Here is a 49566-nt window from a genome sequence, read left to right on the forward strand (position 1 = left end):
GCCGCACGAATCCGTTCAGCATGTGAAGACGGCGATCGTGCTTGAGACGCTCAAGGAGACGGGTGCGCTACCGATTTAAATGTTGGGCGGATCAATCCTTCGACTGTTGGATCAGCCCATAGAGATTGGTGCAGCGGGCGCCGGAGCGGCAATAGGCGAAGACCGGGCCGTCGAGCTCGTCGAGCGCTTCGGCCTGATCCCCGACATTCTCGGCGGTGATCTGGCCGCTGATGACGGGGATGTAGCGGAAGGCAAGCCCTGCGGCTTCGACTGCTGCCTTGACGGTGTCGGCAGAAGGCTGGCCGGGCTGTTCCTCATCGGGCCGGTTGCAGATGACGCTCTTGAAGCCGGCTTCCTTGATGGCGGCGACGTCCTCAGGCTGGATCTGGCCCGAAACCGAATAGTCCTCGCTGATTTCGCGGTATTCCATGGCAGTATCCTCGCAAACTGGTCAGGCGGCAGTCTTGCCACTCCCCGACATGGGCGGCAATCCGTACCGAAGGAATTCTCTGCCAAATAGACACTGCGTACCGGAAAATCCAACCGGGCCGATGCGGCCCGGCTGGACAATCCTTCATACTCAGCTGCCGAGAATGGCGCCTTTGATCTGACGGATGTTGTTGTGCATCATGTCGATATAGGTCGCAGCCGGGCCGTCGGGCTGCGACAGCGCATCCGAATAGAGCGTGCCGCCGACCTTGATGCCGGTTTCGCTGGCGATCTGTTCGATCAGGCGCGGATTGGTGATGTTCTCGACGAAGATCGCAGCCGCCTTGTCCTGCTTCACCTGATTGACCAGTTTGGCGACGTCTGCGGCGGATGGCTCGGAGTCGGTCGAGATGCCTTGCGGGGCGAGGAAGGTCAGGCCATATGCGTGTTCGAAATAGCCGAAGGCGTCATGCGAGGTGATGACGACGCGCTTGCTCTCCGGGATCGAGGCAATCGCAGTTTTCACTTCACCTTCGACCGCGTCGAGCTTCCTCGTGTAGGCGGCGGCATTGGTCTGGTAGCTGACGCAGCCGTCCGCATCCGCCGCGCAGAAAGCCTCGGCGATGTTCTTCACGTAGATCCTGGCATTGGCGATCGACTGGAAGGCGTGCGGATCGGTGACCGTCTTGCCGCCGCCGGTGCCGGCACCTTCGGCCGCGTCGGCATCGGCGAATTCAGGTTTGAAATCGATCGGCGTCACGCCCTTGGTCAAGGTGATGATAGACGCCTTGGTGGCGCTGGCATCGACCAGCCGCCGCAGGAAACCTTCGAAATGCAGGCCGTTGACCAGCACGATGTCGGCCTTGGCCATGGCCACAGCATCGGCCGGGCTCGGCTCGTAGACATGGGCGTCGCCATCCGGCCCGACAATGGTGGTGACGTCGATGCGGTCGCCGCCGACATTTTTGGCGAAATCGGCAATGACGGTGAAGCTGGCGACCACTTTCAGCGGTGCCGCCAAGGCCGACGATGCGCCAAAGGCGGTTAATGTTATAACGCTCATAGCCAAGGCGGCATGGATCGATTTCAGCATAGACGGGTCTCCTTCTAGGGGCGGGGATCAGGCCGTTCTGTGACGGTGATGGATGATGCGCGCGCGCAGAATGCCGCGCGTGCCAAACAGGATCGAGGCGAAATAGACGACGCCGGCCGACAGGATGATGGCCGGGCCGGACGGCAGTGACGCGTGATAGGACAAAAGCAGCCCGGCGACGCAGGACGCGAAGCCGATCAGCACCGCCAGCACGCACATCGGCTCGACGCGAACTGTCCAGAAGCGGGCGGCTGCGGCCGGCAGCATCATCAGCCCAACCGACAGAAGCGTGCCGAGTGCCTGGAAGCCGCCGACAAGGTTGAGCACGACAAGGCCGAGGAAGATGAAATGCACCGGACTGCCGAGCCGGCTGACCGAGCGCAGGAACAGCGGGTCGAGGCATTCGGCGACCAGCGCCCGCCAGAAGATGGCGAGGCTGACCAGCGTCACCGCGACGATGCCGCCGATCAGCGTCAGGGCCTCATCGTTGAGCGCCAGCACGGTGCCGAACAGCACGTGCATGAGATCGACGCTGGAACCGCGGATCGACACCATCAGCACGCCGATGGCGAGCGAAATCAGATAGAACGCCGCCATCGAGGCGTCCTCGCGCTGGATGGTGAAGCGCGAGACGGCGCCGGCGCCGAGCGCGACGATGACGCCGGCGATCAGGCCGCCGATGGTCATCGGCAGGATCTCCAGTCCATAGAACAGGAAGCCGGCGGCTGCACCGGGCAGGATGGCGTGCGCCATCGCGTCGCCCGACAGGCTCATGCGTCGCAGCATCAGGAAGACGCCGATAGGGCAGGCGCCGAGCGACAGCATCAGCGAACCGATCAAAGCCCGCTGCATGAAGCCGAAATCGGCGAAGGGCGCGATGACAAGACCGTAAAGCATGTCCATCAGGCAGCCCTCGGTCCGACGCCGTGTTGATGGTCATGGTGATCGTGGCCATGGTGATCGTGGCCATGGTGATCGTGACCATGAGCGTCCTCGCCCGGCTCGCACCAGGGTGCATTTTCTTCCCAGGCTTCGTGGAAGCGGCGGGCGCGCAACAGGTTATCAGGCTTCAGCGTTTCCCTGGTTTCGCCCCAGGCGATCGGCTGGCGGGCGAGAAGCAGCGTTTCGGGGAAATTCTGCCGCACCAGGTCCAGATCGTGCACGACAACCATGATGGTGCGTTCCTCGCCATGCCAGTGCTTGATCAGGGCAATGAGGTCGCCGACCGTCTTGGCGTCGACAGCATTGAAGGGTTCGTCGAGCAGGATGAGGTCGGCGTCCTGCAGCAGGACACGCGCAAACAGCGTGCGCTGCAACTGGCCGCCCGACAGCGTGTCGATCGGCCGCTTCTCGAAACCGCCGAGGCCAACCGCCATCAGCGCCTTGCTGACGTCTTCGCGATCTTCCTTGGTGTAGCGGCCAAGCAGGCCGCGCCGTGGCCACAGGCCGAGCGAAACCAGATCCACCACCCGTGCCGGAAAGGAGCGGTCGAGCTCCGATTGCTGCGGCAGATAGGCGGCACGTACACCGGGCGCGCGGATAACCTCGCCGGCCATCGGCTTCAGGACGCCGACAATGCCTTTCATCAGCGTCGATTTGCCGGAGCCATTGGCGCCGACCACAGCGGTCAGCGAGCCCTTGCGGATGGTGCCGTCGAGATGATGGATCGCCGGATGGCTGCCGTAGCCAAGCGTCAGGTCGCGGAATGTCAGGCAGGTATTTGTCATTCTGCGATCCGTAGGCGGCGAAATCCGGCTGCTGGCAGCGGCCGACTGGATATGTGATGTTATTACATTAGTCAACAAGCCAATCCGGCGGAATTGCGGCCGCAGGGTCAACTTGCCGTGTTTGCACATCCATATGCCATTGGCCCAAGGGGATTCGACCTGACGATCTTGCCCGAAGCCGGTCGCGACTCTAAAGAAGCGCAACCGCCACAGGAAGGAACCATCCAATGAGCATTCGTCGCATCGATGTTGGCCCGCGCATGAGCCAGATCGTCATCCATGGCAATACCGTCTATCTGGCTGGTCAGGTTGGCCAGCCAACCGGCAACGTCGCTTCGCAGACCAGGGACATCCTGGCGGCCATCGACGAACTGCTGGCCAAGGCCGGTTCCGACAAGACCAAGATACTGCAGGCGATCATCTGGCTGGCCGACATGAGCACCTTTGCCGAGATGAATGCTGAGTGGGACAAGTGGGTGCCGCAAGGCAACACGCCGGCCCGCGCCACCGGCGAAGCAAAGCTCGCCACCCCCGATTATCTGGTCGAGATTATTATTACCGCGGCGATTTGATCGGCGGCCTTCTACCTCCCCCTTGTGGGGAGGTCGGACTGAAGGTCCGGGTGGGGGTCGGCGCCGCTGCCCTCCGCTATGGCTCCGGGCGTTCGGCGTTCGAAAAGCCAAATCGTTGGCTTTTCGCCAGCCTGCGGCTGGACACGCCTCACCCCTGCGAGGGCCTGAACCTTGCCACCAGCGTGTGGCTCTCGGCCGCGTAGGTAAAGCGCACATGGGTGACCGGATGTTCGGCGCTCCATGTCCGTCGCTCTACCACCAGGCATGGCGCGCCGGCTTCGATGTCGAGTGCGGCCGCTATATGCCTGTCGGCGGCGACAGCGCGAATCCGGTGCTCGGCTTCGCTCCACGGCACGCGGCCGATCAGCCATGGCCCTGGCGCTATGGCCAGGAATTCCTCATCGGCTGCTTCAGGCACGGCGGTGAGGTTGATCAGCCGCTGTTCATGCGCGAACGGCCGCTCGCCGGCGAAATGCCCACACTCCAGCGCCAGCACCGGTCCGGCCACGCCCAGCTCCAGCAGCGCGCGATCCCCGGCGCTGCTGCGCCTTTTGTGTCGCGCGACGCGCTCATAGCGGTAGGGCAGGCCGAGCGCTTCGACCTCGATGCGGATATCGTGGATTTCCAGCACCGCGGCCTGCGACTGCGGCCGGCGCACAAAGCTGCCGGAGCGGCGGCGCCGCTCGATCAGCCCGGCCTTGGCAAGCTGCGACAGCGCCTTGTTCACCGTCATGCGCGAGCAATTGTATTGCGTGCTCAATTCGTGCTCGAACGGGATGCGATGGCCGGGCGCCCAGGCACCGGATAGGATTTTTTCGCTGATGTCGGAGAGGATGCGCTGGTGCAGCGAGCCGCCGCCTTCCGCTTCCACTGTGCCGGCCATGCTCATGCCGAAAGCGCCCTCATCACGTTTCGAAAACGCTCAGCGATGGCCTCTCGCTTCGCATGCCTGCCGCCGCTGACCTGTTTGAGCCCATGCACCCAGACGCAGTCGACCTTGCTGCCATTGGCGAAGATCCAGGCGTCGAGAATTGCGTCGCCGGTCTTGCCGGCCAGCGAGGGATTTTTGGGATCGAGCGAGACGAGATCGGCCGAGGCGCCGGCGGCGATCGCGGAAGCACCGGCGCCAAGCGCGACGCCGCCACCGTCGAGTGCGGCGTCGAACAGCGCGCGGCCGGTCGAGCCGCCGGCGACCGCCAGCACATTGCGGGCGCGGTGGGCGAGGCGCTGCGAATATTCGAGCTGGCGCAACTCGTCGGGGAGGCCGATGAGCACGTTGGAATCGGAGCCGACGCCATAGCGGCCGCCATGTTCCCTGAACAGCGGCGCGGCAAAAGTGCCGTCACCGAGATTGGCCTCGGTGATCGGGCACAGGCCGGCGATGGCGCCGCTCCTGGCCATACCAACGGTTTCCGCATCGGTCATGTGCGTGGCGTGGATCAGGCACCAGCGCTTGTCCACCTTGGCATGGCCAAGCAGAAACTCCACCGGCCGCGCGCCCGACCAGGCAAGGCAATCCTCGACCTCTTTCACCTGCTCGGCAATGTGGATGTGGATAGGCCCATCCGGTGCTATGGCAGTCACCTCAATCAGTTCTTCCGGCGTCGCGGCGCGCAAACTGTGCGGAGCGACGCCGACGACAGCCTGATTCAGTGCACGAACCGATTCGCGGCATTTCTCAACAAGCCGCGAGAAGCGATTCACATCGTTGATGAATCGCCGCTGGCCTTCGTTTGGCACGGCACCGCCGAAAGACGAGTGCGCATAAAACACCGGCAACAGCGTCAGGCCGATGCCCGTCTCGCCGGCCGCGGCCGCAATGCGTTCGGCCATCTCGGCGAGGTTGGCATAGGGTTTTCCATCGCGGTCGTGATGCAGATAGTGAAATTCGCCGACGCGGGAAAAACCGGCCTCCAGCATCTCGACATAGAGCTGCGCTGCAACCGCCTCGACCTGATTGGGCGTCATCGACAGGGCGAAGCGGTACATCACCTCTCGCCAGCTCCAGAAACTGTCGGCGGAGGGGCCGCGAAGCTCGGCAAGGCCGGCCATGCCGCGCTGGAAGGCGTGGCTGTGCAAATTGGGCATGCCGGGCAACAGGATCGCGTGGCGTTCGTCGTCGGCTGTCGCAGCGGCACCAGGCTGAACGGCTGTAATGCGCCCCTCGGCCAGGGTGATCCGCACATTATCGCGCCAGCCATTGGGAAGGAGCGCCTGTTCCGCAAAGATCGCTGCCACTTTTCTCTCCGGTTCTCTGTCTCTCATGCGATGATGGCACTTGCAGTGCGTTTCGATATGTATATACATAATCGTCGTCGATTGAAACGGAAAAGATGATGGCTGGACAGAGCAAAAGCCGGGCAGGGGATATTCGTCTGTGGCGCAATGCGCGGCTCGCGACCATGGCCGAAGGGTCTGCCGGACTTGGCATCGTCGAACACGGCGCGGTCGCTTCGCGTGACGGCCGCATTGTCTATGCCGGCCCCGAGTCGGAGCTGCCCCCAACACTTGCCCAGGGCGTCGAGACGATCGATTGCGAGGGCCGCTGGATCACACCCGGCCTGATCGACTGCCACACCCATCTGGTCCATGCCGGCAACCGCGCCAACGAATTCGAGATGCGGCTGGCCGGCTCCACCTATGAAGAGGTCGCCCGGGCCGGCGGCGGCATTGTCTCCTCGGTCAAGTCGCTGCGCGCCGCCAGCGAAGACGAACTGGTCACTCAATCGCTGCCGCGCCTCGATGCGCTGATCGCCGAAGGCGTGACCACCGTCGAGATCAAGTCCGGCTATGGCCTCGACCTCGAAAACGAGAAGAAGTCGCTGCGTGCCGCCCGCCAACTGGGCGAGCAACGGCCGGTGACGATCCGCACGACCTTCCTCGGCGCTCACGCGCTGCCGCCGGAAGCCAAGGGCGACAAGGACGCTTTTATCGATCTGGTCGCCAATGAGATTCTTCCTTCGGTTGCCGCCGAGGGGCTGGCCGATGCCGTCGACGGTTTCTGCGAGGGCATCGCCTTTTCGCCGGAACAGATGGCGCGCGTCTTCGATGCGGCCAAAGCGGCCGGCCTGCCGGTCAAGCTCCATGCCGACCAGCTGTCTAACCTGCATGGCGCCGAACTCGCCGCCCGCTATGGCGCGCTGTCGGCCGACCATCTCGAATACACCGATGAGGCGGGTGCTGTGGCGATGGCCAAGGCCGGGACCGTGGCGACGATCCTGCCAGGCGCCTATTATTTCATCCGCGAAACCAAGAAGCCGCCGATCGGCCTGTTTCGCCAGCACGGCGTCAAGATGGCTGTCGCCACCGACAACAACCCCGGCACCTCGCCGCTGACCTCGCTGCTCCTGACCCTGAACATGGCCGCGACCCTGTTCGGCCTGACCGTCGATGAATGCCTTGCCGGCGTCACCCGCGAGGCGGCCCGCGCGCTTGGTTTGCTGGGTGAAACCGGCACGCTTGAGGTCGGAAAATCCGCCGACCTGGCGATCTGGGACATCGAGCGCCCCGCCGAACTCGTCTACCGCATGGGCTTCAACCCGCTGCATGCCCGCATTTGGAGAGGACAATGACCGAACTGACCCTGAAGCCCGGCAATGCGACGCTGGCGGACTGGCGCGCCATCTATCGTGGCGCCGTGCCCAAGCTGGACAACGCCTGCCGGCCAAAGATCAAGGCGAGCGCCGAGGCCGTCGCCAGGATCGTCGCCAAGGGCGAACCGGTCTATGGCATCAACACCGGTTTCGGCAAACTGGCCAGCGTCCGCATCCCGGCCGAGGATCTCGAGACCTTGCAGCGCAACATCGTTCTGTCGCACGCCGCCGGCGTCGGCGAGCCGATGCCGGTTGCTGTCTGCAGGCTGATGATGGCGCTGAAGCTCGCCAGCCTGGCGCAGGGCGCGTCCGGCGTGAGGCCGCAAACCATCGAATTGCTGGAAGCAATGCTGGCCAACGACGTCATCCCGGTGGTGCCGGCGCAGGGTTCGGTCGGCGCCTCCGGGGACCTTGCCCCGCTGTCGCACATGACCGCGGTGATGATCGGCGTCGGCGAATGTTTTACCCCGCATGGCCGTTTCCCGGCCAAGGTCGCCTTCGTCTCACATGGACTGGAGCCGGTGACACTGGGCGCCAAGGAAGGCCTGGCGCTGCTCAACGGCACCCAGTTTTCGACCGCCTATGCGCTGGCCGCCTTGTTCGAGGCCGAAGTGCTCTATCAATCGGCGCTGGTCGCTGGTGCCCTATCGACCGACGCGGCAAAAGGTTCTGACGCCCCCTTCGATCCGCGCATCCATGTGCTGAGAAAGCATCCCGGCCAGATCGAGACGGCCGACGCCCTGCGCAATCTGATGGCCGGCAGCGCCATCCGTGAATCGCATCGGGTTGGCGACGAACGCGTGCAGGATCCCTATTGCCTGCGCTGCCAGCCGCAGGTCATGGGCGCCGCACTCACCGTGCTGCGCCAGGCGGCCGACACGCTGGGCACCGAAGCCAATGGCGTCACCGACAATCCGCTGATCTTCGCCGAGGATGACACCGCGCTTTCCGGCGGCAATTTTCACGCCGAACCGGTGGCCTTCGCCGCCGACATGATCGCGCTCGCGGTCTGCGAGATCGGCTCGCTGTCGGAACGCCGCATTGCCATGCTTGTCGATCCGGCACTTTCGGGCATGCCGGCCTTCCTGACGCCGAAGCCCGGTCTGAACTCCGGCTTCATGATCCCGCAGGTGACGGCGGCGGCGCTTGTCTCGGAAAACAAGCAGAAAGCCTATCCGGCCAGCGTCGATTCGATTCCCACATCGGCCAACCAGGAAGACCATGTTTCGATGGCCGCGCACGGTGCGCGCCGGCTGATCGGCATGGTCGAGAATGCAACGGCAGTGATCGGCATCGAATTGCTGGCCGCCGCGCAAGGCTGCGACTTCCATGCGCCGCTGGCGTCGAGCGATGCCTTGGAAGCGGTGCGCAAGCTGGTCCGGGCCGAGGTGCCGCATCTCGACAATGACCGGCATTTCCATCCCGACATGGAAAAGGCCATCGCCATGGTGCGCAGCGGCGCGACCATCAAGGCCGCCGGCGCGATAACGCTGCCGTCGATTTCTGGAGCGGCATGATGGCAGGCACGCCCTGGCTCACCGTCACGCCCGGCATGGCCCCGTTGTTGGTGTCGATCCCGCACACCGGTATCGATCTCGCCGGCCTCGAGAACCGGCTGATGTCGCCCTGGCTCGGTCGCCGCGATTGCGACTGGTGGATCGACAAGCTCTATGATTTCGCCGGCAGCCTGGGGGCAACTGTCGTGCACACGGCGATCTCGCGCACCGTCATCGACGTCAACCGCGATCCCTCCGGCGCCTCGCTTTACCCCGGCCAGGCGACGACCGGCCTCTGCCCGACCGAAACCTTCGATGGCGATCCGCTCTACCGCGAGGGCGAAGAACCGGGGCCGTCGGAGATCGACGAACGTCGCGAGAAATTCTTCGTGCCCTACCATGCCGCCTTGCAGGTCGAGATCGACCGGTTGCGTGGCTTGCACGAAAAGATCGTGCTCTATGACTGCCACTCGATCCGTTCAGTGCTGCCGCGCCTCTTCGAAGGCACGCTGCCGGTTTTCAATCTCGGCACCAATGACGGTAGGAGCGCCGATCCGACGCTGCAGGCGATGGTCGGCCAGATCATGGCCGAAACCGGTGAAACCTCTGTCATCAACGGCCGCTTCAAAGGCGGCTGGATCACACGCCATTTCGGCCAGCCGCAGCAAGGTGTGCATGCGCTGCAGATGGAACTCTCCAACCGCGGCTATATGCGCGAGCCCGATGGCAAGGGTACGCCGGACAATTGGCCGGTGCCTTACGATGCAGAGTTCGCAGCACCGATCCGCGCCACCCTGCGGAAAATCCTCGAGACCGCGACATCCTGGGCGCGCGTCTGACATCAGGTCCTTTATGGAGTGACGCCATGAACAATCCTCGCCACAACATCCGCGAAGTCCGCAGCCCGCGCGGCACCGAAATCAGCGCGCGCTCCTGGCTGACGGAAGCGCCGCTGCGCATGCTGATGAACAATCTCGACCCGGATGTTGCAGAAAATCCCAACGAGTTGGTCGTCTATGGCGGCATCGGCCGGGCGGCGCGCACCTGGAACGACTTTGACCGCATCGTCGCCTCCCTGAGGACGCTGGCCGATGACGAGACTTTGCTGGTCCAGTCCGGCAAGCCGGTCGGCGTGTTCCGCACCCATCCCGACGCCCCACGCGTGCTGATCGCCAATTCCAATTTGGTGCCGCACTGGGCGAATTGGGAAAAGTTCAACGAGCTCGATAAGAAGGGCTTGATGATGTACGGCCAGATGACGGCCGGCTCGTGGATCTACATCGGCACGCAAGGCATCGTGCAGGGCACCTACGAGACCTTCGTCGAGGCCGGCCGCCAGCACTATGGCGGCAATCTCCGGGGAAAATGGATCCTGACCGGCGGTCTCGGCGGCATGGGTGGCGCCCAGCCGCTCGCCGCCGTCATGGCCGGCGCCTGCTGCCTGGCGATCGAATGCAATCCGGACTCGATCGATTTCCGCCTGCGCACCCGCTACGTCGACGAGCGCGCCGACACGCTCGACGAGGCGCTGGAAAAGATCGAACGCTGGACCAAGGCCGGCGAGGCGAAGTCGGTCGGCCTGCTTGGCAATACGGCCGACATCGTGCCGGAGATGTTCAGGCGTGGCATTCGCCCCGATATGGTCACCGACCAGACCTCGGCGCATGATCCCATCAACGGCTACCTGCCGAAGGGCTGGACGATGGCCGAGTGGCGCGAGAAGCGCGTCAGCGACCCCAAGGCGGTCGAGAAGGCAGCCCGCGCCTCCATGCGCGAACATGTCGAGGCGATGGTGGCGTTCTGGAACGCTGGGGTGCCGACGCTCGACTACGGCAACAACATCCGCCAGGTGGCCAAGGAGGAGGGGTTCGAGAACGCTTTCGCCTTCCCCGGTTTCGTGCCGGCCTATATCCGTCCGCTGTTTTGCCGTGGCATCGGGCCGTTCCGCTGGGCAGCTCTGTCGGGCGATCCGGAAGATATCTACAAGACCGATGCCAAGGTGCGCGAACTGACACCTGGCAACACCCACCTCCACAACTGGTTGGACATGGCGCGCGAGCGCATCGCCTTCCAGGGTCTGCCGGCGCGCATCTGCTGGGTCGGCCTCGGCGACCGGCATCGGCTCGGGCTCGCCTTCAACGAAATGGTGGCCAAGGGCGAGTTGAAGGCGCCTGTCGTCATCGGTCGCGATCACCTCGATTCCGGCTCGGTCGCCTCGCCGAACCGCGAAACGGAATCGATGAAGGACGGCTCGGACGCGGTATCCGACTGGCCGCTGCTCAACGCATTGCTCAACACGGCGTCCGGCGCCACCTGGGTGTCGCTGCACCATGGCGGCGGCGTCGGCATGGGTTTCTCGCAGCACGCCGGCATGGTGATCGTCGCCGACGGCACGCGCGAAGCGGCCAGGCGCCTGGAGCGGGTGTTGTGGAACGACCCGGCGACCGGTGTCATGCGCCACGCCGATGCCGGCTACGAGATCGCCGTCGAATGCGCCAAGGAGCACCAGCTCAATTTGCCCGGCATTCTCGGCTGATTGGCTGAGCCGATGCGCATCCTGCGGGCAGCCGAATACCGGTCGATGCCGTGGAAGAACGGCGGCGGCGTGACGACGGAAATCGCCGTTTCGCCTGGGGGTGCCGGGCTCGACGATTTCGACTGGCGCGTGTCGATGGCGCGCGTCGAATTGAGCGGTCCTTTCTCGCAATTTGCCGGGATCGATCGCACCCTTGCCGTGCTCGAAGGCGAGGGCATCGTCCTCGAGATCGCCGGCCACCCGCCGACATCCATAAACAGGACGACTGCCCTGTTTTCTTTCCCTGCCGACGTGCAGACCTCGGCCGCGCTGATCGGCGGACCGATCACTGATCTCAATGTCATGACCCGCCGAAGCCGGATGACGCATTCGGTCGAACGCCTGGTGATTTCGGCCCCCGTGGAAATCCGGACTGAAGCCGGCACAACGCTCATCCTGTGCTTGAACGGCGACGTCAGCGTGCCCGCCGCTGAACCGGTTCGCCTCGGACCGCTCGATACGCTGCGGTCCGGTCCGGTCAGCACCGGCCTGCTTGTCCAGCCCGCCCATGAGGCAACGCTGTTCGTGATCCGGATCTGCGCCGTCGCCGGCAACGATTAACGCTTGTTTCCAAACATGATCGCGGTACCGGCGAAATATAGCGTAAGCTGCTGGCGGCATCACGAAAAAGCCTGAATCCTCTCCGCCGATCTGGCTTGGCGGGGAAGTAGGGTGCTTGTCTTTGAGTCTTGCTGAGAGATGACGCCCTGTCGCGGTGCGGAAACAAACTTTCGCCAAGTGGGGTTTATGCAACCAATTGCATTTGAACCGGTTTTAGGGCCATTGCCGTGGCGGTGACGCCGCTCAGTGCCCGCTTACGGAATTTTCAATGAATATTCAGACGAATCCTGCCCAAATCGAGAAGACAAGCGCAAGCTTCCCGGCCATTACCGAAGAGCCGATCCGTTCCAATTACCTGCCCGAAGAGCGCCTTCGGCTGCTTGGCGAAAGCCTGGCAAAAGGCGACCTCACGGACCTGTTCGGCCTGACGCCCTTTGATTTCCAGGCCCGTATCCGGGATAGCGCCAAGAAGATCCTGGAAGTCTACCGGTCGACCAATGCTGCGCAGGCGAGGGGCGAGACGATCACGCCGGCGGCACAATGGCTGCTCGACAACAATTACCTGGTCGAAGAGACCATTTTCCAGGTCAAGCGCGACCTGCCGCGCCGATTCTATCGTCAGTTGCCGACGCTGAAACTGCCTGACAACGGCACTGTGCCGCGCGCGCTGGCGCTGGCCTGGACCTATGTGGCGCATTCGGACAGTTCCGTTTCGGCGACGATGTTCAAGTCCATCGTCCAGGGTTTCCAGTCGGTCGAGCCGCTGAAGATCGGCGAACTCTGGGCGCTGCCTTCGCTGTTGCGCTTCGTCCTGATCGAAAATCTCCGCCGGCTGGCCGTCAGGGTCAATCGCACCCGCCAGATGCGCCAGATCGCCAACGATGTGGCCGACAAGGTCCTGGCCACCGACGACAGCGCCGACCGGCAGTCGATCCTGTCCAACTTCAGCGCCCACGCGCAGGACACCACCTTCGCCACCCAACTGCTCTATCGCTTGCGCGATGGATCGCAGAATGCCGGCAAGGCTCTGGAATGGCTGGAAGGCGAGCTCGAAAAGACCGGCTCCGATGCCGAGGAAATCATCATTTCCGAACATCACACGCTGTCCAGCGGCAATGTGACGACGGGCAACATCATCCGCGGCCTGCGCCTCATCAACGACGTCGACTGGACGGTGTGGTTCGAAGGCGTCAGCCGCATCGACACCGTGCTGCGCGAGCGCACCGATTTCGCCGCGCTCGACTTCTTCTCGCGCGATCAGTACCGGACCGCGATCGAGGAATTGGCGCGCCGCTCGAACCTTTCGGAATATCGCGTTGCCGAGATGGCCATCGAGTTGGCCGGCCACGCCGCCAGCGATGGTGACGGCGACGCCGTTTTAACCGGGTCCGCCCACACCGATGTCGGCTTCTTTCTCGTCGGCCCACGCCGGCTGGAGCTGGAGAAGGCGATCGGCTATCGGCCCACCATCAGCCAGACAGTCAAGCGTGCCTTCCGCAAGACCGGCTGGCTCGGCATCGTCGTGCCCGTGTTTGCGCTGACGGCGCTGCTTCTCGTTCTGTCCGGCAACGCGCTTGCCAATCTTGGCCTGTCGGTGCCCTCGATCGTCCTCATGCTGGCGCTTTTTGCCGTGCCGGCCAGCGAGGGCGCGCTCGCCTTCTTCAACACGGTCGTATCGCTGTTCCTGAAACCGACGCGCCTCGTCGGCTACGATTACCGGCACGGCGTGCCGCCCGAGGCGCGCACGTTGGTGGTGGTGCCGTCGCTGATCGGCTCGCGCGACGATGTCGAGGAAAACATCCGCAACATCGAGGTGCATCATCTCGCCAACACGGCCGATGAAATCCATTTCGCGCTGCTGTCGGACTGGCCAGACTCGAAGACCGAGATTGATGCGGCGGACACCGAAATCCTCGAATTCGCCCGTACCGAAATCGCTCGTCTCAACGCCCGCTATCCCTCCGAAGGCGCGCCCCGTTTCTACATCCTGCACCGGCGCCGGCTTTTCAACGCGGCGCAAGGGGCCTGGATGGGCTGGGAGCGCAAGCGCGGCAAGCTGCACGAGCTCGATCTTCTGCTGCGCGGCGACAGCGACACCACGTTCCTGCCGCTCGACGTGCCGCTGCCGGAGAACGTCGTCCATGTGATGACGCTCGATGCCGACACGCGCACCACCCGTGACGCGGTCGCCACCCTCGTGGGCAAGCTCTGCCACCCGCTCAACCGGCCGCATTTCGATGCCAGCAAGCGCGTCGTCACGGCCGGCTACGCGATCCTGCAGCCGCGCATCACCGCGTCGCTGACATCAGGCGACGATGCGTCGTTCTTCCAGCGGGTGTTTTCGGCAAATCGCGGCCTCGACCCTTATGTCTTTGCCGTGTCCGATCTCTATCAGGACGTCTTCGGCGACGGGTCCTTCACCGGCAAGGGCCTCTATCATGTCGACGCCTTCGAGGCCGCGCTGCAGGGCCGCATCGAGGAAAACACCATCCTCAGCCACGATCTGCTGGAAGGCGCGCTCGCGCGCGCGGCGCTGGTCACCGACGTCGAACTGGTCGAGGACTATCCGACCCGATATTCGGTCGACGCCTCGCGCCACCATCGCTGGGCGCGCGGCGACTGGCAGCTGCTCGGCTTCATGCTCGATCCGCGCTCCGGCGTGCCGGCGCTGTCGCGCTGGAAGATGATCGACAATCTGCGCCGCTCGCTGACGCCGATCTTCTGGGTGATGGCGGCGATCGCCGGCTGGACGCTGCTGCCCTTCACGCAGGCCGCGCAATGGCAGGCCCTGCTGATCCTCAGCCTGTTCATGGCGCCGACATTCGACATCGTCAACGCCATCCTGCCCAAGAGCGGCGACCAGACGCCGCGCGGCCATTTCTCGGCCCTGGCGCGCGACGTCGCTTTCGGCACCGCTATGGTGGCGCTGAAAATCGTGCTGATGGCGCATAACGCCTGGATGATGGGCGATGCCATCGTGCGTACCCTCTACCGGCTGTTCGTCAGCCGCCAGAACCTTTTGGAATGGCGCACCGCCTCGCAGGCGCATAAGGCGGGCGACAACGATGTCGGGTCGTATTACGGCATGATGTATGGCGCCGTGATCATCGGCTTCGTCGGCCTTGCCATTCCGGTGCTGGCCGATTCGACCGGCGCCTTCGTCGCCTTCTTCTTCGCCCTGTTCTGGATTGGCTCGCCGGCCATCGCCAGCTGGATCAGCCGTTCGGCTGAAACCGAGGATCGGCTGCGCATATCGCAGGCCGACATCCACACGTTGCGCACGGTGGCGCGGCGCACGTGGCACTATTTCGAAAGCTTCGTGACGGCAGAACACCACCATCTGCCGCCCGATAATTTCCAGGAAAGCCCGGCGCCGGTGGTGGCGCCACGCACCTCGCCGACCAATATCGGCGTCTACCTGCTGTCCGTCGTCTCCGCCCGCGACTTCGGCTGGATCAGCCTGTCCGACGCCATCACCCGCATCGACGCCACCATGGCGACGATCGAGGGCATGCCGCGTGAGCGCGGTCACCTCTTCAACTGGTACGACACGACGACACTGAAGCCGCTCTATCCGCTTTACATCTCGGCTGTCGACAGCGGCAATCTCGCTGGCCATCTGGTGGCGGTGGCGGCGGCCTGCGCCGAATGGGCCGAAGCGCCCTCCGTCCATCTCCAGGGCGATTTCGAAGGCATTCTCGACACGGTCACCATCCTCAGCGAAAGCCTCGATGATTTGCCCGACGACCGCCGTCAGTTGCGCCCGCTGCGCCAGCGTCTCGCGGACCGTCTCGACGGCATGCGGCGCGCTGTCGACACCATCAAGGCGCAGCCCGAAATGGCGTCGATCCGCACCATCAACCTGGCTGTGCTGGCCGGCGAGATCCGCAAATTGGCCACCGCCATCCATACCGAGGCCGTGTCGCCCCAGAGCGACGTCATCGTCGACTGGGCGGCAAGGCTGGAAGCCACCTGCGAAGCGCACGTCCATGACGCGCACAGCGACGACAATGCCGTCGAGGCGCTGCGTGCCAAGCTGCTCACCTTGCGCGAGCGCACGCGCCGCTACGCCTTCGAGATGGATTTCTCCTTCCTGATGCGGCCGGAGCGCAAGCTGTTGTCGATCGGTTACCGGGTCGAGGAGCACCAGCTCGACGAAAGCTGCTACGACCTTCTGGCTTCCGAAGCGCGGCTGACCAGCCTGTTCGCCATCGCCAAGGGCGACCTGCCGACCGAGCACTGGTTCCGGCTTGGCCGGCCGATCGTCGAAATCGGTTTCCAGGGCGCCCTGATGTCCTGGTCCGGCTCGATGTTCGAATACCTGATGCCGCCGCTGGTGATGAAGGAGCCGCAGGGCTCGATCCTCAACCAGACCAGCAAGCTGATCATCAAGCGCCAGATCCAGTACGGCCGCCAGAAGAACGTGCCGTGGGGCATTTCGGAGGCCGCCTACAATGCGCGCGACCGCGAACTGACCTACCAATACACAAATTTCGGCGTTCCAGGTCTCGGGCTGAAGCGCGGCCTTGGCCAGAACACGGTGATCGCGCCTTACGCCACCATACTCGCGGCCCAGTTCAACCCGCGTGAAGCCGTGCTGAATCTCGCCCGATTGCGGGAGATCGGGGCGCTCGGCCGCCACGGTTACTACGATGCCGTCGACTTCACGCCGCAGCGCGTGCCGGAAGGCACGGATCACGTCGTCGTCCAGAACTACATGGCCCACCATTCGGGCATGTCGATCGCGGCGGTTGCCGACGCCATCTTCGAAGGTCGCATGCGCGACCGCTTTCACAGCGACCCGGTCATCGAATCGGCCGAACTCTTGCTGCAGGAGAGGGCGCCGCGCGACATCCCGACCGCGACCGTCAGGACCGAGGCCGACGAACGCTCCAAGGACGAGACCGAAGTCGACAGCCCCGACACCCGCATCGTGCTCAATCCGCTGCAGTCGCTGCGGTCGACCAACGTCATGTCGAACGGCCGCTATTCGGTGATGGTCACCGCGACCGGCTCGGGCTACAGCCGCTGGGGCGATCTCTCCGTCACACGCTGGCAACCGGATCCGACCGAGGACCGGCTCGGCTCCTACATCTTCCTGCGTGACGCAGGCTCAGGTGACTGGTGGTCGGCTACAGCCGAACCGAAGCGCGCCGCCGAGGAAAAGGCGCAGACCTTGTTCTCCGACGACAAGGCGAGCTTCGTCAAATCGGTGGGCACGTTGCGCTCCGAGGTCGAATGCATCGTCATCTCGGAAGGCAATGGCGAGGGCCGTCGGGTCACGCTCTACAATGACGGTCCGTCCGACCGTCACATTGAAGTGACCTCCTTTGCCGAACTGGTGCTCGGCCTGGAGGCGTCCGACAACGCGCATCCGGCCTTCTCGAAGATGTTCGTGGAAACCGAAATCTCTGCGAACAACGCGGCGATCTTCGCCACGCGGCGCAAGCGCGAGACCAGCGAGCCCGATATCGCCATGGTGCATTTCGTCACCGATCCGTCCGGATCGGCGCGCGATGCCGAGGCCGAGACCGACAGGCGCGCCTTCATCGGCCGTGGCCGTACCATCGTCGACGCAGCCGCTTTCGACCCGGGCGCCAGGCTGGGCGGCCATTCAGGCTTTACGCTCGATCCCGTCGCGTCGCTGCGCCGCCAGGTGCGCGTGCCGGCCAACAAGAAGATATCGCTGACCTTCTGGACCGTCGTCGGCGCTGGCCGCACCGAGCTGGACGAAGCCATCGCCCGCCTCGACCATCCGGAGAGCTTTGCCCGCCAGGCCATGCTTGCCTGGACGCGCAGCCAGGTGCAGACCCGCCATATGGGCCTCAGCCTGACCGATGCCGCCAATGTGCAGAAGCTGGCGCGATACCTGATCTATCCGGATCCGTTCCTGCGTCTTCCCGCTGAATCCATCGCCACGGGGCTGGGCAAGCAGTCGAGCCTGTGGCCGACAAGCATTTCCGGCGATTTCCCGATCTTCCTGGTCAGGATCGGCGATGTCGCCGATCTCGAAATCGTTGCCCAGGCGCTGCGTTTCCAGGAATATATGCGCACCCGCGGCATGATGATCGACTTCGTCGTCGTCAACGAGCAGGCGTCCTCCTATGTCCAGGACCTGCAACGGGCGGTCGAGACGCTGTGCGAAAACAGCCGCCTGCGCGGCAAGGAGCTCGGACCGCGCCAGCACATTTTCGCGGTGCGCCGCGACCTCATGGACGAGACCACCTACAAGACGCTGCTCGCTGTCGCCCGGGTGGTCCTGCACACGCGCAACGGCACTATCTTCGACCAGATCGAGCGCGCCGAGGCCGCGGCTCTGCAGGCGCGGGACGCCCTGGCAGCATTGCCGATTCCGCGTGAATTGCCATCGCCGACACCCACGACGCATACCCCTGCCTCGCAGGCGGTGGCCAATGCCGGCGCCGATGGAAGCGGACTCAGCCAGTGGAACGGCTTTGGCGGTTTCGACGGCGACGGGCGGCACTATGTCGTGCGCCTGGCCGGCCGGCGCACGACGCCGCAGCCTTGGATCAACGTCGTCTCCAACGCCTCGTTCGGCTTCCACACCTCGGCCGAGGGCGCTGCCTTCACCTGGAGCCGAAACAGCCGCGACTACCAGTTGACGCCGTGGTCGAACGATCCGGTCTCGAACCGGCCGGGCGAGGGCCTCTATATCTACGATCAGGCCAGCGGCAAGGCATTCTCGCCGCTCGCCGCCGTGGTGCGCGATCCCACGATGACCTACGAGGCTTGGCACGGCCAGGGGTTCTCGACCTTCCGCTCGAAGCGCGGACCATTGTCGATGGATCTCACCCATGTCGTCGATCCGGTCGATCCGCTGAAGATTTCGCGGCTGCGCATCCAGAATTCCGGCTCGGTGCCGGCGCGGCTGCGTGTCTATGCCTATGCCGAATGGGTGCTCGGCGGGCATCGGTCGCGCACTGCGGCAACCATCGTCCCGTCGCGGGATGCCGCCAGTGGGGCGCTGCTGGCACAAAACCCCTACGGGCTGGATTTTGGCGAGCGGGTTGCGTTCCTCGCGGCAGACGGCGGCGTCCATTCGGTGACGACAGACCGGTCGGAGTTCCTAGGCCGGCATGGCTCCAGCGAGCTGCCGCAGGCGGTGCTGAGTGGTGCAGCGCTGTCTGGCCGTGTCGAGGCCGGCGACGATCCGTGCGCGGCTATCGCCCGCGACGTCGAGATTCCGGCTGGCGGCGACGTGACGCTGCTCTGGCTGCTCGGCGATGCCGAGTCGGTCGGGGAGGCGAGCGCGCTGGTGCAAGAGCACCGGGTCAAGGATTTCGACCAGCGGCTGGCCGACAATGAGCGCGAATGGCGCGGCTTTCTCGACACCATCCAGGTCGAGACGCCTGACAAGGCGCTCGACGCCATGGTCAATCACTGGCTGCCCTATCAGAGCCTGGCCTGCCGCATCCGTGCCCGCTCCGCCTTCTATCAGGCCAGCGGTGCCTTCGGCTTCCGCGACCAGTTGCAGGATACGCTGGCGCTGCTGGCGCATGACCCGCAACTGGCGCGCGACCAAATCCTCAACGCGGCGCGGCGGCAGTTCCCCGAAGGCGACGTGCAGCACTGGTGGCTGCCGCGCACGGGTGCTGGCGTGCGTACGTTGATCTCCGACGACGTGGTCTGGCTTGCCCACGCCACGGCGCGCTATTTGCTGGTCACCGGCGATGCCACCATCCTGAAGGAGCAATTGGCCTTCATCGATGGACAGCCGCTGGGCGAGGGCGAGCACGATGCCTTCTTCACCCCGGAAATCTCGAAGAAGACAGCGTCGCTCTACGACCATTGCGCGCGTGCGCTCGATCTCGCCATCAAGCGCAGCAGCCCCGCGGGCCTGCCGCTGATCCTCGGCGGCGACTGGAACGACGGCATGAACCGCGTTGGCGAGCAGGGCAAGGGCGAGAGCGTCTGGCTCGGCTGGTTCCTGCTGAAGACGCTGGGCGACTTCGCCCCCGTCGCCAAGGCCGAGGGCGACGCCAAGCGAGCACAGGCCTGGGCAAAGCATGCCGATGTTCTGAAGCGGGCGCTTGAGAGCACCGCATGGGACGGCGAATGGTACCGGCGCGGCAGTTTCGACGACGGCACCCCTTTGGGGTCTCGCAACTCGCAGGAGTGCAAGATCGACTCGATCGCCCAGTCCTGGAGCGTGCTTTCGGGAGAGGGCGATCCGGCACGGTCGACGACCGCGATGGAGCAAGCAACGAAGCTGCTCGTCGACGACAAGCTGAAGATCGTCAAGCTGTTCACGCCGCCCTTCTCGAAGACGGAGAAGGACCCGGGTTACATCAAGAGCTATCCGCCCGGTGTGCGCGAGAATGGCGGCCAGTACACCCATGCCGCCACATGGTTCGTCATCGCGCTTGCCGAGATGGGACAGGTCGACGAGGCCTATCGCTGTTTCTCGATGCTGAACCCCGTCAACCATGCGACCGACGAGGCCACGGCCGAGCACTATCGTGTCGAGCCCTATGTCGTGGCGGCCGATATCTATGCCGGCGACGACAATGCCGGCAACGGCAAGGGCGGCCGTGGGGGCTGGACCTGGTACACCGGCTCTGCCGGCTGGCTCTACAGGGCTGCGGTCGAGGGCATTCTGGGCATCGAACGGCGCGGCAAACGTGTCCAGTTCAAGCCGAAGCTGCCGAGCCACTGGAATGGGTACTCGGCAAATCTCAAAATGCTGGGAGCGGAACTCAGGGTTCGCGTCATCCGCGACAATAAGGCCAAGGCCGTGTCGCTGGAGGTGAATGGGACAAAGACCAAGGTTTCGGCAGTCGAACTGAAGGACGGCGAAGTTGCCGAGGTGGTCATCCGGATCCCGGCTTAATGCAATGTTGCTCAAAAACTATGCGCTCGGGCCTGGGATCCGGGGCGCGACTTTTGCCGCCACGGCGGGATGAGAGGCCGTCCCGCCTGGCGTTGCCGCCTGCCGATTGAAGGACATGCCACCGAGGAGTGCATGAAATCAAAGGCTTGAGGCGTCCGACAGGGGCGCCACGAGCAGTGAGAGTTTGGCCTCCCTTCACCTGGAAGGGCGCCCTGCAGCTTTGTTTCGCTCTATACTTCGCAAAAGGCGATTTCGGCCTTAGTCATCCGCCCGACATTGTTGCTGATTAAAATTGTGGCAGCACGTGCCAACTGCCATGATTTCGCCGCATGCCTGACATTTTACCTGTCTTCTCAAACCGTTAGGTGATCACGGCAGATTTCGGAACGTCGCCATCTTTTGTTCGCTCTAAGGGAACTGAAGGGGTACACGGCCATTGTTTTGCGACGTATCAACCGGTACGAATAAAATGATGCAGTGCACAATAAACAGCGTGGCGGAGTAACTGGGGTGACCCTTCTGCAAATCTACTGGCGAGCTCTCGGTTATCTGGCCGCGGACAGGAAACGCGTTGCGTTGATCTGTTCGGCCAACGTGGCTCTCGCCATCGTAGCGCTTCTCGAGCCAATTATGTTCGGTCGCGTCATCGGCGCCATCTCCGAGCGTGGCTCTGTCTTCACCACGCTGGTCATGTGGGCCGGTCTCGGCGCCTTCAACATCGTTGCTTTCGTCATGGTGGCGCGCGGCGCTGACCGCTTCGCCCATGCTCGGCGCAGCGAAGTGCTGTGCCAGTCCTTCGAGCGTGTGATCACCATGCCGCTCGCCTGGCACCATCAGCACGGCACCTCCAATGCGCTGCACACGATGCTGCGCGCCGTCGAAACCCTGTTCAGCCTTTGGCTCGAATTCATGCGCCAGCATCTGTCCACGGCTGTCGCCCTCGTGCTGCTGGTTCCGACCGCGATCAGCATGGACCTGCGCATGTCGCTGGTGCTGCTTGGCCTCGGGCTGCTTTATGTCGGCATCGGCCGGATGGTCATGCGCCGCACCAAGGCGGGCCAGGCTGCGGTCGAGCGTCACTACCACAAGGTGTTCGCGCATGTGACCGACTCGGTCAGCAACGTTGCGGTGCTGCAGAGCTACAATCGCCTCGGCCACGAGGCCGATACGCTGCGCCGCTACGTCAAGAACCTGCTCGACGCGCAGAACCCCGTGCTCGACTGGTGGGCGCTGGCCAATGCCTTGCACCGTCTGTCATCGGCAATCTCGATGCTGATCGTGTTGTCGATCGGCTCCTATCTCGTCACTCATGGTCAGTTGGGTGTCGGCGACGTCATTGCCTTCACCGGTTTTGCCACGATGCTGATCGCTCGCCTCGACCAGATGTCGGCTTTCGCCAACCAGATTTCGGAGGCCCGTGCCAAGCTCGAGGATTTCTACCACCTCGAAAACTCCGCGGCTGATGCCGCCGAGCCGGACGGCTTGCGCGATCTTGCCAACGTCACCGGCCATGTCCGCTTCGAGAATGTCGGCTTTGAGTTCGCCAATTCCGGCCAAGGCATCGACGACGTGTCCTTCGAGGTGCAGGCGGGCCAGACCGTCGCCATTGTGGGCCCGACGGGCGCCGGCAAGACCACGCTCATCAACCTGCTGCAGCGTGTCTTCTCGCCGTCCCATGGCCGTATCCTGATCGACGGCATCGACACCCGTACCGTGACCCGCAAGTCGGTGCGCCATTCGATCGCCACCGTATTCCAGGATGCCGGGCTGCTCAACCGCTCGATCGAGGACAACATCCGTGTTGGCCGCGCCGATGCAAGCAATGACGAGATTCATGCCGCCGCCAATGCGGCTGCCGCACAGGACTTCATCCTGTCCAAGAGCAATGGCTACGACACGGTGGTTGGCGAACGTGGCGGCCAGCTGTCGGGCGGCGAGCGTCAGCGCATCGCCATTGCCCGCGCCGTGCTGAAGGACGCACCGATCCTGGTGCTCGACGAGGCGACCAGCGCGCTGGACGTCGAGACCGAGGACCGCGTCAAGGAAGCGATCGACGAGTTGCGCCGCGACCGCACGACCTTCATCATCGCCCACCGCCTGACCACCGTTCGCGACGCCGATCTGGTCGTGTTCATGGACAAGGGCAGGGTGGTCGAGATGGGCGGCTTCACCGAGCTGTCGCTGCGCAATGGCCGCTTTGCCAGCCTGTTGCGCGCCGGCGGCCTGCTCAACGACGAGGAAGTCCGCCGCCTCAGCCGCACCGTACAGCAACAGCAGGAAGCAGCCGCCTGAGCTTCTTTCTCCGACCTCCCCTTGTGGGAGGTCGGACCATAGGTCCAGGTGAGAGTACAGGCACGGCCGCCCCAATTGCGTCTGCGACACCACCGCTCGATTGCCCCGAACGCCACGGCGGTTTATGTAGAAACGCATGAGCGACACGACTTCACGCCTGACCGGCTGGATGGATCTCGCCAACCCGACGCGCTTCGTCGGGCTGGCGGACAAGGTCGTGCCGTGGCTGGCCACGATCGCCACACTCATCCTCGCCGTCGGGCTCTATATGAGCTTCGCCGCGCCTGAGGATTTCCAGCAGGGCATAACCGTCCGCATCATGTACATCCACGTGCCTTTCGCCTGGCTGGCCATGATGTGCTACACGCTGATGGCGGTCTCGGCGCTGGGCACGCTTGTCTGGCGGCACCCGCTGGCAGATGTCGCGCTGAAATCCGCAGCCCCCATCGGCGCTGTCTTCACCGCGCTGGCGCTGATCACCGGTTCGATCTGGGGTAAGCCGATGTGGGGCACCTGGTGGGTCTGGGATGCGCGTCTGACCTCGGTCTTCGTGCTGTTCCTGATGTATCTCGGCATCATCGCGCTGACCCGCGCACTCGACGACGCAAGCCGCGCCGCCTGGGCCGCCGCCATCATCACGCTGGTCGGCTTCATCAACATCCCGATCATCAAATTCTCGGTCGACTGGTGGAACACGCTGCATCAGCCAGCCTCGGTGTTCCGCATGGGCGGCTCGACTATCGACCCCAGCCTGCTATGGCCGCTTCTGGTGATGGCGCTCGGCTTTACCGTGCTGTTCTTCGCGCTGCACCTGATGGCGATGCGCACCGAAATCCGCCGCCGCCGGGTGATTGCCATGCGCAGGGTTGCGGCACGGCAGGCCGAGCGGTCCGCCAACTGACGCGCGTCGACTGTAATTTTCGCTTTCGCCAACGTCTATCTCTGAGCAGTGAGTGGGGCGCTGAAGCTGCTGATCTCCCCACTTGAGGGAGGTGGCCGGCAGGCCAGAGGGGGCGCTGTCCCGCCGGCGTGCTGAAGATACTGCGGCGTTTCGCTGGCCTTGATGATGACCCTCACCCCATCCTTCCGCGCGCCGCCACCGGCAACGTTTCCAGCACCTTGTCGCCGTCGACCAGATTGACCTCGTTGAACAGGTTTGTGACGACGCAGCAATGGTCGGGCACGACACGCACGCGCTCGCCGATGCGCAGCTTGCCGTCGCCCGAAAACGTGACGGTGCCGTGCTCCTCGCTCAAGCCCGTCACCCGCGCTCCCGACACGCCGAGCAACTCGCCGAAATCGGCGAGACCCAGCGTGTCGCTGGACAGCGCCTTGCTGCCGGCATCGAGGATAGCGCGCGTCGCTGTGGGATGGCTGACCACCGTCGACAGCACCGTCAGCGCGCAGTCGTCGAGGCCGCCGACGCCTTTGGCGACTTGATAGCGGTCGAGATAGATGTAAGTGCCTGGACGATACTCCGTGACAACAGATGTATCGCTGGAGCGCCACATATCCGGCGTGCCGCCGCTGGAGATGCGTTCGCAGGCGAGGCCCGACGCGGCAAGTGCCTGCTTGGCCTCGGTGAGCCAGGCTTCGGCCTCCGCTGCCCGCCCGGCGGCCGGGTAGGTCATCAGTCCGCCGAAGGCGAGGCCGCCGGCTCTGTCGATCCGTCTTGCCAGCGCGACCGCTTCATCAGCCGACTGCACGCCGCAGCGGCCCATGCCGGTGTCGCATTCGACCAGCACCTGCAAGCGATGACCGGCATCGGTGAAGGTGGTTGCCAGCCCTTCGAGCGTCTCCATGCTGTCCGCTGTCACCGACAGGGTGACGCGCCCGTGTAGCCCCAGAAGCCGCTCCAGCTTGGCGCGCCCAAGGATGTTGTAGGGAAGAAAAATATCGGTCAGCCCGGCATCCGCCATCACCTCGGCCTCGCCAATCTTCTGGCAGGTGATGCCGACGGCGCCGGCCGCCACCTGCTTCTTCGCCCAGTAGGGCAATTTGTGCGTCTTGATATGCGGCCTGAGCTTCAGCCCGTTCTTGTCGGCATGCGCCTGGGCGCGGGCAATGTTGGCTTCCGCGCGCGCGGCGTCGATCAGGATGGATGGCGTATCGAGATCGTGGACGGTCGGCATCATCTTTCACCCCATGAGGAATCCGCGGGTTTTATGGCCCTGAAAATCCGTGATGTCACGCGGCCAGCGAAGCGGATCTGTGGTCCATGCACCTAAGCGCAACGCCGGACAGGACGGCGAGATGGATCGACACCGCATCGACGTTCGGCTATGCGATTTGCCAGACAAATCGATACGAAGGGATCATGATCATGAAGCGCTCCGCCATCAACGACATCATCCGCGAAGCCGACGCTTTCATCCGCTCGTTCGGCTACATCATGCCGCCCTTCGCCTATTGGTCGCCGCAGGAGGCGAAGGCGCGTCAGGTCGACTCGTCGGCCGTATTCACCTCGCGGCTTGGCTGGGACATCACCGATTACGGGCAAGAGAAGTTCAGGGAACTCGGCCTGTTCCTGTTCACCGTTCGCAACGGCCGCTACGAGGACATGAAGAAGGGCATGGGCATGCTCTATGCCGAGAAGATCATGATCTCGCGCAAGGACCAGCTGTCGCCGATGCACCGCCACAACATCAAGGCCGAGGACATCATCAACCGTGGCGGCGGCAAGCTGGTGCTGGAACTGTTCATGCATGACCGCGATGGCGGCATCGATCCCAAGGCGGAGGTTTCGGTGCCGGTCGACGGAACCATCCACAGGCTGCCTGCGGGTGGGCTCCTGAAGCTCGACCCGGGCCAGAGCGTCACGCTTTTGCCTGGCGTCTGGCATGCCTTCTGGGCCGAGGGCAAGGACGTGCTGATCGGCGAGGTCTCGACCGTCAATGACGATCTCACCGACAATGTGTTTCGCGAACCGATCGGCCGTTTTTCCAACATCGACGAAGACGTTGCCCCGATCCACCTGCTGGTGTCCGACTATGAGAAGTGGCTGGGGTAGGGGGCGCCGCCCCATGCCTTCGGTGACGCCAGCCCCACGATCGAAAGCGGGTTAGCCGGTAGCGCCTACCTACTGCGATCCTTGTTCGACCGATCCTGCCGCTTCGTCCCTGAAGACGACCTTTGTGCCTTTTTGCACTTTGGAGGCGAGGTCTTCGGCATCCCAGTTGGTCAGGCGGATGCAACCATGCGAGAAGGTCTTTCCGATCTTGCCTGGGTCCGGCGCCCCGTGAATGCCATAACTATCGATGGACAAATCGATCCAGACCGATCCCACCGGATTGTTTGGTCCGGCAGCGATCGTGAAGGGCCGCTTGGTCTTCACCCCCTTGAAGGCAAACTCCGGATCGTAGTGATAGGTTGGGTGGCGCACCACGCGTTTGACCTCTGCCTCGCCACTCGGCGCGGGCTTCTCCTGGCTCCCGATCGAGGCGGGGTACGTCGCAAGCACTTTGCCGGAAGGGTCGAGCACGCGAACCTGGCGAGCGCTCTTGTCGACCTCAACGTTCCCAATGTCTTGCGGCGGATCACCTCGGGCGACAGCTGGTACCAGCAGCTTTTGCCCCGCCTTTCTGAAGCCGATGCCGGGATTGAGCCGTTCAAGCAGCTGCTCGCTGATGTGGAAGCGCTCCGCCATCTTTTCCAAGGCATTGTGATAGGCGAGCCGGGGCAGGCGGGCCATCCTCTCCATGCGCGCCGGAATTCGCTTGGTGAACGGTCCACGCACATCCTTGCGCGTCAACTCGTAGGTCTCAAGCGCGGGGCGCGAGGAGGTCGCGACCAGCTTGTCCCATGTCTCGCGGGTAAGCTTGCCGTCGGCAGGCAATCCGTTGGCCGCTTGAAACGCACTGACTGCCCGGGTGAAGTTCTCTGCTTGGCGGCCGTCGATCAGGCCTGGCGAGAAGCGTGCACGATCCAGGAGGATTTGCGCCTTCAGCACGGTCACACTGACGCCTTTCGCTTCGCTGCCGTCAAATTGGGCGTTGTTGACGGTGGCCGCGTCCAGTTTTGCCGCAACCGTTGCGCCGCATGCCATGACGAGCATAGCGGCAGCGGCAAGAACGAGCCTGATCATGGAGGTCACACTCCTGTATGAGCACCTGCTTCTATGACGTCGCACGGCCGATCTGGTTCCATTCCCCTGCAGCTGAGTCCGGCTGCCGAGTGCCGATGCGCCGCAGCGAACCCGGACCAGGAGCACCCGGCGGTGGCGCGGGTGCATTGTTGATAAGGGTCCGCCATCATCAAGATGGATGGCGACTCTCGTCAGCGCATGTGTTGGCAATAGGCCAAGGTCCCATTGAGCGTCTGTCTCCATAGGCTCGGTGATCGAGGAGAGCCAGGATGCAATTTCCTGCCCAGAAGAACAAAAGACCTGCTCAACCTGCCGAGGACGAGCGCCAGGCACGGCTTGAGAAAACAGCCAGGCTCAAACAGCTTCGGTCCTATGCTTCCTGGCTTTCGTCTGACCCAAACGCTCAACTTCACGATGAGATAGACTGCTCCGTGCTGATCGAGGAAGGCGTGGAACGACGCGGTATGGAGCCTTGGCCGATCGGCAGGTGACACGACCGGGCGGCGAGGTTTCCACCGCCAACGACGATCGGCCGACAATTTGTTTGGCGAGCCGATCGGCCGCAACAGTGGCGACAGGCTGACTTCGCGTCAGTGACAGCAGCCTTGCTGCGCGCTCGTCCTGCACAGGCAGGACGAGGTGATCGGCACATCCGCCTTGGCCATCGCCGCGGCAAGGCTTGTCTGCAATATCGGCAATTCATCAGTCTCGCCGCGCCGTTTCAGGCATTCCACCAGCCCGTGCAGTGCCCAGACATTGTTCGGATGTTGGGCGCAGCGCTGCACCGTGCCGCTCAGGCCCAAATCGTCGCGATAGACCTGTTCTGCTTCTTGCGCGTGGCTCTGGTCGAGAAGCAGCGCCGCCAGCGCATGGCGCGGCGGGTGCATCCAGGCCCACGGTTCGGTGTAGGACAAATTGTCGTCAAGCTCGACCGCCTGCCGCAAATGGCCATAGGCCTCGTCATGCCGGCCCTGGTGGTACGCCAGCTCGCCGTCGAGCAGAGCGACACCGACAGCCAGCGAAGCCTGCGCCGGGTTGCTGAGGAAGCGCCGCTCGGGCGCAATGCCTTTCAGATGCCGATGGAACTCTTCGCGCTTGCGCTCGGCTTCAGCGAAATTCCCCAGCGTCGCATGCGCCACACCCTTGGCGTAGTGCTGCATGGCCGCCGTCAGCACGTAGAGGCCCGGCTCGTCGGTCACCGGTTCGTCGATGATCTCCTGCCAGCGGCCGAAGCGCACCTGCACATGCGATTTCATCGCATGGTAGCCTTCCACCGTCTGCGTGAGCTTGGGCCGGCCCTGGATGGCGACCACGTCGCGCGCGACCAGGCTGCGCACTCTGTCGGCGGCCCACAGTGCAGGCTGGTACTGGCCCGACAACATGCAGGTGAACATCATCAGGTGCAGATCGTGGCAGCAGCCCAGCAAATAGTAGGTCGGCTCGTCGGCATAGGCGAGATAGAGGTCGTTGGCGCGCACCGCCTTTTCGCTGGCACGTTTTGCTTCCTCATACTCACCGCACAGCACATAGATGTGCCCCGGCATGTGGTTCATGTGCCCGGCATCGGGGCACATTTCGCTGAGCAGATCCGCTGACCGCATGCCGCGCTCCGGCATGGTGGACATTTCAAGGAGATGGATGTGCAGGTGGACGATCGCCGGATGTTGTGCTGCGCCGGCCTCGTCGGCAAGCCGGATCGACCGCTCGCAGACGTCGAGCGCCTCGACGACATCCGAATTCGGCGCCGGCGCCCCGGTCTTGAGGTTCCACAGCCGCCGCACGGTGCGCATCATCAGCGCCTCGACCAGCAGCGCCATCAGATCATGGTCGTTGGGAAAGTCCTGATACACCTGCCGCATCTCGGCGGCATAGGCATCGTCCCACCGTTCGAATTCCTCCGGTGTCACCCGGTGCGGCTTCTGAAAGCGGGCGGCCAGAGCCTCGATCAACCGCCTGTCGATCTTGCTGGCGGAAGCCGCATTGGCGCGCGCCAGCTGGACATGCTCGAAGCAGCGCCTGGTCGCGCTGTCGGCCTCGGCCGCGCCATGCTCTTTCCAGGTCAGATTGTAGAAAGGGCCGGCGGCATAGGCGATGCCCCAATGGATCATCGGGCAGTGAGGATCCGTCTCCAGCGCCTTCTGAAAACACTTGATGCCTTCCTCATGGTTGAAGCCGTAGCACCAGTTGAGGCCAATATCGAACCAACGCTGGGTTTCTGTGGAGCGAGTGGAGATGGGGCGGCGGTAGGTGCCGAGGTCGAAGCGGTCCATGGGGTCTCACTCAATCCTGTGGGGTGCGACCCAAGCTGTCGCAGAGTCCTCGCCATCGATGTGTGCCGAAATCCGCAGGCGTGGCAAACGCAACGAGTGCCATTGCGGCTTTGCTTACATATTTCCGCCACCTCCGGCTGGTCGTTTGGCCAGCGTTTCGTTCTGCCAGCCGGCCAGCTCAGGCAATTCGTCCAGCCAGCTTTTTTCCGTCATCGGGGCATCGCCGGCCTGCGGAGCAGCTTCAGTGGCGTTTTGAATGAGCCAGTCCATCCACTTCCGATAGGCAACCGGGTCCAACTGAGGTGGCAACACCTTGGCCTTGGCCAGCATGCGTTTGCGGAAACTCACCTGCCTGCGGAGTTTGGTCGTCGTGAATTTGATGGCCTTGCCCTGGTATTCGACCGTCCAGCGCTCATCGCCATGGCTGGTCAGCCTGTCGATGGCGAAACCGACGTCCACCGGCCTATCCCGCCACGGAAGCTCGATGGCATTCTTCCTCAGATCCAGTGCCCATCGCCTGTAGTCGGTCCCGGCACGCTGGGGCGGCAGCACCCCAGCCTGTTCGAGCATCTTCCTGCGGAAGGTCGGCTGCTTCTTGAGCTGGCCTGTCGTCAGCTCGACGCGATGCCCACGGAATTCGACGTGCCACCGGATCCTCCCATTGCCGAAATACTTCACCAGCCTGTCGATGACGAACTCGTCATCGGAGAGCGTCAAGCAGCCCTCCTTGATGCTTTCGAAAATGTACTGGCTGTCAGTGAGCATGACGCGGCATTGTGCTGGAACCTTCATGAAGCTTAGCGAGTAGCACGCGCCGGCGGCAACGATCTTTTTCGCTCCGGGAATCTCGACCGGCTCAATTGCGGGCAACTGCGAGTAGCGCCCGTAAAAGCCCGGTACTGTGCGTTACTGACATAGCGATGCAGATGAAAACGATGCCAAATTGGCGTGCTAAATCATTGGTTTGCTTGTGGGATTTTGGCTGGGGAACCTGGATTCGAACCAGGACTAACGGAGTCAGAGTCCGTGGGTCTACCGTTAACCTATTCCCCAGCAGGCGCGGTCATGAACCGTGCGGGCCGAGCGGCTAAGCCGCTGTGAGCGCTGCCTTGTAGCCGCCAGCGGAAAATAGTCAAGCCTGCTCTGTGGTTCAATGGCAGGTTTCGTCAGGTGATTCAGACGCCACACTTCAGATGCCGGCGCGCGGCTCCCAGTCCAATCCCACGCCTCAAGGTTCCGTCCGGCTGAACTGCGAGCGTTCGAAGAACAGCACCACCCCCAGGCCCAGAATCAGCGGGATGATCAGGTAGAACAGCCGGAACACCAGCAGCGCCGCCAGCACGCCGACCGGATCCATGTCGGAAAGCCCCGCCAGGAACACCACTTCGAAGACGCCGAGGCCGCCCGGCGCATGCGAGATCTGCGCGATCGAGAAGGAGACGAGAAAGACGCCCAATATGACGAAGTAACCAGGATTGTGGGCTTCGGGCAGGGCGAAGAAGATGATCGCGGCGGCGGCCAGCAGTTCGATCGGGCCGATCAGCAGCTGCCGGGCGACGATCGGCAGCGCCGGATAGTGGAGCTGAAAGCTGGCGATCTTCAGCGGGCGCAGATGCAGCCAGCTGCCGAAGACATAGGCGGCGACGAGCAGCAGCATCGCGATACCGGCCGCTTCCGACAGGCCATGATGGGCGATGCCGGAAAACCGGTCGAGTATCTCGGGCTCGAACACCAGAACGAGGCCCGAGGCAAAAATCGTCGACAGCACGAAGGTGATCCAGCAGACCGCCACCAGCACGCCGACATCCTGTCCGGTCAGGCCCCTGGTACCGTAGGCGCGATAGCGGATGACGGCGCCCGAAAACACCGAACCGCCAATGTTGTGCGACAGCGCATAGGTCGTGAAGGAGCACAGCGTGACGAACAGCCACGACACGCGCTTGCCGATATGCAGGAGCGCGATGTGGTCGTAGCCGGCAAGCGAGGCATAGGCGATGACCGAACACAGCGCGGCAAGGACCCAACCCCGGGTCGGAATGGCCGTGATACCGTCCCAGACGTCGTCGAGTGAAACGCCGCGCAGTTCGTGCCAGAGCAGCAGCAGCGAGAAGATCACGGCGGCGATGCCGACAACCGGCCAGAAATAGCGTCTCCAGTTCATTGCCTGCCAATTCATTGCCGGAATGCCATGCGTTGCGGGTCCGCTTCCTTTTTCGTGGCTGGTGGGAGGCCGGCTGTGCCGGATTCTTCCGCTCATTTCAGAAATGCCTCATCGAAGCCGGCTATTCAACCGCGAACCCTTGTCGCAGCGGCGGCCGGCAAGATTTGTCCGGCGTGAGCGGCCGAAGAGACGCCGGCAGGCGTTGCGCCGGCAACTGCGGCGTGCGGGTTCATTACGCGGCCGCCGGAACGGCGGTTTGCGGCCTGCCGGCAAAATTCGGCATGCGGCTCTTGGTGATCGGGCGCGGCGCTGTTAGTCTGGCGGCAACTTAAAACACTGAAGCGCCTGCTGCGTCCATCATAGGTTCGCGCGGCGCCGGAAGGAACGACAGTGGAAGACCACGACACCGGCGCCGGCGCGCCGGAGGTGGGCGTGTCCAGCGCTTCCCAGGGGTCGGCTGGCCCGGGGAACGCAAGCTGGCAGCAACGCCGCCCGACGGAGCTCCGCTCCGCGGACGGGCAGGCGGGCGACGCACCCCACAAAGGCAAGCCCAAGAAGCGGCGCAAGCGAAGGCGCGGGCGCAAGGTTTTTGCGCGCGACGAAGCGCGTCCCACGGAGAATCGATCGCCGGCGCCGGGCAAAGCCGGTGTCCCGGCGGCGGAGTCCCACAGACCGGCGGAATCGGTGGCCTCGCCCGCCGCTGTAGTGCCACGGCCGGAACAGAGCGCCCGTCGGCCGCCGGTCCAGGAGCTTCCGGTGTTTGCGGCGCTTGATCTCGGCACCAACAATTGCCGGCTGCTGGTCGCCGTGCCGACGCGGCATGGCCAGTTCCGCGTCATCGACGCTTTTTCTCGCATCGTCCGGCTGGGCGAGGGGCTCACCGCCAATGGCCGGCTCGGCCAGCCGGCGATGGACCGCGCGGTCGAGGCGCTGAAAATCTGCGGCGACAAATTGCGCAACCGCAAGATCAGAAAAGCCCGGCTGATCGCCACCGAGGCCTGCCGCACGGCCGAAAACGGCGTCGAGTTCATCGACCGCGTCGAACGCGAGGCCGGCCTGAAGCTTGAGATCATCGACCGCCAGACCGAGGCGCGGCTGGCGGTGTCCGGCTGCGGCTCGCTGGTCGAGCGCGACACCCAAGGCGTCGTCCTGTTCGATATTGGCGGTGGTTCGTCGGAAATCGCGCTCATCGATCTCGCTGGCCGCCGTTCGCCAAGGCTGGCCAATCATATCGTGTCGTGGACGTCGCTGCCGGTCGGCGTCGTCTCGCTGGCCGAGCGCTTTGGCGGCCGCACGGTGACGCGCGAGATCTTCGCCGCCATGGTCGACGACGTTGCCGGCCGGCTGGCCAGCTTCGACGGTCGCGATCGGCTGAGCCATCTCAAGGCCAGCCCGAATTTCCATCTGCTGGGTACGTCAGGCACTGTGACGACGCTGGCCGGCGTCCACCTTGAGCTCGAGCGCTACGATCGCCGCCGTGTCGATGGGCTGTGGATGGACCGCGACAGCGTCGATCGCATGGTCGAAAGACTGGTTGGCTGGGATTTCCAGCAGCGCTGCGCCAACCCTTGCATCGGTGCCGATCGCGCCGATCTGGTGCTGGCCGGCTGTGCTATCCTCGAGGCGATCCGCGCCGTGTGGCCGTCCGAGCGGCTGCGAGTCGCCGATCGTGGCCTGCGCGAAGGTATTTTGAGCGAACTGATGGCCGATGATGGCGTCTGGCGCAACGATGGGCGTGGCAGAGCGTGAGCCCGAACCGAAGAAATAAGCAATGACCAAGAAACCGGAAAAACCAGGGTCCGCCAGCATTCGTGTGCTGAAGACGCGGATCAAGAAGAAGAGCGGGCTGAAGGAATCGTCGCGCCGCTGGCTGCAGCGCCACATCAACGATCCCTATGTCCAGCGCTCCAAGGCTGACGGCTATCGCTCGCGCGCGGCCTACAAGCTGATCGAGATCGACGACAAGCATCATCTGCTGAAACCCGGCATGAAGGTCATCGACCTCGGCGCCGCCCCCGGCGGCTGGTGCCAGGTCGCGGCAGCGCGGACGAAATCGACGGCCGACAAGCCGCATGTCATCGGCATCGATTATCTCGAAATGGACGCCGTGCCCGGCGCGCCGGTGCTGTTGATGGATTTCCTCGATCCGCTGGCGCCGCAAAAGCTGGCCGAGGCGTTGGGCGGGGATCCCGATATCGTGCTGTCCGACATGGCGGCACCGACCACCGGCCACAAGCGGACCGACCATATCCGCACCATGCATCTGTGCGAGGTGGCAGCCGATTTCGCGCTGTCGGTGCTGAAGCCGGGCGGGCATTTCCTTGCCAAGACCTTCCAGGGCGGCGCCGAAAACGAACTGCTCTCCATGCTCAAGAAGAACTTCCGCTCCGTGCATCACGTCAAGCCGCCGGCGTCGCGGGATGAATCGGTCGAGCTCTATTTGCTGGCCAAGGATTTTAAAGGGCGAGAGGCCGGTCCGCCGCCAGGCGGATCGGAACGTCCAGTGGACGTTCCGAAGGACTCGAGCGCCCGGAGCCATAGCGAGGGGCCGGAGGACGACGAAACGTAAAGCCAGCCGCATCAATTGCCGGGCGGGCTCACCGTTTCCAGCGTCTTGGGTGTTGTCAGCCGGCCGTGACCGGAGATGGCGTTGCCGGCTTCGGGCGCCAGCCGGACGAAGGATAGCGATGCCGCCGCCGAGACCGCTGCAACGATGAAGAAGGCAATGTGGAAGTCGTCCAGCGACAGCGGGCCGCCATGGATTGACGTCGATACTTCCAGGATTCCGCCGGCCAGCGCCACGCCGAGCGCGACCGACAACTGCTGGAAGACCGCGGTAATCGGCGTCGCCTTGCTTGTGTCTTCAGCCGAAACCTCGGCATAGGCGAGCGCATTGACGCCAGTGAAGAACATCGAGCGGATGAAGCCGCCGACGAGCAGCATGGCCAGCATCAAGAGATAGGGTGTGTCGGGTGTGAACAGGCCGTTGATGGCGATCGAGGCCGCGGCGACCAGTGAACCGACAACCAGAACGCGGCGGAAGCCAGCGACGCGGAAGATCAGCGCGGTGACGAATTTCATGCCGATGGCGCCGATTGCAGAGACGAAGGTGATCATGCCGGACTGGAACGGCGTCAGCCCAAAGCCGATCTGGAACATCAGCGGCAGCAGGAACGGCACAGCACCAATGCCGATGCGGAACAGCCCGCCACCAAGCACCGAGGAGCGGAACACCTGGTTGTGGAACAATTCGAGCGCCAGCAGCGGGTTTTTGGCGTGGCGCGCATGCAGCAGATAGAGCGCGCCCGATACGAGGCCGACCGCCACGGTGAGGACGCCGACGATTGGCGGCAGATAGGGCAAGCTGACCACCGACAGGCCGAACACCACGCCGGATGCCGCCAGCCCGCTCAGCACGAAGCCGATGAAATCAAGTGGTGGGGTCTGCGCGGGTTCGGTCTCCGGCAGGAAACGCGTCGCCAGCCAGATGCCGATCAGCCCGATCGGCACATTGATCAGGAAAATCCAGTGCCAGGTGAAGTAGGTGGTGATGAAGCCGCCGACCGGCGGGCCCACCAACGGCCCGACCAGCGCCGGAACGGTCAGCCAGGACATCGCCGCGACGAGTTCGCTTTTCGGTGTCGCGCGCACCAGCACCAGCCGCCCGACCGGCGTCATCATGGCGCCGCCGATGCCTTGCAGGAAGCGCGACACCACGAAAGCCGGCAGTGAACCGGAGAGGGCGCAGGCGATCGACCCGACGATGAAGACGGCGATCGCGGCGCGAAAGATATTCTTGGCGCCGAAACGGTCTGCCATCCAGCCGCTGATCGGAATGAAGATCGCCAGCGATACCAGATAGGCAGTCAGCGCCAGCTTGAGCGCGATCGGGCTGGTGTGGATGTCGACGGCGATCGCCGGCAGCGATGTCGCGATGACGGTCGAATCCATGTTTTCCATGAAAAGGGCGACCGCCAGTATAAGCGGAATGGTGCGGTTCAAGGAACGCGTCCAGACTTGAATGTTGCGTCGCCGGTTGCATGTCGGCCTTGAGGCGGGCGGTTACCATGCCTTCGCCGGCATGTCGCATTAATTTGCTGTCACTTTTGTGCGACCGGCAACCACAGGTCGCATCCCTTCGCCGAAAAGTCACCTTTCCGGGAGCGTGAAATCATCGGCTTTTCATCGGCGCCCGGACGTGGTACCAGCCAGCGCCAATCCTGAAAGGGAAGAAACGAGTCGGCGCTGTCCATTCCGGTCCAGCGCTTTTTTGTATTCCGAGGACTGGCTATGGCAAAAATCATCGAAACGTCCACCGGCGCATTGGCGCTGACCTTTGACGACGTGCTGCTGCAGCCCGGTCATTCCGAGGTCATGCCCGGCGAAACCGATGTCCGCACCCGCATCGCCGGCGACATCGACCTCAACGTGCCGATCCTCTCGGCGGCGATGGACACTGTCACCGAGGCGCGGCTTGCCATTGCCATGGCCCAGGCCGGCGGCATTGGCGTCATCCACCGCAATTTCTCGCCGGCCGAACAGGCCGAGCAGGTGCGGCAGGTCAAGAAATTCGAGTCCGGCATGGTGGTCAATCCCGTTACCATCGGCCCCGACGCGACACTGGCCGACGCGCTGGGCCTGATGCGCAGCTATTCGATCTCGGGCATTCCGGTGGTCGAGAACGGCGGCAGCGGCGGTCACAAGATCGGACGGCTGATCGGCATCCTGACCAATCGCGACGTGCGCTTTGCGTCCGATCCGGCGCAGAAAGTCCATGAACTGATGACCCGTGACAACCTGATCACGGTCAAGGAGAATGTCGACCAGGACGAGGCCAAGCGGCTTCTGCATCAGCACCGCATCGAAAAACTGGTGGTCGTCGACAGGCAGGGCAATTGCGTCGGATTGATCACCGTCAAGGACATCGAGAAGTCGCAGCTCAACCCGCACGCCAGCAAGGACTCGCAGGGCCGCTTGCGTGCCGCCGCCGCCACCAGCGTTGGCGATGACGGTTTCGAGCGCGCCGAACGCCTCATCGATGCCGGCGTCGACCTTCTGGTGATCGACACCGCGCATGGCCACTCGCAGCGCGTGCTCGACGCTGTCACGCGGGCGAAAAAACTATCCAACTCGGTCCGCATCCTGGCCGGCAACGTCGCCACCGCCGCAGGCACGCAGGCGCTGATCGACGCCGGGGCGGACGCCGTCAAGGTCGGCATCGGTCCGGGTTCCATCTGCACCACCCGCATCGTTGCCGGCGTCGGCGTGCCGCAGCTTTCCGCCATCATGTCGGCTGTCGAGACGGCGCACAAATCCGGCGTCTCGGTGATCGCCGATGGCGGCATCAAATATTCCGGCGATCTTGCCAAGGCGCTGGCCGCTGGCGCCAGTGCCGCCATGATCGGCTCGCTGCTGGCTGGAACCGACGAAAGCCCTGGCGAGGTCTATCTGCACCAGGGCCGCTCCTTCAAGGCGTATCGGGGCATGGGCTCGGTTGGCGCGATGGCCCGCGGCTCCGCCGATCGCTACTTCCAGGCCGAGGTGCGCGACACGCTGAAACTGGTCCCTGAAGGCATCGAGGGGCAGGTTCCCTACAAAGGACCTGTGTCTGGGGTGTTGCACCAGCTTGCAGGCGGGCTGAAAGCCGCTATGGGTTATGTTGGTGGCCGTGATCTTGCCGATTTCCGCGAGCGCGCCACTTTTGTGCGCATATCCAATGCCGGACTTCGTGAAAGCCACGCCCATGACGTCACGATTACCCGCGAAAGCCCGAATTATCCCGGCGGAGCCTGACCAGTACGGGCTCGGGCGGAACCTGACGGCAACGATCCTGCGGCTATCGCGCCACGCAGGCGCGCTCTGTTTCCTGTCGGTGGTGGTTTTCATCGCCATGACGGCTCTGGAATTCTTCTATTTCCGCCAGTTGAGCGGCGGCTTGCCGTCACTCGACATGCGCATTTTAGGGTTTACGCCGGACGAAGGCATGGCCTGGCTGACGGCGCTCGGCCGGCGCGGCGGCGAGATCATTCTCGTCTGGCATTATCTGACCTTCGATCTGTTGTTCCCGGCGCTGCTGTCGGTCACGCTGGTCAGCCTCATCCTGGCCACCGGCCGGCGATTGAAGGCTTTCCGCGTGCTGCCGGCGCAGCTGCAGTCGATTTTCGCGTTGGTCCTGGTGCTTCCCTACACGCTTGCACATTACGTTCAGAACTTTGCGGTGGCGCGGCTTCTGTCCGATTTCCTGTCGGCCAACCCGGACTCGCTGTCTTTCGCCTCGGCGCTCACCGTCACCAAATTCGCGCTTTTCGCCATACCGGTGATCGTCATTGCGGCCTTCTGGCTTGCAGGCCAGAAACGCCAGGCCTGATGCCGCACGCGAAGCCCAACCGGGCAGGGGGCACTTGATGAACCAGACCACGATCTTCTGGCCCGTTCTAGCGCATGTGCTGCTGATCTACATCGTCTACTGCGTCCTGGGTCGCCGCAGATACGGCGCAGTCAGGTCAGGCGAGGCGAAACCCGGTCAGTTCAAGGTGCGTTCGACCGAGCCGGCCTCCAGCGTCACCGTTGCCGCCAATCTCACCAACCAGTTCGAACTGCCGGTGCTGTTCTATGTGCTGTGCCTGACGCTGCACCTGACCAACGGCGTCAACTATCTGACCCTGGCGCTGATGTGGATTTTCGTCGCGTCGCGCTATTTCCATGCCTGGGTTCACCTGACCAGCAACAATCTGCTGCTGCGCAGCCGGTCCTTCTTCGTCAGTGCGGTGATTCTCCTGCTGGGATGGATCTGGTTCGCACTGCACCTGCTCGGCGCGGTCTGAGCAGAGCAGTTCTCCCTTCCCCATTTGCGGGAGAAGGAAAGAACGCTCGTCTACAGATCGAACACCGCAATCTTGCGCTTGTCGAACTTGATGCCGATCTCGCCGCGCACCAGCTTGAGCGCGGCCTCGCCGAACACCGCGCGGCGCCAGCCCTGCAGGGCCGGTACGTCGGCTTCCTCGCCCTCGGCGGCGATACGGTCGATGTCGTCGCTGGAGGCCAGCACCTTCGAGGCGACGCCTTCCTTTTCGGCGACGATCCGCAGCAGCACCTTCAACAGTTCCGCCGCGGCGCTCGAGCCCTCGGGCGGCTGGAAACTCTTTGGCAATTTCGGCATCTGCTCCTTGGGCAAGGCAAGTGCGGTGTTGACCGCGCCGAGCAGCGCCGTTGCCGTCGAGGAGCGCTCCCAGCCCTTCGGTGTCGTGCGCAGCTTGCCGAGGGCTGCCGTGTCGCGCGGCGCCTGCTGCGCCACCTCGTAGATCGCGTCGTCCTTGAGCACGCGGCCGCGCGGGACGTCGCGTTCGCGCGCCTCGCGCTCGCGCCACGCCGCAACGCCCTGCACGATCGCCAGTTCCTGCGGCTTGCGCAGCCGCATCTTCAGCCGCTTCCAGGCGTCCTCGGGATGCGGGTCATAGGTCTCGCGCGAGGTCAGGACCTCCATTTCCTCATTGAGCCAATGGGCGCGGTTTTCCCGCTCCAATTCGGCGCTGAGGTGCTGATAGACCTCGATCAGGTGGGTGACGTCGGCCAGCGCGTAGTCGAGCTGCTTGTCGGAAAGCGGCCGGTGGCGCCAGTCGGTGAAGCGCGATGACTTGTCGAGCCGCGCGCCGGTAATGCGCTGCACGAGCTGATCGTAGGAAACACTGTCGCCGAAGCCGCAGACCATCGCCGCCACTTGCGTGTCGAACACCGGATGCGGAACCAGATCACCGAGATGGACGATGATTTCGATGTCCTGCCGCGCGGCGTGGAAGACTTTGACCACCGCCTCGTTGGCCATCAGATGGAAGAACGGCTTCAGGTCGATATCGGGCGCCAGCGGATCGATCAGCGCCGTCACGCCAGGGGCGGCCATCTGGATCAGGCACAGGATCGGCCAAAACGTCGTTTCTCGAATGAATTCGGTGTCGACGGTGACGAAATCCGACTTTTCGAAAGCGGCGAGAACGGTCTCGAGTTCTTTCTGGGTGGTGATGACGTGCATCAAATCGCTTTTGGCAGGAGTAAGGTCTTCCTAGATTTCAGCCGCCGGGGCTTTCGTCAAGCTTTGGCACCGCCATCATGAGGTTCCCGGACCATCGGAATCGCCGTTTCTTCTGGCCAGCCGTGCGAAAATCGTCGAGGTGCGCAGGAGCGCGGTGAAGCGGCCGCGCCTGCCTGCCGGCACACCGGACCGGGCCTGCATGCGGTAAAGGATGACGGCGATGAAGATCGCATAGACCACCGCGCTGAATACAAACAGGGCGCCCGGTCCGAAATACTGCATTGCCGTCGAGGCGGCGAACGGGCCGCCAATCGCGCCGAAGGAATAGAACAGCATCAGCGCCGCGTTGATCAGCACGAACTCGCCCGTGTCGGCGCGGTCGTTGGAATGCGCCGCCGACAGCGAATAGAGCGGCATGGCGAAACAGCCGAAGATGAAGATGAAGATGAAGTTGAGCGCCGGATTGCTGCCGGCGATGAACACCAGCGCCAGCGCCGAGAACATCGCGCAGCACGTCGTCATCAGCAGCACCCGGCGCCGGTCCCAGCGGTCGGAGAGGTAACCCAGCGGATACTGGATGATGGCGCCGCCGAAAATGCCGACGCTGACGAAGGTGACGACATCGGCGACCGACATGCCGATCTGCTCGGCATAGACCGGCGACAGGGTGCGAAAGGCGCTGTTGGTGACGCCGACGGCGATGCAGCCGAAGCAGCCCAGCGGCGAAATCCGCCAGACGCGCGCCAGGTCGAGCTTGACCTCTTCGGGTGGCGCCGGGTTGGAGCGGTCGCCGAGCGACACCGGCACCAGCGACAAGGTGATCATCATCGACATGATGGCGAAGATGGCGAAACCGCCAGCGCCGAAGACCGGGATCAGGAACTGCGCTGATGTCACCGAACCGATGTCGACCATCCGGTAGATCGCCAGCACGCGTGCCCGGTCGTGATTGCCGACGCCGGAATTCAGCCAGCTTTCGACGATGGTGAACAGCCCGGCGAAACAGAAGCCGCCGGCAAGGCGCACCGCGCACCACATCACCGGATCGATGACCAGCACCAGAAGCAAGGTGCCGACCGAGGCGATTGCCGCCAGCGCCGAAAACGCCCTGATATGGCCGACCGCCTTCATGATGCGGGTGATGGCCAGGCAGCCGAGCAGGAAGCCGGCGAAGTAGAAGGTGCCCATCAGGCCGATGTCGGAAGCCGAAAACCCTTCCTGCGCGCCGCGCAGCGCGATCAGCGTGCTCTGCAGCCCATTGCCGCCGAGCAAAATGCCGGCGGCGAGAAGGAGCGGGATCATCGGGCGGATGGAGGACATGAAGAGGCGATCACGTGTCGGTGATCCCTTCTTGAACCATCACCCTGGCCAACGCCAGCAGCAATTCCCTGCGCCAACAGGGATGATCGCTGTATTCGCCTGGATTCGTTTCCGCGTTTTGCTTGGTCAGTGCTCAAGGCTGCCGGCGACGTGACTGCCGATCGTCGGGCCACAGGCTGAGCCGCTCGGCTGCTCCCGTTGCGATGCCTATTCCTGCGAGGACTGCCACCAGCCCGACAATCAGGTTCGCGCTTACCTGTTCGCCCAGGAAGACAACACCAAAGATCGATGCCGTCACCGGATTAACCGCCACGGAGACGGCAACCAGTGTCGGCGACGCGCGCTCGAGCGCGAATGCCCAGAGGAAGAAAATGAAGGCGCCGCAAATTATGGCCAGATATGCGCTCGCGATCCACTGAGGTGCGCTGAGAGTGGCAAGTCGCGCGAAGCCTCCGTTCGAAACCACCAGGACCGATAGGCAGACCGCGCCCACGCCCATGCCAAACGCTACGAACGGGATTGGCGCGGTGCGGGATAGAAATGGTCTCGACCAGACGTTGTAGAGCGCCATGCAGAAAGCGGCCGCGACCATGAGAAGATCTCCGCGCCAGGCATCTGGGGGAGCAGTCGTCAGGCTCGTGCCGAGCGCTACGGCCACCCCTGCCATTGCGATCAGGACACCGACGATCTTGCGGATGGTCGGCGGCTCGATCCTCAGAACTGCCGCGGCAAGCATTGTGAGCAGAGGCAGTGTCGAAAGCGCAAGCGCACCTCGCGCGGCCGTTGTGTAGACAAGGGCTCCATTGAAGAGCACCGGAAACAGCCCGAAGAACAGCAGACCCAATGCACCAGTGCCGAGCCAGTCGCTCTTCGGCGGCCACCTGTCTCGTCGCCAGAGAGCTACGGCGGCCAAAACCAGAAAGCCGCCGCCGAACCGGACCGCACCGATAGCGAGAGGATCGAGCGTGCCCGCGAGATATCGCGTTGCGCCAACGGCGGTGCCCCCAAAAGCGCTGGAGAGAATCGCGGCGAGCACTCCTGTGATTTCCATGGCCCTCACCTTGCCAACTCTGAACCAGCGATATCGGGCAGGCGGGCCATAAGGAATCGAATAAGCTCAATAAGTTTGATAACATTCCACTATGAGCATCCCGAATCTCGATCCGGACCTTCTGCGGGCCTTCGTCGTCGTTGCCGAGCGCCTCTCGTTCACGCGAGCCGCCGAGCAGCTCAATAGAACGCAGGCGGCCGTCAGCTTGCAGGTGAAACGTCTTGAGGAGCGCATCGAGACCATCTTGTTCCGGCGCTCGACAGCCCGCGTTGAACTCACCGCCGCCGGGGAGGGCTTTCTGATCGATGCCCGCCGCATACTTGCTCTCAATGAGCAGGCGATTGCGCGTGTTTCCGGTCAGCAGGTGGCCGGACAGGTTCGCATCGGGGTCATGGAAGATTATGGCACCAAGATCCTGCCGCGCCTCCTTTCTGGCATCGCCGAGCGATTTCCGTTGGTGCAGGTCGAAATGGAGATCGGTCTCACCGCCCGGCTCCTGAAACGGCTTGGGTCGTCGTTCGACGCCGTCATCGCCATGCACCCGGAAGGCACAACCGAGGGGGATCTGATATGCCGCGAAAGGGCGATTTGGGCAGCGGCGGCGACCCGTGCCGTCGAGGAACTTGATCCGCTGCCCGTCGCTCTGTCGAGCCCCGATTGCCTGTTTCGCTCCTGGGCCATTGAGGCGCTCGACAAGGCAGGGCGGCCATGGCGTTTGGCCTATGTCAGTCCAAGCCTTTCAGCCACGGAGGCGATCGTCGAGCAGGGCCTTGCGATCACCGTGGTCAAAGGCAGCATGCTGGCGCCCGGCCTGCGCGGCATCCATCCCGGCCGATATCTGCCGCCGCTGCCCGGAGCGGAGATCCGCCTTCATCGGGCCGAAACGTCTTCCGCCAGCGCCGTGCTGGTAATCGATCACCTTGCTCATCGCCTCCTTCTATCGGCGCCGGGCTCATAGGGCTATCCGAACTCGGAAGCAGTCGGTCAATCCCGGCTGGAATTTTGCATTTTCCGCGATGCGGCATGGATGACGAACGCTTCAATATCTTCCTTTGAGTAGCCGAGAAGCGTGCCTTCAAGTCTCGCCAGATCGTTCGATGTGAACGCGTCGAAGGCTTCTCCGCTGCGGCACATCCGGGACATCAGTAGGCTGAGCTTGCAGCGCCATTCCTCCGTCGGCAGGCAGTAGCAGCGTTCTTCCACGGACGTTTTGGGGTCAACCTGGGAAAACTTAAGGATGCGGCCTTCCTCGACAAACGGCCCGAAATCCGCGTCACCGATATCTTCGGCGCTCATGTTCGGCTCGGCCGCGAATGCAGCCATTGGCTTGTCGCCTCGAAGCATCAATTCCAACTCGGGGCCATTGTGTGGTCCGATCCCCTTTGGGCGAGCACGTTCAGGCACAAATCATCTCCAAATCGTGTGATGGCCGTATGGTCGCAAGTAGCACTGCCAGCGGCAATGCCCGACGGTCGGCCCTGGCGCGAACTCTGAAGGTCGGACCAAGAGGCAATCGAGTGTCCGCTTGCCTTGACAAATCCGGCCTCCCATGCGCTTTTCGCGCAAATTTCAGGCTGGGCGGTGATGCTTCGGCCCCAGCACCCCGGACTTTACCAATGACAATGCACCGTTACCGCAGCCATACCTGTGCCCAGTTGAGGAAGAGCGACGTCGGCTCGACCGTTCGCCTGTCGGGCTGGGTGCATCGCGTGCGCGATCATGGCGGCCTGCTCTTCATCGACCTGCGCGACAATTATGGCCTGACCCAGATCGTCGCCGATCCGGATTCGCCTGCCTTCAAGGTCGCCGAAACCGTGCGCGGCGAGTGGGTCATTCGGGTCGACGGCGAGGTCAAGGCGCGCTTGCCCGAGACCACCAACGCCAATTTGCCGACCGGCGAGATCGAGATATTCGCCCGCGAGATCGAGGTGCTGTCGGCGGCCAAGGAATTGCCCCTGCCGGTGTTCGGCGAGCCCGACTATCCCGAGGATATCAGGCTGAAATACCGTTTTCTCGACCTGCGCCGCGAGACGCTGCACAAGAACATCATTGCGCGGACAAAAATCATCGCCGAAATGCGCAAGCGCATGGGCGATGTCGGCTTCACCGAATTCTCGACGCCGATCCTCACCGCCTCGTCGCCGGAAGGCGCGCGCGACTTCCTGGTGCCGTCGCGCATCCACCCCGGCACCTTCTACGCGCTGCCGCAGGCGCCGCAGCAGTACAAGCAGCTGATCATGGTGTCGGGCTTCGACCGCTATTTCCAGATCGCGCCCTGCTTCCGCGACGAGGATCCGCGCGCCGATCGTCTGCCCGGCGAATTCTACCAGCTCGACCTCGAAATGAGCTTCGTCGAACAGGACGACGTGCTGTCGACCATGGAACCTGTCATGCGCGGGGTCTTCGAAACCTTCGCCAACGGCAAGCCGGTGACGCAGAATTTCCAGCGCATTCCCTATGATGTGGCCATGCGCAAATACGGTTCCGACAAGCCGGACCTGCGCAACCCGATCGAGATGCAGGCCGTTTCCGACCATTTTCGCGATTCCGGCTTCAAGGTGTTCGCCAACATCCTGGCCAACGATCCGAAGGCCGAGGTGTGGGGCATTCCCGCCAAGACCGGCGGCAGCCGCGCCTTCTGCGACCGCATGAATTCCTGGGCGCAGGGCGAGGGCCAGCCGGGGCTGGGCTATATCTTCTGGCGCAAGGAGGGCGACAAGCTCGAAGGCGCCGGCCCACTCGCCAAGAACATCGGCGAGGAGCGGACCGAAGCGATCCGGCAGCAGCTCGGCCTTGCCGATGGCGACGCTGCCTTCTTCGTCGCCGGCGATCCGAAGAAATTCGTTTCCTTCGCGGGTGCGGCGCGCACGCGCGCCGGCGAGGAGCTGAACCTTGTCGACCGCGAGCGTTTCGAACTGTGCTGGATCGTCGATTTCCCGTTCTTCGAGTGGAACGAAGAAGAGAAGAAGATCGACTTCGCGCACAACCCGTTCTCGATGCCGCAAGGCGGCATCGATGCGCTGAATGGCGAGGACCTGCTCGGCATCAAGGCGTTCCAGTACGACATGGTCTGCAACGGGTTCGAGATCGCCTCAGGCGGTATCCGCAACCATCTGCCCGAAACCATGGTCAAGGCGTTCGAGACGGTCGGGCTGGATCGCGCCACGGTCGAGGAGCGCTTTGGCGGCCTCTATCGTGCCTTCCAGTATGGCGCACCGCCGCATGGCGGCATGGCCGCCGGTGTCGACCGCGTCGTCATGCTGCTGCTTGGCGCCAAGAACCTGCGTGAGATCACCATGTTCCCGATGAACCAGCAGGCCTACGATCTGTTGATGAACGCACCGTCGGAAGCGAGCCCGCAGCAGCTTCGCGACCTGGCGCTGCGCGTTGCCGTGCCCAAGAAGGACGCCTGATCGCGCTTCGGGCGATGCTTTAAAGAACCGCCCGAACCGATTCTTTCGATTCGCTAATCCCGAAAAGCCCGGCATCGCTGCCGGGCTTTTCGCATACTGAGATCGCTTCGATCAGTCTTCGTTGGCCTTGACGGTGACGCCGAGCGTCTTCGGCAGGTCGAGCGGGTTGGACATGGCGCCCGCCATGATCAGTGCGAACGGCACGGATGCCGGCGGCTCGGCCGAGATTTCGAGGCTCTTCGGATCGTCGAGGAATTTGCTGACCGCGGCCGTAACCTGCGCCGTCAGTTCCGGATTGTTGAGCTGCGCCATGCCGAACGGCACGATCGCCTTGGCCTGGTTGGCGATGTCCTTGCCGGACATGCCTTGCTGCTTGCCGACATAGTCCAGAACCTTGTTGGTCAGCGAATCGTCGTCGAAGCGGATCGAGGCGCTGTTGAACGAAAGCTGCTGCAACAGGCCGAGCATGGCCATGCCTTGCGCCGAATTGTCGGCGCCTTCAGGCTGTGCCGCCATCTTCTTCTGCATTTCCTGCAGCGACTTGATAAAATCCAGCGTGTAGCCGCCGAGATTGAAGGTCATGCCGAGCGTGCCGGCATTCTCGACCGAGATGTCGTATTTCGACAGTTCCATCTTGCCGTCCGTGGGCTGCCAGGTGCCGGCCATTTCGAGATTGCCCGCGATGTTCTGGTAGCCGAGCGCGTTGATGACTTCCTTGGACTTGGGATCGTCCACCAGCGTCAGGTCGGCGTTGAATTTCTCCGTGGTGGCGGTGAATTCCATTGCCTTGCCGTCCGCCGGCGGCGTGATTTCGATGGCAAGCCCGTCCATCGAGAAGGCGGTCTTGTCGGCGACCTTGACGGTCATGTTCGAGAGTTCGGCGGACTTGTACATCATCAGCGAGCCGAGCGGGCCGGTGGCGCCGTCGGCCGGAACTGTCATGTCATGGATGACGAAGGGGCTGAGGTCGAGGGTGACGCCGTCCTTGCTGTGTGTGAAGGCAGCCGTCGATACGGTGGCGATGTCATAGCCGCCATTTGCCTCGGTCACACCTTCGAGTTTGACGTCGCCGATGGGAAGCGCTTCCTTCTCCGCCGCCGGTTTGATGGCAACGCCCTGCAGCACCATGCTGGTGTTGTCGCCGGTCACGCCGGTCCAGGTGATGTCGACACCTTGTGCGACAAGCGCGGCCTTCAGCCGGTCGGCCACTGCCGTATCCTGTGCGAGGGCCGCATTCAGCGGCAGCGTGAGCAAGAAGGTCGAAAGGGCTAATTTCCTAAGAGTTGAGCGTTTGATTGTCATCGCAAGGTCCCTGAGAGTGTCCTGAAATTGTTTTTCAATTATTTGCGCCATCACCATTCCGTGACGAACTGGACCGGAAAAAGGCGTGTCCCGGCACAATGGTCAAAAATCGCGGTGAAAGGCAAACCTGATCCCGCCGTCTTTGCGCAAACCGGTGAATTTGTCATGAAGAGCCGATAGCCGGATATCGTCACGCTTGGCCATAGAACCCGCATGTAACAGCCTGATGTTGGCCGACATCCCCCGCGGTGCGGTTTCATGTTGCAGAAGGGCCGGTATCTCTGTCGGGCTCTTGCCGCGAATCACCCGCTCGGCTAGTCCGAGCCCATGGGAAAAAGGCTTTTGCCGCCTGAAAATGGCGGTGGCGATCATATCGAGCCGGTCGATCTGAAGAAGGCGCTGGAAGAGCGCTATCTCGCCTATGCGCTGTCGACCATCATGCACCGGGCGCTGCCCGACGTGCGCGACGGACTGAAGCCGGTCCATCGCCGCATCATGCACGCCATGCGCCTGCTGCGGCTCAACCCCGACCAGGGCTTTGCCAAATGCGCCCGCATCGTCGGCGAGGTGATGGGCAAGTTCCACCCGCATGGCGACCAGTCGATCTATGACGCGCTGGTGCGGTTGGCGCAGGATTTTTCGATGCGCTATCCCCTGGTCGACGGGCAGGGCAATTTCGGCAACATCGACGGTGATAACGCCGCCGCCATGCGCTACACCGAAGCGCGCATGACCGATGTGGCGACCGAACTGTTGTCCGGCATCACCGAGGATGCCGTCGATTATCGGCCGACCTACAATGAAGAAGACGAGGAGCCGGTGGTTTTGCCCGGCGCCTTTCCGAATCTGCTGGCCAACGGCTCGTCCGGCATCGCGGTGGGCATGGCGACATCGATCCCGCCCCACAACGCCGCGGAGCTTTGCGATGCCGCACTTCACCTGATCGAAAACCGGGACGCGCCGGTGGCGAAGCTGATGGACTTTGTCCAGGGGCCGGATTTCCCGACCGGCGGCATCATCGTCGACAGCCGCGCCTCGATCCTCGAAGCCTACGAAACCGGCCGCGGTGGCTTTCGCGTGCGCTCGAAGTGGTTCCAGGAGGACCAGGGCAGGGGTACCTGGAGCATCGTCGTCACCGAAATTCCCTACGGCGTGCAGAAGGCGCGGCTGATCGAGAAGATCGCCGAGCTGCTGATGGCACGCAAGCTGCCGCTGCTCGAGGACATCAGGGACGAAAGCGCCGAGGACGTCCGCGTCGTGCTGGTGCCGAAGAGCCGTTCGGTCGATCCCGGCATCCTGATGGAATCGTTGTTCAAGCTGACCGAACTCGAAAGCCGCTTCCCGCTCAATATGAACGTCCTGTCGCGCGGCAAGGTGCCCAACGTGCTGTCGCTGAAGGGAGTACTGCAGGAATGGCTCGAGCACCGCCGCGAGGTTTTGATCCGCCGCTCGAAACATCGGCTTGGCGAGATCGAAAGACGCCTGGAGATACTTGCTGGCTACCTGATCGCCTACCTCAACATCGACGAGGTGATCAGGATCATCCGCGAGGAGGATGAGCCAAAGCAGGTCATGATGGCCCGTTGGTCGCTCACCGACACCCAGGCCGAAGCCATCCTCAACATGCGGCTGCGCGCTTTGCGCAAGCTGGAAGAATTCGAGATCCGCAAGGAATTCGACGGACTGAGCGCCGAGAAGAAGCAGATCGAGGCACTGCTTGCTTCGAACGAGAAGCAGTGGGCGACGATCAAATGGGAAGTCACCAACATCCGCGACAAGTTCGGTCCGGAGACCGAACTCGGCAAGCGCCGCACCCAGTTCGCCGACGCGCCCGAGCATGATCTGACCGACATCGCACATGCCATGATCGAGCGCGAGCCGGTCACCGTCGTCGTCTCGGAAAAGGGCTGGCTGCGGGCGATGAAGGGGCATCTGGCCGATCTCTCGACGCTGACCTTCAAGGAGGGCGACAGCCTCAAGCTCGCCTTCCATGCCCAGACCACCGACAAGGTGCTGGTCTTCACCACCGGCGGCAAATTCTACACCATCGGCGCCGACCGGCTGCCTGGCGGGCGAGGCCATGGCGAGCCGATCCGCATCATCGTCGACATGGACAATGACCAGGACATCGTCACCGCCTTCGTTCACGACCCAAAGCGCAAGCTGCTGCTGGCCTCGCACGACGCCAACGGTTTCATCGTGCCGGAGGAGGAAGTCGTCGCCAACACCCGCAAGGGCAAGCAGGTGATGAACGTCAAGGCGCCGGACGAAGCCAAGCGCTGCATCCCGGTCACCGGCGACCATCTCGCCATCGTCGGCGAGAACCGAAAGATGCTGGTGTTCGCGCTCGCCGAGATTCCGGAGATGGGCCGCGGCAAGGGCGTGCGCCTGCAGAAATACAAGGATGGCGGCCTTCTCGACCTCAAGCCGTTCACGCTGGAGACCGGCCTATCCTGGCAGGATTCGGCCGACCGCACTTTCATCCGGTCGCGTGAGGAACTGACTGAGTGGATCGGCGCCCGCGCCTCAGCCGGACGCATGGTGCCGAAGGGATTCCCGAGGACGGGGAAATTTGGGTAGCGGCAGTTTTCAGGTTTGAAAATCTCAGGCGCTAGCAATCCTTCACACCCCCCTCTGTCCTGCCGGACATCTCCCCCGCAAGGGGGTGTTTGGACCGGAGACATCGCGAACAGGTGTGCGAGGACATCGCGAACAGTTTTGTCACTTATCGTCTGCAGAGGTTGAGGTCG

General features: G+C 63.4%; 38 protein-coding genes and 1 tRNA gene (1 of these 39 cut by a window edge). 20 read left to right on the forward strand and 19 right to left on the reverse strand.

Annotated elements, in window-relative coordinates:
- Nucleotides 1–79: the 3' portion of an Lrp/AsnC family transcriptional regulator gene (locus tag NKK51_RS16520; protein WP_023813591.1), read on the forward strand. It extends 389 nt beyond the left edge of the window; 79 of the gene's 468 nt are visible here — the last part of the coding sequence; its start codon lies off the left edge, out of view; its stop codon occupies nucleotides 77–79.
- A gap of 12 nt (nucleotides 80–91) precedes the next feature.
- On the opposite strand, the gene NKK51_RS16525 is transcribed toward NKK51_RS16520, so the two are convergent.
- The 4 genes from NKK51_RS16525 to aztA form a co-directional block, all read right to left on the reverse strand.
- Nucleotides 92–430: a protein tyrosine phosphatase family protein gene (locus tag NKK51_RS16525; protein WP_352553956.1), complete on the reverse strand. Its 339-nt coding sequence runs from the start codon at nucleotides 428–430 to the stop codon at nucleotides 92–94.
- Nucleotides 431–580: 150 nt separating this feature from the next.
- Complete coding sequence (aztC, locus tag NKK51_RS16530) at nucleotides 581–1522, reverse strand: zinc ABC transporter substrate-binding protein AztC (RefSeq protein WP_352553958.1); 942 nt, start codon at nucleotides 1520–1522, stop codon at nucleotides 581–583.
- Between the two features lie 27 nt (nucleotides 1523–1549).
- The gene (aztB, locus tag NKK51_RS16535) at nucleotides 1550–2425 is read right to left on the reverse strand and encodes a zinc ABC transporter permease AztB (RefSeq protein ID WP_031212890.1); all 876 of its coding nucleotides are present in this window, start codon (nucleotides 2423–2425) and stop codon (nucleotides 1550–1552) included.
- Nucleotides 2425–3249, reverse strand: coding sequence for a zinc ABC transporter ATP-binding protein AztA (aztA, locus tag NKK51_RS16540; protein ID WP_352553960.1), 825 nt, complete (start codon nucleotides 3247–3249; stop codon nucleotides 2425–2427). Before aztA ends, aztB begins: the two co-directional genes overlap by 1 nt.
- 227 nt (nucleotides 3250–3476) lie before the next feature.
- Between aztA and NKK51_RS16545 the strand changes: the two genes are divergently transcribed.
- The gene (locus NKK51_RS16545; protein WP_023810170.1) at nucleotides 3477–3821 is read left to right on the forward strand and encodes a RidA family protein; all 345 of its coding nucleotides are present in this window, start codon (nucleotides 3477–3479) and stop codon (nucleotides 3819–3821) included.
- Between the two features lie 148 nt (nucleotides 3822–3969).
- Here NKK51_RS16545 and hutC read toward each other — a convergent pair whose 3' ends face one another.
- Nucleotides 3970–4710, reverse strand: a complete 741-nt coding sequence (hutC, locus tag NKK51_RS16550) for a histidine utilization transcriptional repressor HutC (RefSeq protein ID WP_352553962.1) — start codon at nucleotides 4708–4710, stop codon at nucleotides 3970–3972.
- The gene (locus NKK51_RS16555; RefSeq protein ID WP_352553964.1) at nucleotides 4707–6059 is read right to left on the reverse strand and encodes a formimidoylglutamate deiminase; all 1353 of its coding nucleotides are present in this window, start codon (nucleotides 6057–6059) and stop codon (nucleotides 4707–4709) included. Before NKK51_RS16555 ends, hutC begins: the two co-directional genes overlap by 4 nt.
- A gap of 98 nt (nucleotides 6060–6157) precedes the next feature.
- Between NKK51_RS16555 and hutI the strand changes: the two genes are divergently transcribed.
- From hutI to NKK51_RS16595, 8 genes are all read left to right on the forward strand, one after another.
- Complete coding sequence (gene hutI, locus NKK51_RS16560; RefSeq protein ID WP_352553966.1) at nucleotides 6158–7393, forward strand: imidazolonepropionase; 1236 nt, start codon at nucleotides 6158–6160, stop codon at nucleotides 7391–7393.
- Nucleotides 7390–8931 carry a histidine ammonia-lyase gene (gene hutH, locus NKK51_RS16565; RefSeq protein ID WP_352553968.1) on the forward strand — a complete coding sequence of 514 codons (1542 nt, stop codon included), beginning with the start codon at nucleotides 7390–7392 and terminating at the stop codon, nucleotides 8929–8931. Before hutI ends, hutH begins: the two co-directional genes overlap by 4 nt.
- Nucleotides 8931–9749, forward strand: a complete 819-nt coding sequence (gene hutG / locus NKK51_RS16570; protein ID WP_352554004.1) for an N-formylglutamate deformylase — start codon at nucleotides 8931–8933, stop codon at nucleotides 9747–9749. Before hutH ends, hutG begins: the two co-directional genes overlap by 1 nt.
- Before the next feature lie 26 nt (nucleotides 9750–9775).
- Nucleotides 9776–11446, forward strand: a complete 1671-nt coding sequence (gene hutU / locus NKK51_RS16575; RefSeq protein ID WP_352553970.1) for a urocanate hydratase — start codon at nucleotides 9776–9778, stop codon at nucleotides 11444–11446.
- Nucleotides 11447–11458: 12 nt separating this feature from the next.
- Nucleotides 11459–12046, forward strand: a complete 588-nt coding sequence (locus NKK51_RS16580; RefSeq protein WP_352553972.1) for a HutD/Ves family protein — start codon at nucleotides 11459–11461, stop codon at nucleotides 12044–12046.
- A gap of 268 nt (nucleotides 12047–12314) precedes the next feature.
- The gene (locus NKK51_RS16585) at nucleotides 12315–20897 is read left to right on the forward strand and encodes a glycoside hydrolase family 94 protein (protein ID WP_352553974.1); all 8583 of its coding nucleotides are present in this window, start codon (nucleotides 12315–12317) and stop codon (nucleotides 20895–20897) included.
- A gap of 510 nt (nucleotides 20898–21407) precedes the next feature.
- On the forward strand, nucleotides 21408–23189 hold the full coding sequence (locus NKK51_RS16590; protein ID WP_352553976.1) for a glucan ABC transporter ATP-binding protein/ permease: 1782 nt from the start codon (nucleotides 21408–21410) through the stop codon (nucleotides 23187–23189).
- A 136-nt stretch (nucleotides 23190–23325) separates the two neighbouring features.
- Nucleotides 23326–24090, forward strand: a complete 765-nt coding sequence (locus NKK51_RS16595) for a heme ABC transporter permease (protein WP_352553978.1) — start codon at nucleotides 23326–23328, stop codon at nucleotides 24088–24090.
- Between the two features lie 172 nt (nucleotides 24091–24262).
- On the opposite strand, the gene NKK51_RS16600 is transcribed toward NKK51_RS16595, so the two are convergent.
- The gene (locus NKK51_RS16600; protein WP_352554005.1) at nucleotides 24263–25321 is read right to left on the reverse strand and encodes a D-TA family PLP-dependent enzyme; all 1059 of its coding nucleotides are present in this window, start codon (nucleotides 25319–25321) and stop codon (nucleotides 24263–24265) included.
- 191 nt (nucleotides 25322–25512) lie between these two features.
- On the opposite strand from NKK51_RS16600, the gene NKK51_RS16605 reads away from it, so the two are divergent.
- Nucleotides 25513–26199 (forward strand): D-lyxose/D-mannose family sugar isomerase, encoded by a 687-nt coding sequence (locus NKK51_RS16605; RefSeq protein ID WP_013532294.1) that lies wholly within the window; start codon nucleotides 25513–25515, stop codon nucleotides 26197–26199.
- 69 nt (nucleotides 26200–26268) lie between these two features.
- Here the strand turns inward: NKK51_RS16605 and NKK51_RS16610 are convergent, their stop codons facing one another.
- Nucleotides 26269–27273 carry a L,D-transpeptidase family protein gene (locus NKK51_RS16610; RefSeq protein WP_352554006.1) on the reverse strand — a complete coding sequence of 335 codons (1005 nt, stop codon included), beginning with the start codon at nucleotides 27271–27273 and terminating at the stop codon, nucleotides 26269–26271.
- 269 nt (nucleotides 27274–27542) lie between these two features.
- Here NKK51_RS16610 and NKK51_RS16615 point away from each other — a divergent pair, with 269 nt between their 5' ends.
- The gene (locus tag NKK51_RS16615; RefSeq protein WP_127288900.1) at nucleotides 27543–27764 is read left to right on the forward strand and encodes a hypothetical protein; all 222 of its coding nucleotides are present in this window, start codon (nucleotides 27543–27545) and stop codon (nucleotides 27762–27764) included.
- A gap of 99 nt (nucleotides 27765–27863) precedes the next feature.
- Here NKK51_RS16615 and NKK51_RS16620 read toward each other — a convergent pair whose 3' ends face one another.
- The 4 genes from NKK51_RS16620 to NKK51_RS16635 all read right to left on the reverse strand — a co-directional run bounded on the left by NKK51_RS16620 (nucleotide 27864) and on the right by NKK51_RS16635 (nucleotide 31704).
- Nucleotides 27864–29543 (reverse strand): hypothetical protein, encoded by a 1680-nt coding sequence (locus NKK51_RS16620; RefSeq protein ID WP_352553980.1) that lies wholly within the window; start codon nucleotides 29541–29543, stop codon nucleotides 27864–27866.
- Between the two features lie 114 nt (nucleotides 29544–29657).
- Complete coding sequence (locus NKK51_RS16625; protein WP_352554007.1) at nucleotides 29658–30308, reverse strand: hypothetical protein; 651 nt, start codon at nucleotides 30306–30308, stop codon at nucleotides 29658–29660.
- A 214-nt stretch (nucleotides 30309–30522) separates the two neighbouring features.
- A tRNA-Gln gene (locus tag NKK51_RS16630) sits at nucleotides 30523–30596 on the reverse strand.
- Nucleotides 30597–30771: 175 nt separating this feature from the next.
- Nucleotides 30772–31704, reverse strand: a complete 933-nt coding sequence (locus tag NKK51_RS16635; protein WP_352553982.1) for a lysylphosphatidylglycerol synthase domain-containing protein — start codon at nucleotides 31702–31704, stop codon at nucleotides 30772–30774.
- Nucleotides 31705–32094: 390 nt separating this feature from the next.
- Here NKK51_RS16635 and NKK51_RS16640 point away from each other — a divergent pair, with 390 nt between their 5' ends.
- Together NKK51_RS16640 and NKK51_RS16645 are read left to right on the forward strand one after the other, a co-directional pair.
- Nucleotides 32095–33453 (forward strand): Ppx/GppA phosphatase family protein, encoded by a 1359-nt coding sequence (locus NKK51_RS16640; RefSeq protein WP_352553984.1) that lies wholly within the window; start codon nucleotides 32095–32097, stop codon nucleotides 33451–33453.
- 22 nt (nucleotides 33454–33475) lie between these two features.
- On the forward strand, nucleotides 33476–34273 hold the full coding sequence (locus tag NKK51_RS16645) for an RlmE family RNA methyltransferase (RefSeq protein WP_352442521.1): 798 nt from the start codon (nucleotides 33476–33478) through the stop codon (nucleotides 34271–34273).
- Nucleotides 34274–34284: 11 nt separating this feature from the next.
- Here the strand turns inward: NKK51_RS16645 and NKK51_RS16650 are convergent, their stop codons facing one another.
- Entirely contained in the window at nucleotides 34285–35706 is a 1422-nt protein-coding gene (locus tag NKK51_RS16650) for an MFS transporter (RefSeq protein WP_352553986.1), read from the reverse strand.
- A gap of 288 nt (nucleotides 35707–35994) precedes the next feature.
- Here NKK51_RS16650 and guaB point away from each other — a divergent pair, with 288 nt between their 5' ends.
- The 3 genes from guaB to NKK51_RS16665 are packed head-to-tail and all read left to right on the forward strand — an operon-like array spanning nucleotide 35995 to nucleotide 38528.
- On the forward strand, nucleotides 35995–37497 hold the full coding sequence (guaB, locus tag NKK51_RS16655; protein ID WP_127258107.1) for an IMP dehydrogenase: 1503 nt from the start codon (nucleotides 35995–35997) through the stop codon (nucleotides 37495–37497).
- Complete coding sequence (locus NKK51_RS16660) at nucleotides 37448–38071, forward strand: hypothetical protein (protein ID WP_352553988.1); 624 nt, start codon at nucleotides 37448–37450, stop codon at nucleotides 38069–38071. The genes guaB and NKK51_RS16660 overlap by 50 nt, the downstream gene beginning before the upstream one ends.
- Nucleotides 38072–38108: 37 nt before the next feature.
- Nucleotides 38109–38528: an MAPEG family protein gene (locus NKK51_RS16665; RefSeq protein WP_127288888.1), complete on the forward strand. Its 420-nt coding sequence runs from the start codon at nucleotides 38109–38111 to the stop codon at nucleotides 38526–38528.
- 50 nt (nucleotides 38529–38578) lie between these two features.
- On the opposite strand, the gene rnd is transcribed toward NKK51_RS16665, so the two are convergent.
- From rnd to NKK51_RS16680, 3 genes are all read right to left on the reverse strand, one after another.
- Nucleotides 38579–39730: a ribonuclease D gene (gene rnd / locus NKK51_RS16670; RefSeq protein WP_127288886.1), complete on the reverse strand. Its 1152-nt coding sequence runs from the start codon at nucleotides 39728–39730 to the stop codon at nucleotides 38579–38581.
- A 75-nt stretch (nucleotides 39731–39805) separates the two neighbouring features.
- The gene (locus NKK51_RS16675; protein WP_127288884.1) at nucleotides 39806–41050 is read right to left on the reverse strand and encodes an MFS transporter; all 1245 of its coding nucleotides are present in this window, start codon (nucleotides 41048–41050) and stop codon (nucleotides 39806–39808) included.
- Between the two features lie 133 nt (nucleotides 41051–41183).
- The gene (locus NKK51_RS16680; protein ID WP_352553991.1) at nucleotides 41184–42101 is read right to left on the reverse strand and encodes a DMT family transporter; all 918 of its coding nucleotides are present in this window, start codon (nucleotides 42099–42101) and stop codon (nucleotides 41184–41186) included.
- 91 nt (nucleotides 42102–42192) lie between these two features.
- Here NKK51_RS16680 and NKK51_RS16685 point away from each other — a divergent pair, with 91 nt between their 5' ends.
- Nucleotides 42193–43059 (forward strand): LysR family transcriptional regulator, encoded by an 867-nt coding sequence (locus NKK51_RS16685; protein ID WP_352553993.1) that lies wholly within the window; start codon nucleotides 42193–42195, stop codon nucleotides 43057–43059.
- A gap of 26 nt (nucleotides 43060–43085) precedes the next feature.
- Here the strand turns inward: NKK51_RS16685 and NKK51_RS16690 are convergent, their stop codons facing one another.
- On the reverse strand, nucleotides 43086–43424 hold the full coding sequence (locus NKK51_RS16690; RefSeq protein ID WP_352553995.1) for a hemin receptor: 339 nt from the start codon (nucleotides 43422–43424) through the stop codon (nucleotides 43086–43088).
- A 299-nt stretch (nucleotides 43425–43723) separates the two neighbouring features.
- On the opposite strand from NKK51_RS16690, the gene aspS reads away from it, so the two are divergent.
- A complete protein-coding gene (gene aspS / locus NKK51_RS16695) occupies nucleotides 43724–45514 on the forward strand; it encodes an aspartate--tRNA ligase (RefSeq protein ID WP_164893032.1) in 1791 nt (596 codons plus the stop codon).
- A gap of 111 nt (nucleotides 45515–45625) precedes the next feature.
- Here aspS and NKK51_RS16700 read toward each other — a convergent pair whose 3' ends face one another.
- Both NKK51_RS16700 and NKK51_RS16705 read right to left on the reverse strand, forming a co-directional pair.
- Nucleotides 45626–46816: an aq_1923 C-terminal domain gene (locus NKK51_RS16700; RefSeq protein ID WP_127267503.1), complete on the reverse strand. Its 1191-nt coding sequence runs from the start codon at nucleotides 46814–46816 to the stop codon at nucleotides 45626–45628.
- A 102-nt stretch (nucleotides 46817–46918) separates the two neighbouring features.
- On the reverse strand, nucleotides 46919–47188 hold the full coding sequence (locus NKK51_RS16705) for a hypothetical protein (protein ID WP_164893083.1): 270 nt from the start codon (nucleotides 47186–47188) through the stop codon (nucleotides 46919–46921).
- Here NKK51_RS16705 and parC point away from each other — a divergent pair.
- On the forward strand, nucleotides 47144–49396 hold the full coding sequence (gene parC / locus NKK51_RS16710) for a DNA topoisomerase IV subunit A (protein WP_352553997.1): 2253 nt from the start codon (nucleotides 47144–47146) through the stop codon (nucleotides 49394–49396). The genes NKK51_RS16705 and parC overlap by 45 nt on opposite strands.
- Nucleotides 49397–49566 lie beyond the last annotated feature (170 nt).

The organism is Mesorhizobium sp. M0011 (assembly GCF_040324155.1).
GTDB lineage: Bacteria > Pseudomonadota > Alphaproteobacteria > Rhizobiales > Rhizobiaceae > Mesorhizobium.

Coding starts and splice junctions, on each gene's coding strand:
- NKK51_RS16610 (WP_352554006.1), bottom strand. CDS start 27,273: ATGATCAGGCTCGTTCTTGCCGCTGCCGCTATGCTCGTCATGGCATGC.
- aztB (WP_031212890.1), bottom strand. CDS start 2,425: ATGGACATGCTTTACGGTCTTGTCATCGCGCCCTTCGCCGATTTCGGC.
- aspS (WP_164893032.1), top strand. CDS start 43,724: ATGCACCGTTACCGCAGCCATACCTGTGCCCAGTTGAGGAAGAGCGAC.
- NKK51_RS16595 (WP_352553978.1), top strand. CDS start 23,326: ATGAGCGACACGACTTCACGCCTGACCGGCTGGATGGATCTCGCCAAC.
- NKK51_RS16620 (WP_352553980.1), bottom strand. CDS start 29,543: ATGGACCGCTTCGACCTCGGCACCTACCGCCGCCCCATCTCCACTCGC.
- NKK51_RS16600 (WP_352554005.1), bottom strand. CDS start 25,321: ATGCCGACCGTCCACGATCTCGATACGCCATCCATCCTGATCGACGCC.
- hutG (WP_352554004.1), top strand. CDS start 8,931: ATGGCAGGCACGCCCTGGCTCACCGTCACGCCCGGCATGGCCCCGTTG.
- NKK51_RS16615 (WP_127288900.1), top strand. CDS start 27,543: ATGCAATTTCCTGCCCAGAAGAACAAAAGACCTGCTCAACCTGCCGAG.
- NKK51_RS16605 (WP_013532294.1), top strand. CDS start 25,513: ATGAAGCGCTCCGCCATCAACGACATCATCCGCGAAGCCGACGCTTTC.
- hutI (WP_352553966.1), top strand. CDS start 6,158: ATGGCTGGACAGAGCAAAAGCCGGGCAGGGGATATTCGTCTGTGGCGC.
- aztA (WP_352553960.1), bottom strand. CDS start 3,249: ATGACAAATACCTGCCTGACATTCCGCGACCTGACGCTTGGCTACGGC.
- NKK51_RS16680 (WP_352553991.1), bottom strand. CDS start 42,101: ATGGAAATCACAGGAGTGCTCGCCGCGATTCTCTCCAGCGCTTTTGGG.
- NKK51_RS16700 (WP_127267503.1), bottom strand. CDS start 46,816: ATGACAATCAAACGCTCAACTCTTAGGAAATTAGCCCTTTCGACCTTC.
- NKK51_RS16545 (WP_023810170.1), top strand. CDS start 3,477: ATGAGCATTCGTCGCATCGATGTTGGCCCGCGCATGAGCCAGATCGTC.
- NKK51_RS16690 (WP_352553995.1), bottom strand. CDS start 43,424: ATGGCTGCATTCGCGGCCGAGCCGAACATGAGCGCCGAAGATATCGGT.
- guaB (WP_127258107.1), top strand. CDS start 35,995: ATGGCAAAAATCATCGAAACGTCCACCGGCGCATTGGCGCTGACCTTT.
- NKK51_RS16635 (WP_352553982.1), bottom strand. CDS start 31,704: ATGAACTGGAGACGCTATTTCTGGCCGGTTGTCGGCATCGCCGCCGTG.
- rnd (WP_127288886.1), bottom strand. CDS start 39,730: ATGCACGTCATCACCACCCAGAAAGAACTCGAGACCGTTCTCGCCGCT.
- NKK51_RS16660 (WP_352553988.1), top strand. CDS start 37,448: ATGACGTCACGATTACCCGCGAAAGCCCGAATTATCCCGGCGGAGCCT.
- hutH (WP_352553968.1), top strand. CDS start 7,390: ATGACCGAACTGACCCTGAAGCCCGGCAATGCGACGCTGGCGGACTGG.
- NKK51_RS16685 (WP_352553993.1), top strand. CDS start 42,193: ATGAGCATCCCGAATCTCGATCCGGACCTTCTGCGGGCCTTCGTCGTC.
- parC (WP_352553997.1), top strand. CDS start 47,144: ATGGGAAAAAGGCTTTTGCCGCCTGAAAATGGCGGTGGCGATCATATC.
- hutC (WP_352553962.1), bottom strand. CDS start 4,710: ATGAGCATGGCCGGCACAGTGGAAGCGGAAGGCGGCGGCTCGCTGCAC.
- NKK51_RS16525 (WP_352553956.1), bottom strand. CDS start 430: ATGGAATACCGCGAAATCAGCGAGGACTATTCGGTTTCGGGCCAGATC.
- NKK51_RS16675 (WP_127288884.1), bottom strand. CDS start 41,050: ATGTCCTCCATCCGCCCGATGATCCCGCTCCTTCTCGCCGCCGGCATT.
- NKK51_RS16665 (WP_127288888.1), top strand. CDS start 38,109: ATGAACCAGACCACGATCTTCTGGCCCGTTCTAGCGCATGTGCTGCTG.
- hutU (WP_352553970.1), top strand. CDS start 9,776: ATGAACAATCCTCGCCACAACATCCGCGAAGTCCGCAGCCCGCGCGGC.
- NKK51_RS16580 (WP_352553972.1), top strand. CDS start 11,459: ATGCGCATCCTGCGGGCAGCCGAATACCGGTCGATGCCGTGGAAGAAC.
- aztC (WP_352553958.1), bottom strand. CDS start 1,522: ATGCTGAAATCGATCCATGCCGCCTTGGCTATGAGCGTTATAACATTA.
- NKK51_RS16625 (WP_352554007.1), bottom strand. CDS start 30,308: ATGCTCACTGACAGCCAGTACATTTTCGAAAGCATCAAGGAGGGCTGC.
- NKK51_RS16705 (WP_164893083.1), bottom strand. CDS start 47,188: ATGATCGCCACCGCCATTTTCAGGCGGCAAAAGCCTTTTTCCCATGGG.
- NKK51_RS16585 (WP_352553974.1), top strand. CDS start 12,315: ATGAATATTCAGACGAATCCTGCCCAAATCGAGAAGACAAGCGCAAGC.
- NKK51_RS16645 (WP_352442521.1), top strand. CDS start 33,476: ATGACCAAGAAACCGGAAAAACCAGGGTCCGCCAGCATTCGTGTGCTG.